Annotated in this window: 51 protein-coding genes and 1 tRNA gene (2 of these 52 only partly in view); 33 read left to right on the top strand and 19 right to left on the bottom strand. The window is 63.4% G+C overall.

Annotation, left to right across the window (positions count from 1 at the left end):
• Positions 1–1,373: the 3' portion of an AMP-binding protein gene (locus ACWPMZ_RS01605; protein WP_455702290.1), read on the top strand. It extends 226 nt beyond the left edge of the window; 1,373 of the gene's 1,599 nt are visible here — the last part of the coding sequence; the start codon falls outside the window, past its left edge; the stop codon is at positions 1,371–1,373.
• Positions 1,374–1,577: 204 nt separating this feature from the next.
• Positions 1,578–2,417, top strand: a complete 840-nt coding sequence (locus tag ACWPMZ_RS01610; protein WP_455702291.1) for a PfkB family carbohydrate kinase — start codon at positions 1,578–1,580, stop codon at positions 2,415–2,417.
• Here the strand turns inward: ACWPMZ_RS01610 and ACWPMZ_RS01615 are convergent.
• A complete protein-coding gene (locus ACWPMZ_RS01615) occupies positions 2,395–3,594 on the bottom strand; it encodes a transaldolase family protein (protein ID WP_455702292.1) in 1,200 nt (399 codons plus the stop codon). The two genes, ACWPMZ_RS01610 and ACWPMZ_RS01615, sit on opposite strands and share 23 nt — an antisense overlap.
• 142 nt (positions 3,595–3,736) lie before the next feature.
• On the opposite strand from ACWPMZ_RS01615, the gene ACWPMZ_RS01620 reads away from it, so the two are divergent.
• Both ACWPMZ_RS01620 and ACWPMZ_RS01625 read left to right on the top strand, forming a co-directional pair.
• Positions 3,737–4,393, top strand: coding sequence for a hypothetical protein (locus ACWPMZ_RS01620; RefSeq protein WP_455702293.1), 657 nt, complete (start codon positions 3,737–3,739; stop codon positions 4,391–4,393).
• Positions 4,394–4,399: 6 nt separating this feature from the next.
• The gene (locus tag ACWPMZ_RS01625; protein ID WP_455702294.1) at positions 4,400–4,618 is read left to right on the top strand and encodes a hypothetical protein; all 219 of its coding nucleotides are present in this window, start codon (positions 4,400–4,402) and stop codon (positions 4,616–4,618) included.
• Positions 4,619–4,674: 56 nt separating this feature from the next.
• Here ACWPMZ_RS01625 and ACWPMZ_RS01630 read toward each other — a convergent pair whose 3' ends face one another.
• Positions 4,675–5,673 carry a nuclear transport factor 2 family protein gene (locus tag ACWPMZ_RS01630; RefSeq protein ID WP_455702295.1) on the bottom strand — a complete coding sequence of 333 codons (999 nt, stop codon included), beginning with the start codon at positions 5,671–5,673 and terminating at the stop codon, positions 4,675–4,677.
• A gap of 139 nt (positions 5,674–5,812) precedes the next feature.
• On the opposite strand from ACWPMZ_RS01630, the gene typA reads away from it, so the two are divergent.
• On the top strand, positions 5,813–7,642 hold the full coding sequence (typA, locus tag ACWPMZ_RS01635; protein WP_455702296.1) for a translational GTPase TypA: 1,830 nt from the start codon (positions 5,813–5,815) through the stop codon (positions 7,640–7,642).
• A gap of 51 nt (positions 7,643–7,693) precedes the next feature.
• Here typA and ACWPMZ_RS01640 read toward each other — a convergent pair whose 3' ends face one another.
• Complete coding sequence (locus ACWPMZ_RS01640) at positions 7,694–11,119, bottom strand: putative Ig domain-containing protein (protein ID WP_455702297.1); 3,426 nt, start codon at positions 11,117–11,119, stop codon at positions 7,694–7,696.
• A gap of 288 nt (positions 11,120–11,407) precedes the next feature.
• Here ACWPMZ_RS01640 and ACWPMZ_RS01645 point away from each other — a divergent pair, with 288 nt between their 5' ends.
• A complete protein-coding gene (locus tag ACWPMZ_RS01645) occupies positions 11,408–12,310 on the top strand; it encodes a helix-turn-helix domain-containing protein (RefSeq protein ID WP_455702298.1) in 903 nt (300 codons plus the stop codon).
• A gap of 47 nt (positions 12,311–12,357) precedes the next feature.
• Here ACWPMZ_RS01645 and ACWPMZ_RS01650 read toward each other — a convergent pair whose 3' ends face one another.
• Complete coding sequence (locus ACWPMZ_RS01650) at positions 12,358–13,617, bottom strand: PQQ-dependent sugar dehydrogenase (protein ID WP_455702299.1); 1,260 nt, start codon at positions 13,615–13,617, stop codon at positions 12,358–12,360.
• Between the two features lie 122 nt (positions 13,618–13,739).
• Here ACWPMZ_RS01650 and ACWPMZ_RS01655 point away from each other — a divergent pair, with 122 nt between their 5' ends.
• Together ACWPMZ_RS01655 and ACWPMZ_RS01660 are read left to right on the top strand one after the other, a co-directional pair.
• Entirely contained in the window at positions 13,740–14,741 is a 1,002-nt protein-coding gene (locus ACWPMZ_RS01655) for an SPFH domain-containing protein (protein ID WP_455702300.1), read from the top strand.
• Positions 14,738–15,205: an NfeD family protein gene (locus ACWPMZ_RS01660; protein ID WP_455702301.1), complete on the top strand. Its 468-nt coding sequence runs from the start codon at positions 14,738–14,740 to the stop codon at positions 15,203–15,205. Before ACWPMZ_RS01655 ends, ACWPMZ_RS01660 begins: the two co-directional genes overlap by 4 nt.
• On the opposite strand, the gene ACWPMZ_RS01665 is transcribed toward ACWPMZ_RS01660, so the two are convergent.
• Positions 15,206–16,150, bottom strand: coding sequence for a complex I NDUFA9 subunit family protein (locus tag ACWPMZ_RS01665; RefSeq protein ID WP_455702302.1), 945 nt, complete (start codon positions 16,148–16,150; stop codon positions 15,206–15,208).
• A gap of 211 nt (positions 16,151–16,361) precedes the next feature.
• Here ACWPMZ_RS01665 and ACWPMZ_RS01670 point away from each other — a divergent pair.
• Together ACWPMZ_RS01670 and ACWPMZ_RS01675 are read left to right on the top strand one after the other, a co-directional pair.
• Positions 16,362–16,448: transfer RNA gene (locus ACWPMZ_RS01670), tRNA-Leu, on the top strand.
• A gap of 164 nt (positions 16,449–16,612) precedes the next feature.
• A complete protein-coding gene (locus tag ACWPMZ_RS01675; RefSeq protein WP_455702303.1) occupies positions 16,613–17,830 on the top strand; it encodes a tyrosine-type recombinase/integrase in 1,218 nt (405 codons plus the stop codon).
• On the opposite strand, the gene ACWPMZ_RS01680 is transcribed toward ACWPMZ_RS01675, so the two are convergent.
• Entirely contained in the window at positions 17,831–18,034 is a 204-nt protein-coding gene (locus ACWPMZ_RS01680; protein ID WP_455702304.1) for a DUF5818 domain-containing protein, read from the bottom strand. It lies immediately after the preceding gene.
• A complete protein-coding gene (locus ACWPMZ_RS01685) occupies positions 18,034–18,618 on the bottom strand; it encodes a lytic transglycosylase domain-containing protein (protein WP_455702305.1) in 585 nt (194 codons plus the stop codon). Before ACWPMZ_RS01685 ends, ACWPMZ_RS01680 begins: the two co-directional genes overlap by 1 nt.
• A 132-nt stretch (positions 18,619–18,750) precedes the next feature.
• On the opposite strand from ACWPMZ_RS01685, the gene ACWPMZ_RS01690 reads away from it, so the two are divergent.
• The 5 genes from ACWPMZ_RS01690 to ACWPMZ_RS01710 all read left to right on the top strand — a co-directional run bounded on the left by ACWPMZ_RS01690 (position 18,751) and on the right by ACWPMZ_RS01710 (position 28,075).
• On the top strand, positions 18,751–19,662 hold the full coding sequence (locus ACWPMZ_RS01690) for a DUF7146 domain-containing protein (protein ID WP_455702306.1): 912 nt from the start codon (positions 18,751–18,753) through the stop codon (positions 19,660–19,662).
• Between the two features lie 71 nt (positions 19,663–19,733).
• Positions 19,734–23,966, top strand: coding sequence for a strawberry notch-like NTP hydrolase domain-containing protein (locus ACWPMZ_RS01695; RefSeq protein ID WP_455702307.1), 4,233 nt, complete (start codon positions 19,734–19,736; stop codon positions 23,964–23,966).
• Between the two features lie 104 nt (positions 23,967–24,070).
• On the top strand, positions 24,071–26,044 hold the full coding sequence (locus ACWPMZ_RS01700) for a ParB/RepB/Spo0J family partition protein (RefSeq protein WP_455702308.1): 1,974 nt from the start codon (positions 24,071–24,073) through the stop codon (positions 26,042–26,044).
• A 192-nt stretch (positions 26,045–26,236) separates the two neighbouring features.
• Entirely contained in the window at positions 26,237–26,593 is a 357-nt protein-coding gene (locus ACWPMZ_RS01705; RefSeq protein WP_223177070.1) for a bleomycin resistance protein, read from the top strand.
• A gap of 141 nt (positions 26,594–26,734) precedes the next feature.
• On the top strand, positions 26,735–28,075 hold the full coding sequence (locus ACWPMZ_RS01710; protein ID WP_455702309.1) for a dihydrolipoyl dehydrogenase family protein: 1,341 nt from the start codon (positions 26,735–26,737) through the stop codon (positions 28,073–28,075).
• Here the strand turns inward: ACWPMZ_RS01710 and ACWPMZ_RS01715 are convergent.
• The gene (locus tag ACWPMZ_RS01715; RefSeq protein WP_057883273.1) at positions 28,072–28,476 is read right to left on the bottom strand and encodes a MerR family transcriptional regulator; all 405 of its coding nucleotides are present in this window, start codon (positions 28,474–28,476) and stop codon (positions 28,072–28,074) included. The genes ACWPMZ_RS01710 and ACWPMZ_RS01715 overlap by 4 nt on opposite strands.
• Before the next feature lie 257 nt (positions 28,477–28,733).
• Between ACWPMZ_RS01715 and ACWPMZ_RS01720 the strand changes: the two genes are divergently transcribed.
• From ACWPMZ_RS01720 to ACWPMZ_RS01750, 7 genes are all read left to right on the top strand, one after another.
• Complete coding sequence (locus ACWPMZ_RS01720) at positions 28,734–28,943, top strand: hypothetical protein (protein ID WP_299309901.1); 210 nt, start codon at positions 28,734–28,736, stop codon at positions 28,941–28,943.
• Entirely contained in the window at positions 28,943–29,170 is a 228-nt protein-coding gene (locus tag ACWPMZ_RS01725) for a GDCCVxC domain-containing (seleno)protein (RefSeq protein ID WP_455704150.1), read from the top strand. The genes ACWPMZ_RS01720 and ACWPMZ_RS01725 overlap by 1 nt, the downstream gene beginning before the upstream one ends.
• 191 nt (positions 29,171–29,361) lie before the next feature.
• Positions 29,362–30,297 carry an ArdC family protein gene (locus ACWPMZ_RS01730; protein ID WP_455702310.1) on the top strand — a complete coding sequence of 312 codons (936 nt, stop codon included), beginning with the start codon at positions 29,362–29,364 and terminating at the stop codon, positions 30,295–30,297.
• A gap of 11 nt (positions 30,298–30,308) precedes the next feature.
• The gene (locus ACWPMZ_RS01735) at positions 30,309–30,743 is read left to right on the top strand and encodes a hypothetical protein (protein ID WP_455704151.1); all 435 of its coding nucleotides are present in this window, start codon (positions 30,309–30,311) and stop codon (positions 30,741–30,743) included.
• A gap of 32 nt (positions 30,744–30,775) precedes the next feature.
• Positions 30,776–31,153, top strand: coding sequence for an antitoxin Xre/MbcA/ParS toxin-binding domain-containing protein (locus ACWPMZ_RS01740; RefSeq protein WP_455702311.1), 378 nt, complete (start codon positions 30,776–30,778; stop codon positions 31,151–31,153).
• Positions 31,125–31,853 carry an RES family NAD+ phosphorylase gene (locus ACWPMZ_RS01745; protein ID WP_455702312.1) on the top strand — a complete coding sequence of 243 codons (729 nt, stop codon included), beginning with the start codon at positions 31,125–31,127 and terminating at the stop codon, positions 31,851–31,853. The genes ACWPMZ_RS01740 and ACWPMZ_RS01745 overlap by 29 nt, the downstream gene beginning before the upstream one ends.
• Before the next feature lie 270 nt (positions 31,854–32,123).
• A complete protein-coding gene (locus ACWPMZ_RS01750; RefSeq protein ID WP_455702313.1) occupies positions 32,124–33,062 on the top strand; it encodes a DUF2493 domain-containing protein in 939 nt (312 codons plus the stop codon).
• An 811-nt stretch (positions 33,063–33,873) separates the two neighbouring features.
• On the opposite strand, the gene ACWPMZ_RS01755 is transcribed toward ACWPMZ_RS01750, so the two are convergent.
• A complete protein-coding gene (locus ACWPMZ_RS01755) occupies positions 33,874–34,017 on the bottom strand; it encodes a hypothetical protein (protein ID WP_455702314.1) in 144 nt (47 codons plus the stop codon).
• A 243-nt stretch (positions 34,018–34,260) separates the two neighbouring features.
• On the opposite strand from ACWPMZ_RS01755, the gene ACWPMZ_RS01760 reads away from it, so the two are divergent.
• The 3 genes from ACWPMZ_RS01760 to ACWPMZ_RS01770 all read left to right on the top strand — a co-directional run bounded on the left by ACWPMZ_RS01760 (position 34,261) and on the right by ACWPMZ_RS01770 (position 36,358).
• Positions 34,261–35,196, top strand: coding sequence for an ImmA/IrrE family metallo-endopeptidase (locus ACWPMZ_RS01760; RefSeq protein ID WP_455702315.1), 936 nt, complete (start codon positions 34,261–34,263; stop codon positions 35,194–35,196).
• A gap of 223 nt (positions 35,197–35,419) precedes the next feature.
• Positions 35,420–35,692, top strand: coding sequence for a hypothetical protein (locus ACWPMZ_RS01765; RefSeq protein WP_131621699.1), 273 nt, complete (start codon positions 35,420–35,422; stop codon positions 35,690–35,692).
• Between the two features lie 267 nt (positions 35,693–35,959).
• Positions 35,960–36,358, top strand: a complete 399-nt coding sequence (locus ACWPMZ_RS01770; RefSeq protein WP_455702316.1) for a single-stranded DNA-binding protein — start codon at positions 35,960–35,962, stop codon at positions 36,356–36,358.
• 70 nt (positions 36,359–36,428) lie between these two features.
• Here the strand turns inward: ACWPMZ_RS01770 and ACWPMZ_RS01775 are convergent, their stop codons facing one another.
• Positions 36,429–36,695, bottom strand: coding sequence for a DUF6437 family protein (locus ACWPMZ_RS01775; RefSeq protein ID WP_455702317.1), 267 nt, complete (start codon positions 36,693–36,695; stop codon positions 36,429–36,431).
• A 348-nt stretch (positions 36,696–37,043) separates the two neighbouring features.
• On the opposite strand from ACWPMZ_RS01775, the gene ACWPMZ_RS01780 reads away from it, so the two are divergent.
• The 4 genes from ACWPMZ_RS01780 to mobF all read left to right on the top strand — a co-directional run bounded on the left by ACWPMZ_RS01780 (position 37,044) and on the right by mobF (position 43,549).
• Positions 37,044–37,265 (top strand): hypothetical protein, encoded by a 222-nt coding sequence (locus ACWPMZ_RS01780; protein ID WP_455702318.1) that lies wholly within the window; start codon positions 37,044–37,046, stop codon positions 37,263–37,265.
• A 680-nt stretch (positions 37,266–37,945) separates the two neighbouring features.
• Positions 37,946–38,275: a hypothetical protein gene (locus ACWPMZ_RS01785; RefSeq protein ID WP_455702319.1), complete on the top strand. Its 330-nt coding sequence runs from the start codon at positions 37,946–37,948 to the stop codon at positions 38,273–38,275.
• A complete protein-coding gene (locus tag ACWPMZ_RS01790; RefSeq protein WP_455702320.1) occupies positions 38,265–40,598 on the top strand; it encodes a type IV secretion system DNA-binding domain-containing protein in 2,334 nt (777 codons plus the stop codon). The genes ACWPMZ_RS01785 and ACWPMZ_RS01790 overlap by 11 nt, the downstream gene beginning before the upstream one ends.
• A gap of 44 nt (positions 40,599–40,642) precedes the next feature.
• Positions 40,643–43,549, top strand: a complete 2,907-nt coding sequence (gene mobF / locus ACWPMZ_RS01795; protein WP_455702321.1) for a MobF family relaxase — start codon at positions 40,643–40,645, stop codon at positions 43,547–43,549.
• A 397-nt stretch (positions 43,550–43,946) separates the two neighbouring features.
• Here mobF and ACWPMZ_RS01800 read toward each other — a convergent pair whose 3' ends face one another.
• Both ACWPMZ_RS01800 and ACWPMZ_RS01805 read right to left on the bottom strand, forming a co-directional pair.
• Entirely contained in the window at positions 43,947–45,533 is a 1,587-nt protein-coding gene (locus tag ACWPMZ_RS01800) for an ABC1 kinase family protein (RefSeq protein ID WP_090483096.1), read from the bottom strand.
• A gap of 4 nt (positions 45,534–45,537) precedes the next feature.
• Positions 45,538–46,029, bottom strand: coding sequence for a MarR family winged helix-turn-helix transcriptional regulator (locus ACWPMZ_RS01805; RefSeq protein ID WP_455702322.1), 492 nt, complete (start codon positions 46,027–46,029; stop codon positions 45,538–45,540).
• A gap of 125 nt (positions 46,030–46,154) precedes the next feature.
• On the opposite strand from ACWPMZ_RS01805, the gene ACWPMZ_RS01810 reads away from it, so the two are divergent.
• The 3 genes from ACWPMZ_RS01810 to ACWPMZ_RS01820 are packed head-to-tail and all read left to right on the top strand — an operon-like array spanning position 46,155 to position 50,321.
• The gene (locus ACWPMZ_RS01810) at positions 46,155–47,282 is read left to right on the top strand and encodes an HlyD family secretion protein (RefSeq protein ID WP_061926347.1); all 1,128 of its coding nucleotides are present in this window, start codon (positions 46,155–46,157) and stop codon (positions 47,280–47,282) included.
• On the top strand, positions 47,279–48,850 hold the full coding sequence (locus ACWPMZ_RS01815) for an MDR family MFS transporter (protein WP_051051456.1): 1,572 nt from the start codon (positions 47,279–47,281) through the stop codon (positions 48,848–48,850). The genes ACWPMZ_RS01810 and ACWPMZ_RS01815 overlap by 4 nt, the downstream gene beginning before the upstream one ends.
• A 10-nt stretch (positions 48,851–48,860) precedes the next feature.
• Positions 48,861–50,321: an efflux transporter outer membrane subunit gene (locus ACWPMZ_RS01820; RefSeq protein WP_088711257.1), complete on the top strand. Its 1,461-nt coding sequence runs from the start codon at positions 48,861–48,863 to the stop codon at positions 50,319–50,321.
• Here ACWPMZ_RS01820 and ACWPMZ_RS01825 read toward each other — a convergent pair.
• The 6 genes from ACWPMZ_RS01825 to ACWPMZ_RS01850 form a co-directional block, all read right to left on the bottom strand.
• On the bottom strand, positions 50,251–50,745 hold the full coding sequence (locus ACWPMZ_RS01825; RefSeq protein ID WP_082745685.1) for a hotdog fold thioesterase: 495 nt from the start codon (positions 50,743–50,745) through the stop codon (positions 50,251–50,253). The two genes, ACWPMZ_RS01820 and ACWPMZ_RS01825, sit on opposite strands and share 71 nt — an antisense overlap.
• Positions 50,742–51,647, bottom strand: coding sequence for an alpha/beta fold hydrolase (locus ACWPMZ_RS01830; protein ID WP_088713301.1), 906 nt, complete (start codon positions 51,645–51,647; stop codon positions 50,742–50,744). The genes ACWPMZ_RS01825 and ACWPMZ_RS01830 overlap by 4 nt, the downstream gene beginning before the upstream one ends.
• Positions 51,648–51,884: 237 nt before the next feature.
• The gene (locus ACWPMZ_RS01835; protein WP_455702323.1) at positions 51,885–52,520 is read right to left on the bottom strand and encodes a S24 family peptidase; all 636 of its coding nucleotides are present in this window, start codon (positions 52,518–52,520) and stop codon (positions 51,885–51,887) included.
• A 307-nt stretch (positions 52,521–52,827) separates the two neighbouring features.
• On the bottom strand, positions 52,828–53,088 hold the full coding sequence (locus ACWPMZ_RS01840) for a DUF6961 family protein (RefSeq protein ID WP_455702324.1): 261 nt from the start codon (positions 53,086–53,088) through the stop codon (positions 52,828–52,830).
• On the bottom strand, positions 53,028–53,165 hold the full coding sequence (locus tag ACWPMZ_RS01845) for a hypothetical protein (protein ID WP_455704202.1): 138 nt from the start codon (positions 53,163–53,165) through the stop codon (positions 53,028–53,030). The genes ACWPMZ_RS01840 and ACWPMZ_RS01845 overlap by 61 nt, the downstream gene beginning before the upstream one ends.
• On the bottom strand, positions 53,159–53,767 hold the full coding sequence (locus ACWPMZ_RS01850) for a thermonuclease family protein (RefSeq protein ID WP_455702325.1): 609 nt from the start codon (positions 53,765–53,767) through the stop codon (positions 53,159–53,161). Before ACWPMZ_RS01850 ends, ACWPMZ_RS01845 begins: the two co-directional genes overlap by 7 nt.
• A gap of 130 nt (positions 53,768–53,897) precedes the next feature.
• Here ACWPMZ_RS01850 and ACWPMZ_RS01855 point away from each other — a divergent pair, with 130 nt between their 5' ends.
• Positions 53,898–54,113 (top strand): hypothetical protein, encoded by a 216-nt coding sequence (locus tag ACWPMZ_RS01855; RefSeq protein WP_455702326.1) that lies wholly within the window; start codon positions 53,898–53,900, stop codon positions 54,111–54,113.
• On the opposite strand, the gene ACWPMZ_RS01860 is transcribed toward ACWPMZ_RS01855, so the two are convergent.
• Positions 54,110–55,928: the 3' portion of a conjugal transfer protein TraG N-terminal domain-containing protein gene (locus tag ACWPMZ_RS01860; RefSeq protein ID WP_455702327.1), read on the bottom strand. 890 nt of this gene lie beyond the right edge of the window; only the last 1,819 of its 2,709 coding nucleotides appear in the window; its start codon lies beyond the right edge, outside the window; it ends in the stop codon at positions 54,110–54,112. The two genes, ACWPMZ_RS01855 and ACWPMZ_RS01860, sit on opposite strands and share 4 nt — an antisense overlap.

Genomic DNA, 55,928 nt, shown 5'->3' on the forward strand with positions numbered 1-55,928 from the left:
GCGAACGGGTCGCCATCTGGGCGCCCAACGCGCCCGAATGGGTGCTGGTGGAATACGCCGCCGCGCTCGCCGGGCTGACCCTCGTCACCGTCAATCCCGCTTACCAGGCGCGCGAGTTGGAATACGTGCTGCGGCAATCGCGCTCGGTCGCGCTGTTCCTGGTGCAGGAACACCGTGGCAACCCGATGGGGCAGATCGCCGCGCGGGTGGTAAGCGAAATCCCTGCGATCCGCGAAGTGATCGACATTGAGGACCGGGCAGCGCTGTTCGGCGCCGAACCGAGCGCTTCACTGCCACCTGTCGATTGCAACGACCCGGTGCAGATCCAGTACACCAGCGGCACCACGGGCTTTCCCAAGGGCGTGGTCCTGTCGCACCGCAACCTGACCAACAACGCGAAATTGTTCACTATCTGTGGCAAGCTGCAGGAAGGCAGCCGCATGATCGGGCTGACCCCGCTGTTCCACACGATGGGTTGTTCGATGGGTGTCCTGGGCACCGTTCAGCTCGGCGCCGCCTTCGTCCCGTTGCGCTTCTTCGACCCCGAAGCCGCGCTCGACCTGATCGCCGCGGAGCGCATCGACTGGACGCTCTGCGTGCCCACCATGGCCCAGGCGATGGTCGAAGTGCAGCGCCGCCGGCCGCGCGATCTCAGCAATTTCAATTACATGGGCGCGGGCGGAGCGATGGTGCCGCCCGAACTGGTCCGCGCGATCAAGCAGGTGCTCGGCTCCGACATCCGCGTCGCCTACGGCCAGACCGAATCCAGCCCTCTCATCACCGCCTGCCGCCGGGAAGACGCGTTCGACGACGTATGCTCCACCATCGGCCGCCCCGCGCTCGAATGCGAAGTCGGCATCTTCGACCCGGCGACCGGCGATGTGCTGCCGTGCGACACCGTGGGCGAGATCCGCAGCCGTTCCTACGCCACCATGCTGGGCTACAACGACGATCCGGAGGCGACGGAGAAGACCATCGATGCCCAGGGCTGGCTGCTGACCGGCGACCTCGGCACGATGGACGACCGCGGCTTTGTGAAGATCACCGGCCGGGTGAAGGAGATGATCATCCGGGGCGGAGAGAACCTCTTCCCCGCGGAGATCGAGAACGTCCTGCTCGAACACCCCGACGTGGCCGAATGCGCGGTGGTCGGCGTTCCCGACGAGCGGCTGGGCGAGGCGGTGGCCGCCTTCGTGCGGCTGGAGGCCGGGGCGAGCCTCGACGTGGCGGCGCTGCGCACCCATTGCCGTTCGCTGATCAGCCCGCAAAAGTGCCCGGCGCACTGGGAGACGGTCGAAGCCTGGCCGCTCACCGGAAGCGGCAAGATCCGCAAGTTCGAATTGCGCGACCGCTGGATCGCGCAGAACGGCTGATCAGCGCCGGCCGCGCCAGCGCTTCCACCAGCACCCGCATCCATACGCCGCGCAGCCGAACGCCAGCGCGATCCCGCCCACGGTGAGGGTCCCGATCGCGAGCGCGCCAGTGAGGCCGACGACTAGCTCCGAAAAAAACTGGATGAAACCGCGCACCGTGCCGCGAGCCTAGCCGAAGCGGAGAGGCAAGGCTACGCCGGGGGCATGACCATCCTCTTCGTCGGCCGCAGCACCTTCGACCTGGGCTACGTCTGCCCGCAGTACCCGGCGGAAGACGGCAAGCTGTCGGCCACGCATTTCTGGGCGGGCGCAGGGGGCTGCGCGCTCAACGCCGCAGTGACGGCGCGCGCGCTGGGCAGCGAGGTGCGATTGCTGACCTTGCTGGGGACCGGGCCGTTCGCCGACGCGGTGCGGGCCGAACTGGCGCGCTACGGCGTGCCGGTGGAGGATTTTGCGCCCGATGCCGAGGTGCTGCCGGTGTCCAGTATCGTCGTGGTGCCGGACAACTCCAGCCGCACAATCATCGACCAGCAACCGCCGCAAACGCCCTCTCGCGAAGTAGACGTGGATGCCTTGTTGGCCGATGCGACGATGGTCCTGATCGACGGATGGCTGCCCGATCTGGCCCTGCCGCTGTGCCGGACTGCAAGGGACGAGGGTATCCCGGTGGTGCTCGACGGGGGTTCGTGGAAGCCGTGGTCGGATCGCATCCTGCCGTACGTTGATCATGCCGTGGTCTCGGCGCGCTTCCAGCCGGCCACCCTAACGGAAATTCATGCGTTGGGCCCCACCTGCGCGGCGATTACCCGCGGAGAGCAGGCAATCGAGTGGAGCACCGGCGAGCGCACCGGGGCCGTGGTGCCACCGCAAGTTGCTACAGTCGATACTCTGGGCGCAGGCGACGTGTTCCACGGCGCCTTCTGCCATTACCTGGCAGGCGGTTCGGCGTTCGAGCAGGCGCTCGAGCAGGCGGCGGCGATCGCCGCCGAAAGCTGCCGCTACTACGGCCCGCGCGGCTGGATCAGCCCTCCAGCGTCATCCTGACGAAATCGACCGTCTGCCGCGTAGCCTTGGCGAACTCGTTGGCGGTCGCCTGGAAGCTGCCGTAGTGGCTGAACTCCTCCGGCTTCATGCCGTCGTATTCGTAGGCCTGGCGGAAGCTGGGCAGGCGCATCAGCTTCTCGAGGCTCCGCGGGTTGGGCTCACGCTCGATCGCCTTGGGGTCGAACGGCGCCAGTTCCGCCTCGACTTCCATCAGCTGGGCAATGTACCCGGGCGGGCAGGTGTAGACCATGTCGCTGCCGGCGAAGTCCTCGATATGGCGGCTGACGGTGTTGCCGGCATCGTCCTTTTCCACCCGCATCGAGCATTGCAGCATCTTCGAGGGATGGTTGTGTTCCTTGCCCCACCAATACGCGCGCTTGAGCACCGCTTCCTCGCCGTCGCGGATTTCCATCAGCGAAAGGTCGATGCCGCGCGCCTTGGCCTCGGTCTGCCAGTCGCTCAGCTGGCCCAGGCGGCTCGACATGTGGGTAACGACGCTGCGCCACTTCGACAGGTCGACCCCGTTCGCCTTCGCCCGCTCCAGCCCGCGGCTGACCGCGTTCATGCAGGCAAGGTACTGCGGCACGGTGAAGCTGGTCGTGTTGTTGGTGGAAATGCCGCGCGCGGTCAGTTCCTCGATGATCTCGTAGCCTTCCTTCGAGCCGGGGATCTTGACCATCACGTTGGGGCCCTGCTCGTAGATCGACAGGCCCTGCTTGAGCATGGCTTCCCCGTCGGTCACGAAGCGCGGGTCCACCTGGCCCGAGAGATAGCCGTACCGGCCGCCCGACTTGTCGTACACCGGGCGGATCGCCTCGGCCCCGCGCCGCACTAGGTCGAGATACATCGCCCAGTACACACCCTCGACGTCGAGCGAGGGGTCGTTCCTGGCGACATCCTTGATCAGCTCCGTCCAGCCGGCCGGATCCACCTGGATCGCCTGGAGGCTCAGCGGCGGATTGGTCGTCACCCCGCGAAAGCCCATCGTCCCATCGCGGGCGACGGTCTCGGGGTCGTAGAAGCGGTCGAGCTGGCCTTCCCAGTCGGCGCGCTTGCCTTCCGGCGCCTTGGCCAGCGTCTGCTCTTCCCAGCTGGGATAGATCAGCGGCGAGCTGTCCCACCAGATTTCGGCGTCGGGATTGGTCTGGGCGAGCTTTTCGAGAGGGTGCTGGGTCATGGCGACCCCATGCCCGCCAAGGGCGCGGCAGGTCCAGCCTTTTCCGGCTTGCCGCGCGGCAAGATTGGCTTGGCTCTCGGCCCCGGCAGCACGTGGCCCCCGCGTGCTTGCCAGCCCCTCGCCAAGGGGTAAGAACCCGAACATGGTCGTGCGCCCCTTGATCCTGCTGTCGCTTCTTCCGTGGGTGCTTTGTGTGCCCGCAACGGCCCAGGATCGCGCCGAAGACGAGATCGTCGTCACCTCGTCGCGAAACGCGGCGGTGGATGACGCGGTCGTGGCGCGTCAGGCGCGGCAGGTCAGCAGCGAGGATTCGCTGTCGGATACGCCGCTCGCGACCTTCGCCGACCCACTGTGCCCGGGCGTCATCGGGCTGCGGCAGGACGCGGCGGAGACGGTGGTCGGGCGCATCCGGCAGATCGCCGCCGAACTGGGAATTCCCCAGCGCGCGGCCGGAAGCTGCGCCGCCAACGTGATCGTGGCGTTCACCGCCGACGGGCGCGCGGACATCGCCAGGGCCGACGGCAAGGGCGGCCTGCTCGGCCAGGTGATGGACCGCAAGGAGCGCGCGCGCCTGCTGGCGGAAACGGGCCCGGCCTATGTCGTCTCGCTGGTCGAAACCCGGATGCAGAACGGCACGCCGATCCCGCGCAAGCAGGAGCTGTCCGATCCGCCCGTCGGCCGCATGAACGGCGGCCATTCGCGCATCTACAAGGACATCCGGCGCGATATCGTCAACGTCACCGTCCTGTTCGACGCCCCGCGCGTGCGCGGACTGACGCCCATCCAACTGGCGGACTAAGCTGCGATGCGCGTGCTTGCCCGCACGCGAGAGGTGAAGGATGTGCAGGGGCCGGATTCGATCCTGAGCCTGTTCGACCCCGCCAATGCGTCGCCGCCCCAGGGTCTCACGGCGTTCGACCGGGCCTATCTCGCCACGCTCTACGCCAGTTCGCCGTACACCAGCGGCCGGGGCAACCTGCAGAAAGTGGGTGCGACGTTGAGGAAGCAGGCCGCGGGGCAGTAGCGTGCCGCCCGGTCGCTCGCCGTGCGTGCGACCGGGGGCTTGTCAGGCGCGGGGACTCAGATGTCCGTCGCCGCGGCCACGTTCCTCATCTTGATCAGCCACTTGCCGTCGACCTTGACCAGGTCGTCCACCCCGTTTCCGGACGCGATCACCTTGGGGGCATCCTTCTCCCCCGGACGGCCGAAATTGCCGAAAACGGTCTGGTGGTAGTAATGATACTTGGCGCTGGTGGGGCCGGTGAACTCGATGAACTGGTTCATCGTGAAGTGGCGCATCGTCCCCATGCCGGTGCCATCGGCCTTCTGCTTCTTGTGGCTGGCATCGAGGTCCGTGATCATCTTCTTCAGCGCGACCTGCCCCTTGGTCTGACCGAAGGCGCCGTCATCGGTGAAGTGCGCGGCGTATCTGTCGGCATCGTACATGTCGAGGCTGCGGTCGTAGGTCCACATCAGCTTTTCGATCGCCTCACGGTCGGCCAGCCGGGCGGCGGCCTCCGGGGGCGTCATGGCCGGGTTCGCCATGGCCTGCGGCGGTGCCGGGGGCAGGGTGGCCGGGTCCCAGTGCTCGTCGGCCTTGCCGTCGACGAAGCGCCAGGTGTCGAACCACGTGGTGGTATAGGTGTCCTTCGGATCGGACCCGTAAGGAACGATCCGGCGGGTCAGGATCGTGACGTAGTCGCCTTCCGCGCTGACCATCACCACGCCGTTCGGGTCGTTAGCCGAGAGCGCCGGGCACGGATCGAGCGGCTTGCGCTTGGCGACTTCGACGAAATAGCGAATCACGCCCGGCAGCCCGCTCGCGGCCAGCGGATTGTGCTGGATGTAGGCGTCGGTCAGCCACTTGCCGGCTTCGGACCACTTGTTGCACTTGAGCAGGTCGCGCTGGATGTGCAGGGCCGCCTGCTTGTTGCGATGCAGTTTTGCATCGGGGCTGGTGAACAGGCTTTCCGGATTGGGATGCGGCACCACCGGATCGCTCAGTGCGCGCATCTGGGCGGCGGCCGGCGCCCCCATGAACGCGGCGGCAATCACGGCGGCGGCAAGCAACTTCTTCATCGGAACAATCTCCCCTCTCGAATCCTTTGACCGTCATGATGCGCACCCCGGCCGACTTTGTCCATCGCCTCCCCTTGTTGCAGCGCAACAATGCGGCTATGGGCGCGGCCGCAATCCCTGATCCCGAAAGCTTCCGTAAATGACCTCGCTCCGCAACGTGGCGATCATCGCCCACGTCGACCATGGCAAGACCACTCTGGTCGACCAGCTGTTCCGCCAATCCGGCACCTTCCGCGACAACCAGCGCGTGGAGGAGCGGGCGATGGATTCGAACGATCTCGAAAAGGAACGCGGGATCACCATTCTCGCCAAGCCGACGAGCGTGGAATGGACCGCGCCCGGCGGGCACGAGACCTATCACATCAACATCGTCGACACCCCCGGCCACGCCGACTTCGGCGCCGAGGTGGAGCGCATTCTGTCGATGGTCGACGGAGTGATCCTGCTGGTCGACGCGGCCGAAGGCCCGATGCCGCAGACCAAGTTCGTTACCGGCAAGGCGCTCGGCCTCGGGCTCAAGCCGATCGTCGTGGTCAACAAGATCGACCGCCACGATGCCCGCGCCAGCGAAGTGCTCGACGAGGTGTTCGACCTGTTCGTCACGCTCGAAGCCAACGACGAACAGCTCGATTTCCCCGTGCTCTACGCCTCGGGCCGCGCCGGGTTCGCGAGCGACGACATCGACGCGCGCGAGGGCGACTTGACCCCGCTGTTCAAGCTCATCGTCAGCCACGTTCCCGCCCCCGACCTCGACGAGGACGGTTCCTTCGCCATGCTCGCTACGCTGCTCGACCGCGACGCCTTCCTGGGCCGCATCCTGACCGGCCGGATCGAAAGCGGCCGGCTCGAAGTCGGCATGCCGATCAAGGCGCTCGACGTGAACGGCAACCTGGTCGAGGCCGGTCGCGCGACCAAGGTCTTCGCCTACAACGGGCTCGATCGCGAGCCGGTGCTCCATGCCAAGGCGGGTGACATCGTCGCCATCGCCGGGCTGACCCACGCCACGGTCTCGAACACCTTGTGCGACCCCACCGTCAGCGTGCCGATCCACGCGCAGGAAATCGACCCGCCGACGCTGGCCATGAGCTTCGCCGTCAACGACAGCCCCTATGCCGGGCGCGAGGGTGACAAGGTGCAGAGCCGCGTGATCCGCGAACGGCTCGAGCGCGAGGCCGAAGGCAACGTGGCCATCCGCCTGACCGAAAGCGCCGAAAAGGATGCCTTCGAGGTTGCCGGCCGCGGCGAGCTTCAGCTCGGCGTGCTGATCGAAACCATGCGCCGTGAAGGCTTCGAGCTGTCGATCAGCCGCCCGCGCGTGCTGTTCCGCGACGGACCGAACGGGCGCGAGGAGCCTTACGAGACGGTCGTCATCGACGTCGACGACGAGCATTCGGGCACGGTCGTGGAGAAGATGGCGCAGCGCAAGGGCGAGATGACCGACATGCGCCCGAGCGGCGGCGGCAAGACCCGCCTGACGTTCAGCGCCCCGAGCCGCGGCCTGATCGGCTATCACGGCGAATTCCTGTCCGACACCCGCGGCACCGGCGTGATGAACCGCCTGTTCGACCGCTATGGGCCCTACAAGGGCAAGATCGAGGGGCGCCAGAACGGCGTGCTGATCTCGATGGAGCAGGGCGACGCCGTGCCCTACGCACTCAACGCGCTGGAAGAGCGCGGCATCCTGTTCATCTCGCCCGGCGAGAAGCTCTACCAGGGCATGGTCATCGGCGAGAATGCCAAGCCGCAGGATCTCGAGGTCAACCCCTTGAAATCCAAGCAGCTGACCAACTTCCGCAGCACCGGCAAGGACGACGCCGTCCGGCTAACCCCGCCGCGCCGAATGACCCTGGAGCAGGCGATCGCCTACATCCAGGACGACGAGCTGGTCGAAGTGACCCCGCAGACAATCCGCCTGCGCAAGCGCTACCTCGACCCGCACGAGCGCAAGCGGCAAAGCCGCGCGGCCTAGGACTGTCCACCCGGCTCCGACACTGTTCGGGGCCGGGCGACAGGCAGCCGGCTAGACGACGAAGATATCGGTCGGCTGGATCGTGAAGTCGACGTTGCCGTATTCGAGACCTACTTCGAACAAGGCGACCAGGACCGATAGGCCCGGCCCGCTCCCGTCCGCGTCGTAGAACAATCCCGCAGGATCGAGCGCGAAGACGGGCGGCGTGAAGATGAACCGCGTCTCCGGGGTCTTCGACCCGTGCTCGCCATCGTTGAGCAGGAAGGCCGCGGGGTTGAGTTGCCCCAATGCCAAGCTCGGGAAGGCGAGCTGGGAAAACTCCAGCCGATCGACCCCCGACTCGAAGTCCCCCACGATGTCGCCGGCGAAGATCGTCTCGGCCGGCCATGAGAATACGAACGTGTCCGCGCCGCCGTACCCGTACATCTCGTCGAAGCCCGGTCCGCCGTCGATGCGGTTGTTGCCCGAATTGCCGATGATCACGTCGCTGAACGACGATCCCTCCACGTTCTCGATCTCTTCGTAGGTATCGCCCTCGGCTGCGTTGCCGTTGCCCTTGCCGGTATCGAGGTTCACGAAGACGGCGCCGTAGTTGTCGGCATAGGACACGGTGTCGTTGTCGAACCCGCCGACCAGCCTGTCGGGCCCGAGCCCGCCCATCAGATAATCGTTCCCGGGCCCGCCATCGAGCACGTTGATGCCGTCGGAGCCGATCAGGTAATCCCCGAACGAACTGCCGTATACGTTCTCGATGCTTTCGAACGTGTCGCCTTCCGCGGCATTGCCGTAGCCTCGGCCAGTGGCGAGGCTGATGAAGACCGCACCGTAATTGTCGGCATAGGACGCGCTGTCGTTCCCGGCTCCGCCGATCAGTTCGTCCGGGCCTAGACCACCGATCATCAGGTCGTCGCCGCCCGCGCCGTCGAGGCGGTTGGGGCCGTCGTTGCCGATGATCCAGTCGTCGTACCCGGTCCCGATCACGTTCTCGATCGAATCGTAGGTATCGCCCTGCGCGGCGTTCCCGTAGCCTTTGCCGTCGCGCAGGTTGACGAAGATCGCGCCTTCGTCGCCGGCATAGCTGGCAGTGTCCTTGCCGTTGCCGCCGATGAGCTGATCGGGCCCCTTGCCGCCGCGCAACGTATCGTCGCCGGTGCCTCCCACCAGCCGGTCTGCACCGTCGGTCGCGCGCGGAGGAGGCGTGCCGTCGGCACCCAGGAAAAGGACCTGGACCATCGCCGTGCTGCCGCCGGTGATGGTGTAGGTGAACTGGTCGGTAAAATACTCGCTGTTGTTGAGCGAAACCTGCGAGCTGCCGGCCTGGTAGTTGATCGTCCCGCTGGCGGTTATCTGCACATAAGCGCCGGACGGCAGGAGGATGTCCTTCCCGACGAAGTCGCTTCGCCCGTTAACGCCGGTGACGACGAAGGCGCTGCCGTTCGCCGCATCGTTCTCGAACAGCGAAACGCCTCGGAAAGACGTGCCGAGGGCTTCGTAAAGCGTGTAAAAGTCGTTGTTCGCGACGGGCGTGGTCGGAGTGGGCGTCGGCGTCGGCGTCGGCGTCGGCGTCGGTGTTGGGGTCGGTGTCGGTGTCGGCGTGGGAGTTGGCGTTGGTGTCGGTGTCGGCGTGGGAGATCCGGTATCGCTGACGGTCAGCACGAACGCGTCGCTCGCGGTCGTGTTGAAGGTATCGCGGGCGGTGACCTCGATCAGATAGTTCCCCTCGGCATCGCTCGGCGGGGTGCCGCTGAAGGTGCGTGTCGACGCGTTAAAAGTGAGCCAGGCCGGCAGGGAGCCGCCGCCCTGAAGCGAGGCGGCGAAATCGGTGAGCGGGCCTTCCTGATCGACGTCCCTGAAGGCCGTTTGCGAAAAGGTGTAGGAAAAGGCCGTTCCCTCGGTCGCGCTCTGGTCGGGGATCGGATTGGCCACATAAGGCGGATCGTTGACGGGCGCGAAGTTGACGCGAAAGTCGTCGGTGGCGCTTGCGTTTCCGTCGCTTGCGGTCACGCGCAGGTTGAGCGATCCGGCGTAATTGGCCGGCGGCTGACCGCTCAACTGGCGGGTCGAGGCGTCGAAGGTCAGCCAGCTTGGCAGCGGATTGCCGTTCTGCAGGGACACCGAATAGGTCAGCGTATCGCCATCGTCGTCGAGAAAGGTGTCGCCGGGTATCGTGTAGCTGAAGAACTGGTCTTCCTGGCGCGACTGGTCGGGGACCGCGTTGTTCAGGAACGGCGCACTGTTGGCTGCGGGAGGGTTCCCGAACGTCAGGCGCATCGACAGGTCAAGATCGGTGCGGGTCAGGTACTGGATCTGGTCGGTCGGCGCGTCCGGGCGGTTGTACATCAGAAACCCGCCATCGTAGGGATTGCCGGTTTCGACGGCGAGGCTGCCGCTGCCAGTGGAGCGCAGTCCGTCGAAGAACTCCACGTAAAGGGCGTAAGTCTGTCCCGGGGTGAAGACCTGCCCGGTGACGAAATTGGCTGTGAAGACGCCGTCGTAATGGATGTCCAGATCGCTGCTGTTGATCTCGAACAGTTGCGAGGTGGCGACTTCCTGGATCGGCTTGGCACCGTCCCAGGTGAACACGGTGATGCGGAAGTCGCTCGTCTCGGTGGCCGACGACCAGCCAAGGAACTGGATGCGCGCCTGTTCCAGCGTAGTGCCCTGGGCCACGAAGGTTTGGCCCACGAAGCCCGAAACGTCGTCACCCACGCCCCCGCCGGCCTCGAACTGGGCAGGACTGCCGCTGAAGGTATCGATGTAGACCTGATCGAAGGTGGGGACCTCCCAGTTGACTATGCTGGCGAGTTGCGCGCCGGTAAGGCCGTGACGCGACATCGTGTCGAGCGCGGCGAGACCTTGAAGCTGCTCCAACGCATGATCGTAATCAGGCTGTTGCGACACGAAGTGCAGCAGCGAAACGGTCTCGCCAGGCGCGATGCTCAGATCGTAATGATAGCCGATGCCGCCGTTGCCGTTCGCGCTGTATACGGTCGTCGTCGTTTCGGCGCGGGCCAGCCCGGACCCGAAGCCCTGGAAAGCAAACGTCAGATGCGGCGTATTGGCATCGTCGAAGATCGCCCAGTTGTCGTCGTTTCCGAGCAGCGCATTGCCCGACGACGATTGGACGACCATCGGGGAGAAGGCGAAGTTGGTGTCGAGCGCGACACGGACGGTGATCGTTCCTGACGTGTTGTTCGTGAAGCTTTCCAGAAAGCGCGCCCAGCCTTCACCTGGATTCGTGTAATCGGGCACGTACATCCGGCGGGTCACGTCCAACCCGGCCAGAGTTCCCGTAAGGACCACTTGCCGGCCCCCCAATTCGTCGGCCTGGAAGGTGCCGTTGAAGTAGGCGCCGCCAATCGACAGGGTCATGCCGGAATCGAAGGCCAGCCCTTCGACCACCGCCGTGCCCCACGCAGTATCGCTGACCTCGCGCCAGCTATATTGATTGCCGTCGTAAAGTCGCCGTTCGGGCATGATCTTCCACCTCGTCTAGAGCGCCCTCGAACAGGCGCGCGTTTGCTCGCTCCGCGAAGCGACCCCCGCCGCGCGAATGTCGTGACATGAATGGCAGAGTTGCTGACCCTCGATCCCGTCGCGTGTGCGCCGGCCGAAGCTTTCCCCTGTCGAGTTGCCAAGCTAACCGGCAGGCTTGAGAGGCAATTGTAAAAACCCGTCAAAATATATGCGGGGGGATGAAATTGTCTGTTAGCAATGCCTTGCGGGGCGAAACCTGTTTCGATTCGTCTCGGTTAGCGGGGTCGCATGGTGCAGCAGTCGAACGAGCGAATGGCGCGCATGCGCTTCTTCGCGGTCGCGCCGGAACTTAAGCCCTACCTCACCGCGATCTACCTTAACGATGTGGTCGTGCCGGCGGGCGAGAGCATGGAGGACATGCTTCATCCCGAATGGGCGAACCTGCGTTTCATGGAAGGTCATCCGGGCAGCGGCGCCATCGGCGAAGGCCCGCGCCAGCCGACGCCGCATGTCGTCCTGGTCGGCCCGACAAGTCGCGCCACCGCCTTCGAGACCGGATCGATCCGCAGTTGGGGAATCGGCTTTCAGCCGCTTGGATGGGCGAGGTTCATCGCCCGCCGCGCCGCCGACTTCGCCGATCAGAGGATCGACGCGGAAAGCGACCCGGACCTGGAGCACCTTACCGCGTTACGTCCTTTCCTGGCCGATCCGCAGGCCGCGCCGGAAGGGCAGGCCGAAACGATCAATCGCCACCTGACAGCACTGCTGGCGACGACCGATGACGACGATCCCGCCATTGCGCGCGTTCACGCGGCGCTGGCGGATCCCGATATCGGCACAGTGACCGAGCTTGCAGAGCGGGTGGGAATGTCGGGCCGCACGCTCGAGCGGCTAAGCCTGCGCGCCTTCGGCTTTTCGCCCAAATTGCTCCTGCGACGCCAGCGGTTCCTGCGCACGCTCGGGCAGGTGATGCTCAATCCGCAGATGCGCTGGTCGGATTCCCTCGATTCCCACTACCACGACCAGGCTCACTTCAACCGCGACTTCAAGTACTTCATGGGCCTCAGCCCCAATGCCTACATGGCGCGGCCGCACCCGATCGTCGACGCCGCGGTGCGGGGGCGGATGGCGGCCGAAGGCGCGCCGATGCAGGTCCTGCATCGCCCCCCGGCAGCGCTGCGGAGAGGCTGACCGAGAGCGTAGGGCGATCCCGGAGGCGGGGGCGGAATGGAGCCGATTCAGCCGCCGGCAGTCACCCGCAACACCGCGCCGGCCGTTTCGTCGGTCAGGAGATAGACCGAGCCGTCGGGCGCCACGCGGGCATCCCGCAGGCGCTGCTTGATGTCGGTCAGGAGTTCCTCCGTCGCGCCGGGCTTGCCGTCCTCGTCGAAGTCGATCCGCAACAACCCGCGCGTGAAGCTGGGAAGCAGCAGATTGCCGCGCCAGCCCGGAAACATCGGCCCGCCATACCATGCCGGGTTGCCGGGATTGAGCGAGGCAGGCCCTTCCGCAAACGCATAGTTGATCACCGGATCGGTCATGCCGGCTACCTGGGACACGCCCTTCGCCGCCTCGTTGTTGTAATGCTTGCCCTGCGTGACGTCGATCCAGCCGTAGTTGGCGCCGCGCGCGATCAGGTTGAGCTCGTCGCCGCCGCGCGGGCCGAATTCGGTTTCCCAAATCCTCCCACGGGCGTCGAGCGCCAACCCCAGCGGGTTGCGGTGGCCGAGCGTCCAGATCTCGGGTTTCCAGCCCGCCTTGCCCACGAACGGGTTGTCGGCCGGCACGCTGCCGTCGGGATTGAGCCGCAGGATCTTGCCGAAGTGGTTGTCGGGCTTCTGGACCATCTCGCCGTAATTGCGGTCACCACTGGAAATGTAGAGCTTGCCATCGGGGCCGAACAGGATGCGCCCGCCGTGGCTGCCCGTCGCGGGGCCCTGGCCGCAGCACCTGGCCGGCCAGGGCTGGGCGCCGTACCACGCGTCGGCCACGAAGATGTCCTTGACGTCCTTCAGTTCCAGGCCGCCGTCCCAGGTCGCGCTGAGCACGGCCAAAGTCGTCTGATCGGTGTTCTGCGGGTCGGGCTTGACGTAGCTGATGTAAAGCTTGCGGCTCGCCGCGAAATCGGGCGCCAGCGCAATGTCGAACAGGCCGCCGATACCGGCCGGATTGATCGGCGGCAGGCCGGCGATGGCCACTGGGTCGAGCTTGCCGTTGCGGATCACCCGAAGGCGGCCCGGGCGCTCGGTCACCAGCATGTCGCCGTTGGGCAGGAACGCGAGGCTCCAGGGCCGTTCGATCTGCCGGGCAACGACCTCGACGTGGACTTTGCCCGCCTGCGTCTCGTAATCCCAAGGACCGCGGCCGAGGGCTGCCGGCTGCGGCATGGCCGGCGGTGGGGCGGCAGGCCTCGCGGCGGCGGCCGGCGGATTCGTCTGTGCCGATACCGGCGTTGCGAGCAGGGCGGCGACCAGGGCCGCGGCGGCGATCAAGCGCATCGTTGGTTCTCTCCCACGACCGAATTGTTGACTCGGTCCGAACCTTCCTAGCACGTCCGGTTTTGCTTGGAAGGGGGTTGGGCGCGGTCTAGACTGTTCGTCTGTTGGTGGAGGGTAATACGATGATCGGCGCGCTGGTCGCCCTGCTGGGACTGCTGTTGATTTTCCTCATGATGGGGGTCCGCGTGGTCCGCCAAGGCTTCGTCTACACGATCGAGCGGCTGGGCAAGTACCACCTCGCCGCCGAACCCGGGCTGCACATCATCTATCCCTTCATCGACCGTGTCGGCCAGAAGGTGAACATGATGGAGCAGGTGCTCGACATTCCCGGCCAGGAGATCATCACCCGCGACAACGCCATGGTTGGCGTGGACGCGGTCGTGTTCTTCCAAGTGCTCGATGCCGGCAAGGCCGCCTACGAGGTGCACAACCTCTATGCAGCGATCATGGCGATCACCACCACCAACCTGCGCACGGTGATGGGCAGCATGGACCTGGACGAGACGCTGTCGAAGCGGGACGAGATCAACGCCCGGCTCCTCGGCGTGGTCGATCATGCGACGAGCCCGTGGGGCGTGAAGATCACCCGGGTGGAGATCAAGGACATCCGTCCCCCGCTCGACATCTCGGAGGCCATGGCGCGGCAGATGAAGGCCGAGCGCCTGAAGCGCGCCGAAATCCTCGAGGCGGAAGGCGAGCGTGCCAGCCGCATCCTGCGCGCCGAAGGCGAAAAGCAGAGTGCGATCCTGTCGGCCGAGGGCAAGAAGGAAGCCGCCTTCCGCGACGCCGAGGCGCGCGAGCGCTCGGCACAGGCAGAAGCCGAGGCGACCCGCTCGGTCAGCCAGGCGATCTCTGAATCGGGCAACCAGGCGATCAACTACTTCATCGCCCAGGAGTACACCAAGGCGATCGGCAAGTTCGCCACCAGCCCGAACGCCAAGACGATCCTGTTCCCGATCGAGGCCACGCAATTGATCGGCACGCTGGGCGGCATCGGCGAACTGGCGCGCGAAGTCCTGGCCGGGGAGCCGAAGGGCGCGGTCAAGACCGACGGCGGCACGCCGCTGCCCACGCCCGCCGCGCGCATCGGGGTTCCGCGCACCGTCCGCGGCGAGGGCGAATGATGGACGGCATCTCCGGCATCGAGGCGCACTGGGTCTGGCTGACGCTGGGACTCGTCCTTGCCGGGCTGGAGATGCTGGTGCCCGGGATCTACCTGATCTGGCTGGCATTGGCGGCGATCGTCACGGGCGTGCTGGCGCTCGCCTTCGATATTTCCCTGCCAATGCAGATTGTCGATTTCGTCTTCCTCGCGCTGATCCTGGCCTTTTCGGCCAAGCGCTTCCTGCGCGACAAGCCAATCGAGAGCAGCGATCCGCTGATGAACCGCCGGGGCGCGCGCATGGTGGGCGAAACCGCGCTCGTCACGGTCGCGATCGAGCACGGCAGCGGACGCATCAGGGTTGGCGATAGCGAATGGATCGCCCGCGGTCCTGACGCTGCGATGGGGCAGTGGGTCAGGATCGTGGGAAGCGAAGGCTCCAGCCTGCTGGTAGAGCCGGTGGCTCTTCCGGCACCGCAAACCTGATCAGGCGGCGCTTTTCGCTCCGAAGCGCCCGTGCTTGCGAAAGCGCATCATCCAGCGGTCGAGAAACAGGTTCAGCGGATGGGGCACGATGCCGAGCTGCTTCAGCCCGGGCAGCTTGCCGTCGGCGACGTTCCCGCTCTTGAGCATGCGCCACTGATCGGCATTCATGGGTGTGCCCGGCAGCGCGGCGAATAGGCCTGAGAATACGTCCGGCACGGGCAGGAAGTGTCTTTCCCGGCCCTGGGCCGCGGCGATCCTCTGGTGCAGGTCGGCCATGCTGATCTGCTCGGGCCCGGCCAGCTCGTAGGTCTTGCCGCCATGGGCTGCGGGATCGGCGAGGGCGTTGGCGATCGCTCCGGCCACGTCGTCGACCCAGACCGGCTGAAGCATGGCCTGCGGGCCGAACACGGGAAGCACGGGCATCGATGATATGAGCCCGGCGAACATGTGCACGAATGCGTCGTCCTCGCCGAACATGACCGAGGGGCGCACGATGGTCGCTTTCGGGAACCCCGCGCGCACCATTTCCTCGCCCAGGCCCTTCGTGGCTGCATAGCCGCTTTCGGATGCCGGGTCCGCCCCGATGGCCGAAACGTAGGTGAACGCCGAAGCGCCCTGATCCGCAGCGACTTCGGCCGCCCAGCCGGCGCCCTTGGCGTGGAGGGTCTCGAGATTGCCCGAGAACGCGCCGACAAGATAAACCGCCGCATCGGCGCCCTGCATGGCCGCTTCGACGCTGCGGCGGTCGCTCACGTTGCACCGCGCGAACTGGATCTGCCCGAGATTGGCGAGCGGCTTGAGGCGGAAGGCCTTCTCGGGATGGCGGTCCGCGATCCGCAGGCGCGCTCCGCGTTCGAGCAAGGCCTGCGCCAAGTGCGAGCCGACAAAGCCGCCGCCTCCGATCAGGACAACCAGCTTGTCTTCGAGCGGTCCGTACATCGCCATTGCCTGTGCCAATCCTGCTTCGCGCGGCCGGTTCCGCGCAGTTCTGCGTGAGCGCGGCCATGCCGCAACGCACGCACCTCCGCAAGCGGGCGAGGGGATAGATTACCTCGTGGGGAGGAAGGCGGCGCAGTTCCCGTTTGACAAGCGGCCCGCCCCTTCGCTATCGGCCCGCCCCTACCCACCGCACGGCTCAAACGACCGCGCGGCCCGTGCCCAGATGGCGGAATTGGTAGACGCACCGTCTTCAGGTGGCGGCGCTCGCAAGGGCGTGGAGGTTCGAGTCCTCTTCTGGGCACCATTTGTTCTTCTCAGAACATCCCAAAAAGTCTATAAAACCCCGGAAATCCAAGGAATTTGGCCCTTGGTCGTCCCGGAACGTGTCAGCAACATCCAGACATTCCGAGAACATTTGCGGGCCTTTTGCGGATTTCGGTGTAAACCACATTCGAGAAAGGCCCGCACGTGCCATTGACCGATAGCCAGCTCAAAGCGCTCCGTCCTAAAAACAAGCCTTACAAGGTCGCAGACGAGCGCGGCCTGTATGTCGAAGTCACGCCGATAGGTAGCAAGCTTTGGCGCTTCCGCTACCGAGTCGGGAGAACCGAGAAGAAGCTTTCGATCGGCACCTATCCCGACCTCAGCCTAAAAGAGGCGCGCAACGCAGCGCTCGAGGCGCGTCTAGCGGTATCCAAGGGCGGTGATCCTGCGCTCGAGAAGCGCAAGCAGAAGATCCGGGCTGAATTCATCGCGGGGATCACATTCGAAGAAGTGGCGAGGGAATACATCGACCAGATGATGGCCCGCAATGGCAGGGCCGACGCGACGCTGCTCAAGGCCAACTACTTCCTCGACAAGCTGGTTCGCTCGATCGGGAAACGACCCCTCGAGCAGATCGAGCCGTTTGAGGTGCTCGCCCCGCTCAAACGCCTCGAAGCGGCAGGCAAGCACGAGACGGCGAAGAAATGTCGCTCCTTCGCCAGCCGGGTGTTCCGCTTCGGCGTTGCCACCGCGCGTTGCGCGGGCGATCCGACGAGCCTCCTCAAGGGGGCTTTGATCACGCCCAAGGTAAAACACTACGCCGCGATCCTTGAGCCCGACGAACTCGGCGGCCTGCTGCGGGCGATCGACGACTACACCGGCCACCCGATTACGAAGTACGCGCTGCTGGTCGCGCCGCACGTCTTCGTCCGTCCGGGTGAGCTCCGCCACGCCGAATGGAGCGAGTTCAACTTCGATGCAGGCGTCTGGAAGATCCCGGAAGGTAAGATGAAGGCGCGCCGTGCCCACGCTGTGCCCCTGTCGAGCCAGGTGATCGCCTATCTGAAGGAGCTGGAAGCAATGCTTGGCTCGGAAGGATACGTGTTCCCATCAGCGCGATCGGAAACGCGTCCCATGAGCGAGAATACCCTCAACGCGGCGTTCCGCCGAATGGGATTTTCGAAAGAAGAAGTCACTGCCCATGGCCTGCGCGCCACCGCCTCGACCATGCTCAATGAGTGCGGGCTATGGAGCGCAGATGCGATCGAGCGGGCGCTCGCCCATGGCGACAGTAACGCGGTGCGGGGCATCTATCACCGAGGAAAGCACTGGGAAGAACGGGTGCGCATGGCCCAATGGTGGAGCGATAACCTGGACCAGCTGAGAGCTGGCGGCCGCATCCTCAACCTTCGGGCCGGATGATCAGGCGCTCGCCGTGCCGATCCAATCTGTCCGCAAGCGATCCAAGCCGTGGCTCTCACCCTCGGCCGTAACCTGGGCGCCAATCAAGTTACAGTCGGGCTCGCAACCTTCGAGCACCCAGTGATCACCGGCTTCAGTCACGATTGCATAGCCGCGCGGGCCGAGTTCGAGCCGACCGGTTATGCGCCTTCGATTGGCCGTCATCAGTCGGCGTAACTCATCCAGCGGCCGAGAACGCTTCTTACATAACCAGGCGTCTCGCGATTCCTTGGAATCCCGCCTGCCTTGGCGACCGCGCCGGGTCCAGCGTTGTATGCGGCAAGGGCGAGATGCACCGACCCAAACCGATCGAGCATCTGTCTGAGATAGCGCGCACCGCCCTCGATATTCTCCTGCGGATCATGCCGGTTTGCGACGCCGAGTTCGCGGGCGGTGCCCGGCATCAGTTGCGCTAGACCTGCCGCACCCGCGGGACTGACCGCAAGCGGGTTGAAGCGGGATTCCGCCCAGATCAGGGCCTGAAGAAGCCGCGGGGGTAGGCGATGTCTTAATTCGGCCTCGCGAATGAGCGGCAGGTAGATCGCCTCCCGGTAGCCGGGGACGACTGCGCGGAACGCGAGAGTACTTTCCGTCGAGCGCGGACTGCTTTCGCTGCCCAAGCTTTCCGCACTGGGGCCAACCGACGGTCCATACTCGTGATCGAAAATTCGAAATTCCTGAGCGAATGCTCCTTCGCCAGCCGTCAGACTCGCTGCACAGATCAAGCCTGCAATGAACCGCCTTACCATTTCGCGTTCTCCTCGATTGCACCGAATCGCAAGAGAACATAAAAAGAACACCAGCCTGTAGGAAAGCGATTAGAACACCGCAAAGAGGGGAGGCCGCGCTGGGGAAGCGAGCAGACGATACGGAGTCTTCCGATGCAGTCCCGAAGTGAAGGTCAGAACACACAATCTCTCGAAGCAACTGCACGCCAGCTCTGCAAAAGCCGCGGCGGCCGCTGGTCTGGTTCAAAGGGAATGGCCCGGTGCCCGGCGCACGATGATCGCACCCCTTCGCTCGGCGTCACCCTGGGACGACGTGCTATCCTGTTCCATTGCTTTGCCGGCTGCGATCAAGCGAGCGTGATTGACGCTTTCAGAAGGGAGGGGCTTTCGCCCGCGCAGCTGTTCGGCGGCCTTCCGCCGAATGCCGGAGAATCGACGGTTGAGCGGTTGCCCTCGCGGGGTGCGCTCCGGACATGGCATGGCGCCTCGCCCCTGAACGACAGCCCGGCCAAAGCTTATCTCGAAGCGCGGGGTATCACGGCTGTCTCGCCCGCGCTGCGCTTCAACTCCCGAACGCCTCTAGGGCCCAAAGGCCGCGCGCAATTCATTCCAGCAATGATTGCAGCCGTCAGCCTCGACGAAGGGCCAATCGCTATTCACCGAACATTTCTCGATGCGGAGGCGCCCAGGCTCGCGGCATTCGACGGCCCGAAGCGTGCACTCGGTGCGCTCCGATCAGCCGCCGTGCGACTGTTCCCTGCGATCGATGGAGTGCTGGGCATCGCCGAAGGTGTTGAAAGCGCGCTCTCAGCTCGCGCACTCACCGGCGTTCCGTGCTGGGCAACGCTTGGTAATGAGCGCTTTGCGTTCGTCTCGATCCCCGAGAGTGTCACCGAGCTCCATCTCTTTGTCGATTACGATGCAGGCGGCCAAGTGGCGGTGGAACGCGCGCTCCAGAGCCATGCGCTCGAAGGCCGGACCATCCATGTCCGGCGTCCTTCAAGGCGCGACACCGACTGGAACGACGAACTGGTGAACTGGCTCGCCCGCAAGCGGGCTTCGTAGAGAAGAGAAAGCTTTGGCCTCGTGATCGGCAGAAGGCTTCGTGCCCGATGCCTCCATCAGGAGAACCAACAATGCTTCAGTTCGAACTTTTAGAACCCGATGCTGAACCTCGTGCCCAGCCCTTGGCGGTGACGATCGGCGAACGGATAGCCTCTCGTCTGGCCGACGGCTGCCATCTTACGCGTAGCTCCATTTCTGCGCTCTTTGCCGAAGAGACGGGGATCCAGAGCTGGGGGACCGCTTGGTCGATCGACGACTACAACGATGCGATCGAGATCGGCGCGCTTCTGTGGCTGAAGTCTCACGGCCGGACTAAACTCGATACATCGATCCATGAAGCAGACGCGCGCTTCGAATGGCTCGATACCGCCCTGCCTGCCCGCCATGTGCGTAGCGAAGCACAGATCGAGCTGCAGCAGTTCTCGACCCCGCCCATGCTGTCCTGGCTCATGGCGCAAGCGGCTCAGCTTCGCTCATCCGATCAGGCCCTCGAGCCTTCGGCCGGTAACGGCGCGCTTGCTTTATGGCCGGCCATGCAAGGCTCCGACCTCACGCTCAACGAGATCGATCCTGATCGGCGACTGTCCCTTGCCCATCTGTTTCCCGACGCGGCAGTGACCGCTCACGACGGTGAGGTCATTGACCATCTCCTGACCCAGAGGCCGCCAACCGTCGTCCTCATGAATCCGCCGTTTGCGCGCAGTCGCGAGCGCGGGGTCAGTCCGACAACGGCGTTGCGTCATCTTCGCAGCGTGCTCCGGCTCTCGAAGAGAGGCGCTCGCCTCGTCGCGATCATGCCGGAAGGTTTCGATGCGTCTCGCTTCGCCAGCTCATTGAGCGATGCCAGCCTGCGGCTCGATGTGCGTATCACCGGGGCGTTTCGCAGGAACGGCACAAGCATTCGCGTGCGCATGGTGGTGTTCGACAAGACCATCGACGACAAACCGGTGGTCACTGCGGAAGCGGACGATTTGTCCGATCTGGCAGCGCTGATCGGCCGACTTCCGCCGCGCGCTCGCGATACTCCGGAAATTCCCGTGCTGACCGCGCGGCCCGCGACCGGCACATTGAGAAAGCCAGCGAACGGCCGGCCCGCGGCTCCGTTTGGAACTCGCCCTGCACCTGGCGAGCCGTTCGAAGAGCTCGGCTATGTGACGCTGGATGAGCCCGCGCCCGTCCCGGAGCAGACAGGGATCTATCTTCCCTATCGCTCGAGCCGGGTTCAGATCGGAGGCGCGCCGGTCCATCCGACACCGCTTGTGGAATCCATCGCGATGGGGTCGGTCGCGGCTCCGATACCGACCGTTCTGCCAAAGGTGCCCGCCAACTGGCGGACCCGCGAACTGCTTTCCGAAGCCCAACTCGAAACGCTCGTCTATGCCTGCGAGGCGTTCTCGCACGATCTGCCAGGGCGCTTCCGAGCCACTCAGGAAGGAACCACGCTCGAGCAGGCCGAGGATGGGGCCCGTTATCGTCAGGGCTTTTTCCTCGGCGACGGCACCGGAGCGGGAAAGGGGCGGCAGATCGCGTCGGTGATCATGGATCGCTGGCTTGAGGGCGAGCGCCGACACATCTGGATCACGAAGAATGAGGCGCTGCTCGAGGATGCCCGCCGCGACTGGGAAGCACTCGGCGGCATGCGCCTCGACATTCAGCCACTCTCCGGTTGGAAGCTGGGAGTACCGGTTCGTTGGTCCCAAGGCATCCTCTTCATTACTTATCCGACGCTTCGCTCGGGCCGCGCAGACGATACGCGGCTTGACCAGATCCTCGCCTGGACTGGCGATGATTTCGAGGGCTTGATTGCGTTCGATGAGGCCCACGCGATGGCCAACGCCATAGGCAGCCGTAATGCGCGCGGCGCTTCCAAAGGCTCCGAACAGGGCATGGCTGGACTAAGACTGCAGAACCGGCTTCCTCGCGCCCGGATCCTCTACGCCTCGGCTACCGGCGCTTCGGACATTTCCAACCTCGGATATGCGACCCGCCTCGGCTTGTGGGGAGCCGAAACCGCTTTCCCGACATATGAGGCGTTCACGACCGAAATTCGGGCAGGCGGTGTCGCGGCGATGGAGCTCGTCGCGCGAGACCTCAAGGCTCAGGGGCTCTACCTCTCGCGCGCTTTGTCCTTCGCGGGAGTCGAGTACGAAATACTCGAGCACCGGCTGACCGGTGCGCAGGTCGCCATCTACGACGCCTATGCCGAAGCCTGGGCGATCATTCATCGCAATCTCGACGAGGCGCTTCAGGCGACGCGGATAGTCGATGAGGACAGCGGCGACACACTCAACCGCAACGCAAAGGCCGCCGCGCTTTCGATCTTCGAAGGCACTAAGCAGCGGTTCTTTTCTCAGCTCCTGCTCTCGATGAAGCTGCCGAGCTTGATCCCGGCCATGGAAGCCGCGCTTGGCGAGGAACACTCGGTGGTCGTGCAGCTGGTCTCGACCGCCGAGGCGATGCTCGACCGCCGCTTGGCCGATCTCGCTCCCGAGGAACGCGAAGCGCTCGATATCGACCTTTCGCCGCGCGAGTATGTCATCGACTATCTCGCAAGGAGCTTCCCCACTCGCCTGATGCAGGTCTTCACTGACGAAGACGGCAATCCGCGTTCCGAACCGATGAGCGACGAAGATGGCAATCCGGTCATGTGTCCACGCGCCGTCGCCGCGCGCGATGCGTTAATAGAGCAGCTCTGCGCCCTGCCGCCGCTCGCAACTGCGCTCGATGCGATCATCGAACACTTCGGGACCGAGACCGTCGCCGAAGTGACCGGCAGGACGAGACGGCTGGTCCTAGGACGAGACGGACAGCAGCGGCTCGAACGCCGCGGCGGTTCGGCCAATGTTGCCGAGGCTCAGGCCTTCATGGATAGCGCCAAGCACATCCTGGTCTTTTCCGACGCCGGCGGGACGGGCCGTTCCTACCACGCCGACCTCAATTGCCAGAACCGGCAGCGGCGCGTGCATTTCCTGCTCGAGCCGGGGTGGCGCGCCGACAATGCGATTCAGGGTCTGGGGCGGACCAACCGCACCAACCAGGCGTCGGCACCGCTCTTCCGACCTGTGACCACGGATGTGAAGGGTGAGCGGCGGTTCATCTCGACGATCGCGCGGCGGCTCGACAGCCTCGGCGCGCTTACCCGCGGACAGCGGCAAACGGGTGGACAGAACCTGTTCGATCCGGCCGATAATCTGGAAAGCGATTACGCCAGAGACGCGCTGAGCCGCTGGTTCCACCTGCTTTATGACGGCAAGCTCGAGGCTACGAGCTTTGCCGATTTCGTGCGCCAGACCGGTCTGCGGCTCGCAGGCCCCGAGGGCGGTCTTACAGACGACTTGCCCTCGATCCAGCGCTGGCTCAACCGCGTGCTTGCGCTGCCGATCGCGCTGCAGAATGCGATCTTTGACGAATATCTTGCTCTGATCGAAGCTCGCGTGGAGGCCGCGCGAGAAGCGGGAACACTCGATCTCGGGCTCGAAACGCTCAAGGTCGACAGCTGTCGAATACTTTCGGATCAGATCCTTCGGATCGATCCGTTGACCGGCGCCGAAACCCGCCTCCTCTCGCTGGAGATCGAGCGGCACTTGCGGCCACTGTGCTTCGAACGGCTCGCGCGACTGCATGACATTGGCTCGCCTGGTGGCATACCACTGCACAATGCCCGTTCGGGGCGGGTAGCGCTCAGCGTCTCCGCGCGCCGGCTGATTGCCGACGACGGCAGTGTGATCGAGCGGCGGCGTCTGCTGCGTCCGCTCAAATCCGCCAACTGGACCCGCGAGGCGCTCGCCGAAAGCGCCTGGGAGGCCATCGATCCGGCTTCGTTCGAACGTCTGTGGCGCGCGGAAGAGATCGAAGCTGCCAAGGAGCCGGTCCGCGAACGCGTGCACCTTGCAACCGGGCTGCTACTCCCGGTCTGGAAGCGCCTGCCCGGCGATCACGTGCGCGTGACCCGTATCGTCTCGGCCGACGGCACCTCCATCATCGGCCGCGAGGTCGTGGCCGCGGATCTCGCCAAGGTGTCGCAGACCTTCGGCCTCGGCAACTCGGTCTTGCCTACTCCCGGTGAACTGGCCGTTCTCGTCCTCTCGAGCGGCACCGCACAGTCCTTGCAGAGCCATGATCCGCTGACCATCAAGCGCAGTCTCGTCGGCGGCGAGCAGCGCATCGAGCTGACCGGCTTCGCGCCCGATCGGCTCCACTGGTACAAGGCCAAGGGCTGCTTCACCGAGATCATCCGCTACCGGACGCGTCTGTTCGTACCGGTGGCCGATGGGCCGGCCATTCTTGAAGCGCTCGCCCCCTGAACAGCGGCAGCACGTCCCAAAGCAGAGAGAAAAGAGTGCCTTGGGCTGGCGAACCTTGTGGGATGCACCCGCACCGGTTCGTTCAATCCATCAGGAGACGATCGATGATCCAGTCCATTCCCTTGAAGAAGCTCGTCCCGAGTTCCCGCAACGTCCGGAAGGTGAGCGATGTTACCGCCGATGCCCAACTCAAGGCCGATATCGCGGCCCGCGGCCTCCTCCAGAACCTCGTCGTGCGCAAGGCTGCGCGCGGCAAATTCGAAGTCGAGGCCGGCGGGCGGCGGCTTGCCGCCTTGCAGTCGCTTGCGGAGGACAGCGCAATTCCCACAACCCACGAAGTGACCTGCCTCGTCATCGAAGGCGACGAATGCGAAGTTCGCGAAGCGAGCCTGGCCGAAAACTTCCAGCGTCTCGCCATGAATCCAGCCGACGAGGCGCAGGCCTTCGCCGCGATCATCGAGGCGGGCGCCACGACCGAGGACGTCGCCCGGCGCTTCGGCCTGACCGTCCGCTTCGTCGAGGGCCGACTGCGGCTCGCTTCGCTTGCGCCGTGCGTCTTCGAAGCGCTGGCGGAAGGCGCGATCACCCTCGACATGGCCAAGGCCTATGGCGCGGTCTCGGATACCGAGCGGCAAGCGCATGTCTTCGCCGAGCTGCAGGATGCCTGGTATCAGGTCACGCCCGACACGATCCGGCGAATGGTGCTGGACGCCACCGTGCGCGGCAGCGACCCGCGCGCGATCCTGGTTGGCCGCGAAGCCTATCTCCAAGCCGGCGGGCGGATCGAGCGCGAGCTTTTCGACGACGATGCCAGCGAGAGCTGGGTCGATATCGCGCTGCTCGAGGGTCTCGCTCAAAAGAAAATGGAGGAGGCAGCGAGCTTCAAAGCGCGGGAACTCGGCCTAGCGTGGGTCCGTCCGACGCTCGGGGCCTATGTCTGCCACGATCTTATTGAGGGGCTCAGCCGCCTTTCCGCCGGGCCCGCCCCGCTGAATGAAGCGGAAGCCGCGGAGCTTTCGGAACTCGAGGCAGACTACGACCGAGAAGCGGCAGTCCTCGAGGACGAGGACAGCAGCGAGGAGGAGGTCGCGAGAGCCGAGGAGCAACTGGCCCGCATCGATCGAGCCATGCGAGCGCTCAACGATCGCCCGCCGGTGCTTGCCGAAGATCTTAAGGAAGAAGCGGGGGCGTTCCTGGTCCTGTCGCGCGGTGGCGAGCCTACTCTTGTTCCGCAGTACTACACGGAAAGCGAGGTGGCACAGTCCGACGACGGCATCATCGAGCCCGTCGAAGACGGCGGTGAGGCGTCGAGCAAACCTGCAACCTATTCGCAGCGACTGCTCGACGAACTCGCGATGCAGCGCCGCGACATCCTCGCCATCCATCTCGCCAACGACCCCGGCCTGGCGCTTGACCTCATGATGTTCACGCTGGCCGATGCCGATGGTCACGACTGGCGCGCCAAAGAGGCGCTCACGATCTCTGGGCCGGCGGCGAGCGGCCCGGTCTCGGGATTTGAAGCCAAGGATGCTCCGGCGAGTGCGGCGCTGGCGGAGTTCACTGGTTCGCTCGACGAAAGCTGGCGCGCCGGCGCCTCGGAAGTTGAGCGCTTCGCAGCGTTCCGAGGACTTCCCGACGAAGCACGGAGCCTCTGGCTCGGCTTCGTGGTCGCGCGTACGCTCATTGCCAGCCTCAATACCGACGGTGAGCGCGGACTCCCGCTCCACGACGCGTTGGGCAGTTTGCTCGAGATCGAGATGGCGCACTGGTGGAGGCCGACAGCGGCAAACTTCTTCGATCGCGTGCCGAAAGCGCGCATCCTCGAAGCCTTCGATGCCGTGGGCGGGCCCGAGCTTGTCAGCCGCTATGCCGGTTCCAAGAAGGCCGATCTCGCATCGGCTGCCGAACGCATCTTCTCGGGTGAGTTCATCGGCGAGGCGGACGCCAAGGAACAGGCGCTGGCCTGGGTTCCGGCCGTCATGCGTTTCGGCACTCCCAAGGAAGAAGCCATCGGCAACGATGAAACGTCTGCTCGGTCGGAAGACGCCAACGACGAATTGACCGAGCAAGCTGCCTGAACCTCCTGACAGTTCGGCTTGCGCGGTCGGCGGTCCGTCCATTTTTGGACGGGCCGCCTTTAGTCGTTTTGGCCAAGGCTGAACCGTCAATCGTTCTACCTAGTGGATGAGACGTCCTCGCTGGATATTCAGCAGGAGCGCCGTTGCGAACGTCTGCCTGGAGCTCCATGATGAGCAGCGAGGGGATGCGAGATCGATCACGCCACAGCCAACCTGCCGTCGAGAGATTTTGAGGTCACCTCAAAATTTTTCACCAAGTTGGGGTTCGAGCAGGACTGGCGGGATGACGGCTGGATGATCTTGAAGCGTGACAGCGTGATCCTGGAGTTCTTCCCACATCCAGACCTGAACCCAGCCGAAAGCTGGTTCAGCTGCTGTCTTCGGCTTGATGACTTGGCCGCGTTTTACTCGGTCTGTTTAGACGCTGGAGTACCAGAGCAATGTTGGGGTCACCCCCGGGCTCAGCCGCCGCAGCAAGAAGATGGCGGTCTCCTGATCGGAGCCCTGATCGATCCGGACGGAACCCTCATTCGCCTTATCCAAAATTGATTGCAGCGCCGGCCTTCAAGGTCACGAGAAATCGACGAGCGCATTGATTGTCAGCGGGGGCACACCCCAGTGGACAGCCTTTGATCCTCTTTGGGAACCCGTACCAACTACAGCATCGTTCTCCTCTTGAGGAGCGCGCAAATGCCCTACGATTTGATCATCATCGGCACGGGCACGGCGGCAATGGTCGCAGCGATGCGGGTGCGCGACGCAGGCTGGACGGTTGCTGTCGTCGACGAGAAGCCGTTTGGCGGCACCTGCGCCTTGCGCGGTTGCGACCCCAAGAAGATGCTCGTCTCGGGCGCAGAGGTCATCGATGCGGAGCGCCGGATGAGCGGACACGGCGTCGACGGTGATTTGCGGATCGACTGGCCGGAATTGATCGGTTTCAAGCGCACCTTTACCGATCCCGTGCCGGAGAAGCACGAGCACCGCTACCGCGATAAGGGCATCGACACTTTTCACGGTGCGGCCCAGTTCACCGGCCCGAACTCCCTCAAGGTCGACGCATCAGAGCTAAGCGGCCGTCATGTTCTGATCGCCTCGGGCGCCGCACCCGTGCCGCTCGGTATCGCGGGCGAGGACCATCTGGTCGACAATGAGTTCTTCCTGGCCATGGAGCAACTGCCACGTCGGATCGTCCTGGTCGGCGGCGGCTACATTGCAGCGGAGTTTTCCCACATTGCCGCACGCGCTGGCGCCAAGGTGACGGTGATCCAGCGCGGTCCGCGCATGCTGACGCATTTCGAGCCGGAGCTCGTCGGCTGGCTGACGGAGTCGTTCGACAGTATCGGGGTGCAAGTCATGACCGATACGACTGTCGTTGCGATCGAGCGCAACGACAGCGGATTTGTCGTGCATGGCGAAAGGGGCGACGACAGGATCGCTGTGGAGGCCGACCTGGTCGTTCACGCCGCCGGCCGCGCCCCTGCACTCGACCGTCTGAACCTCGAAGCCGCCGATGTTGCTGTCGCTCAAGGTCGGCTCAAACTCAACGAGTACCTGCAGAGCGTCACCAACCCGGCAGTTTATGCAGCTGGCGATTCTGCCCAGCAGGGACCGCCGCTGACGCCTGTTTCGAGCCATGATGCGAAGGTGGTCGCGGGCAATCTGCTCGAAGGCAACCAGCGGACGCCGGACTATCGGGGCGTGCCGAGTGTCGCCTTTACGCTTCCGCCGATTGCCGCTGTGGGCATGGGCGAGGACGAGGCGCGCAGATCGGGAGCGCAATTCCGGTTGAAATGCGAGCGCGCTTCGCGCTGGTACACGGCGAGGCGGCTTGCCGAGCCGGTCTACGGATACAAGACGCTCGTCGAAGAAGGCACCGGTCGGATTCTGGGTGCGCACCTCGTCGGTCCTCACGCGGACGAGATCATCAACATCTTCGCTCTGGCTATTCGGCACAACCTCACTGCCGATGATCTGAAGAGCACCATGTTTGCTTATCCTACCGGGGCATCGGACGTAGGCTACATGCTCTAGGGGGCAACGCCATCCAGCATGTCGATGACCGGACAGTCGGGCACGTGCCCACCCGAACAGCGCTCGACCGTAGAGGCGAGCAGCCGCTCCAGTCGTTCGAGATCCGCCATCTTGCGCCTGACCTGGTCCAGATGATGAACCGCGATTTCGCGAACTTCGTCGCAGCACGCCTCCTCGGGGCCGCCCAGTTCAAGGATGGCGCGCACTTCGCCAGGCGTGAAGCCAAGCTCCCTCGCCCGCTTTATAAAGCTCAGTGCCCTGACATGCTGGTCGGTAAAGACCCTGTGGCCGCCTTCGGTTCGATCGGGCTCGGCGAGGAGGCCAACTTTTTCGAAGTAGCGAATTGTCTCGATATGCACGCCTGTGCGGCGGGCGAGTTCGCCTATCGAAAGACCGCCCACGCAGAAACTCCTTGATCCTGTAGCGACTACAGGTGGCACATAGCGCCGAATCGCGCTGGAGACGAGAGCTGACTGATCGAAGTGCCCCTTCCGTTATCCGACTGCAGGGATCCGAGCGAGGCGTCGCTGCCGTGGGAACGGTGGCCAGCTTGACCGCGCTGTTCTCTGCTGCTGCGTGCTGCGTGCTGCCTCTCGCGCTCGCCGGGCTAGGGCTCGGAGCAGGCGGTCTCGCTATATTCGTCCCCTACCGATGGCCGATGACAATCATCGCCTCGGTTCTGATCATTGCGGGTTGGATGCTCTACCTGCGCAAGCATCGCGCTTGCTCTGCTTACGCGGACTGTGCGGTGCCGGCGCCAAGTCGAGCCACGCTGGCGATGCTCGTGGGTGCTACGGTGATCGTCGTTATCAGCGCGTTGTGGGGTTTTATCGAGCAGCCGCTGATGCGCGTGCTGGGCGGGGCGTGATGCAGACCACCTCTAACATCACATGTCCCAAGTGCGGCGGCACCTCAGTCGAAACGATGCCGACCGATGCCTGCTGGTTTTTTTACGACTGTCGCCATTGCGGCGTGAAGCTTAGACCGCTCTCCGGCGATTGTTGCGTCTTCTGCTCCTTCGCAGATGTTCCGTGCCCGCCGATTCAGGAAGCCCAACAATCCGGTTCGCCGTCCGGATGCTGCGGGGCTGGATAGCAGATACTCCCCCCGCCGCGCCGCTCAAAGCGGAGCGCCGGCCTCACACAGGGTACCCATAGGCGAGCTCTACAGTCTCTCCGCATTATTCGTCGCAGAGCGCAAAGCTGACACGACGTCCAGATGAGAGGAAAGAAGGCTTCTTCTGATTGCCACGGGACAACCTCGTTCCGGCAATCGGGAGACACCTCATGTCCAAGTTCAAACGCCGCAGCGGCGGGCAATCCCCTGCTGCACAAATCACCTCTGCGATTATCGAGAAACTCGAGCAGGGAACCAGGCCATGGGTAAAGCCATGGCGCGGGGTGCCGGTAGCACGACCCCTGCGCAGCTGCGGCACACCCTATCGGGGCATGAACACCTTCTGGCTGTGGATGATCGCCGAAGCTGCCGGATTCCTGTCGCCCTACTGGATGACATACCGGCAGTGCCAGAAGCTTGGTGGGCAGGTCCGCAAGGGCGCGAAATCGACGATCGCGATCTTCTACAAGAGCTATGACAAGCATGTCGAAGGCGATGATGGGGAAGAAGGCACTGAGACGCGACGCGTTCTCAAGGCCTACGCGGTCTTCAACGCCGATCAGTGCGACGGCTTGCCCGAAATGTATCGTGCCAAGCATGAACTCGAACCGGTCGAACCTGCCGGGCGGGAAGAGCGGCTCGACACCTTCTTTTCAGGGGTCGGCGCCGAACTTCGGCATCAAGGGGCCGAAGCCTACTACGAGCCCATCCTGGATCGGATTACGATGCCGCCGGCGGCGCTGTTCGATGGCTACGACCACTACTACGCAACGCTGGCGCACGAACTCTCGCACTGGACCGGGCATGGCTCTCGCCTCGGCCGGAATCTCAAGAATCGCTTTGGAAGCGAGTCCTACGCGGCCGAGGAACTGGTGGCGGAGTTGTCCGCCGCGATCCTGGGCGCCGAGCTCGGTCTGCCGGTTGCGCATCTCGATCATCATGCGAGCTACATCGCGCATTGGCTCGAGCTTCTGAAATCCGACGATCGGGCCATCCTGACCGCCGCTGCCAAAGCAGAGGAGGCTGCGAGCCTCATCCTGAGGCTCGGAGGGCGTTCGGGTACCGGTAGCGAGGCTGCGGCAGCCGATCTCGCCGAAGCGGCTTGAGGGGGTGCATGATGGGACGTTCTGCCAGCTATCCGTCCGACGCAGTTGTCGCCTTCCGCACTTTAGAGATCGAAGACGAGGATAATTGGGAATGGGAATATGAGTATCTGGTCGAGGAAATTATCGAGACTGCGCGCAGCACCTTTCCCTCACTTGAACCCTGTGACGGGTGGCGCGGCCGCGAAGACCGCATCCTGCTGCGCAACGCCTTTGCCGACTGCGGGATCTCCGCCTACTGCGGGCTTGTCGCCATCTGGCTCGCTGAGCGCGACGACGGTGGGTACTGGGATGCCGATGCCTATCACCCGCGATCCGGGCGGGCACAGCGCTGGCTTTCGCAGGTGGCGAGCCGGTTCGAAGCGACATTCGGTGAGCTACGCATGATTGGGCGGTTTTCGAACGGCGAGGCGATTTTCGAACGAAGCTCTGTTCAAATGATCTCCTAAGACCTATATCGTGCATATGAAAGGATGCGTCGATGGCAACGAGAGCCGCTGAAGTCGAGGAGGGAGACGGCAAGGTTCTGACAACCGCAATTGGCAGAATCGCGGAGTTCTGGGGTCTGACCAATGCCAAGCTTGGGTCGGTTCTCGGGCTGTCTCAGGCCACCGTCTCGCGTTTGCGCGTGGGCAAATCCGAGCTCGATCCGGCCAGCAAGTCGTTCGAAGCCGGCCAGTTTCTGCTGCGCCTGTTCCGCTCGCTCGATGCGCTGCTCGGCAGCGACGATATGGCTGCGCGAGCCTGGCTCGCAACCCCAAATCTCGACCTCGAGGCGCGGCCCCTTGACCTGATCGACAGCTTCAAGGGTCTCATCACGGTTTGCGACTATGTGGACGCCCACCGCGCTCGCGTCTGAGCTGCGCCGTTACCGCAGGACCGTCTGGCGTGTCGTCGAGGCGCAGCATCGCATCTCGACCAATCGGCTTGCGGCCAACCTTGATGACCAGAAGCGGCTCGAGGAACTCGCCGATGCGGCCAAGCCCGATCTGCCCAAGGCAGCGCGCGGGCTTCACTACCTCCTCGCCTCGCCCTTCCGCTACGGCCACGGGGTGGCCAGCCGATTTCGGCGCGCGAACGAGCGCCCCGGCATCTTCTACGCCAGCGAGACCGAGCAGACCGCGATCACCGAAACCGCCTATTGGCGCCTCCGCTTCATCAGCCGCTCGCCGGGGTTTGTCCCCGGCAACCGCACCAGCGAGCATCTGAGCTTCTCCGTTCCCGTCTCCATCGCCCGCCTGCTCGACACCACGCGATCGCCTCTGTCGCGCGACAGCAAACGCTGGGCCGACCCGGTCGACTATTCCGCGTGTCAGGAGCTCGCCGACACTGCTCGGGCCGCAGGCGGGCAGGCGATCCGCTCGCCGTCGGCGCGCGATCCGCAGGGGATCAATCTCGCGCTGTTCGATTTCGCGTGCTTTGCCAGCGCGGAGCCCGATCACGGGCGCGGCTGGCACCTGCGCCTCGAGGGCCGGCGCCTCACTGCACTGGCTGCGTTTCCGTCGGGCGAGGTGCTGGAATTCACCGCCGAGCAGTTCGGACTGCCTTCGCTCGGCTGAAGCCACTGGCATAATTCCTCTTTGCGCAGCTTGCCGGAGTCAGATTCCCTGCCCGTCCTGTTCGCTCGTGCGGGCCCTGGACCGGTCCGGTTCCGCCGCAACCCGCGCAAGGCTGCGGCCCGTGTGGCCCGCGCCAGCCTTGCCTTGCGGGGTTTCCCGCTGCGCGGTGCGGCAGTCCCCTTGACCGGTCCCTTCCGGGCCCGGCGAACAGGCCGCAGGAAACCTCTCTCTTCCCCTGCGGCAGTCGCCTTCGCTCAGGAGGAATGACCCATGTACGACAGCTTCACCGCCCAGCTTGCCGGACTCGATCTGACCGGCTTTTCGGTTCAACCCGCACCTTTCAACGAAACAGATTTTCCCGCCGAAGAGGCGAGCGAGCAAACCCTCGCGGCCGTCTGGTCGGACTTATTTGCCCTGTTCGCCGACACCGCGCTCGAGGCCGATGCTGAAGACATCGCCTGGGGCTTCGTCAATCTCTTCCACCGCGCGGCGACCCGCAAGTCCGCGCAGGTCGATCGCGCGAGCGACGAGATCCGCGCGCTGCTTTCCGCGGCCGATGGCTCGGAAGTCCACTCGAGCAACCTCGAAGAGCAGGTCGAGCGCGCGCAGGCGGCCGAAGCCAGCATGCTCGCTTTCGAGCACATGCGCGAGATCGCGGCGATGCTCTACCGCGAAGAAACCGGTGCGTCCTGGAAGCCGATGTCGGGGTCTCGCGTAGCGCACGGAAAGAACCTCACGTCTGCGGTCATCGATGCGCGTGATTTCCTCAAGGTCCGCTCAGAACGTCGGCGCGCCGCTCTCACGCCCGAAGGCACAGCCGTGGTCTTCGCCGGAGGACGCGCGAGCTTCGCCACGACCGAGGAGGCGAAGAGCTATGCGGACAACATCTGGGCCACGCTCGACCGAGTGCGCGAGCAGGTGGCCGATATGCTCCTCGTCCATGGCGGCGACGGCAAGGGCGCCGATCGGCTTGCAGCCGCCTGGGCCGAACGCCACGAGGTACAGCAACTGACCTTCGGTCTCGATCGCAGGCTGGGTGCCCGGGCCGGGTTCAAGCGCAATGAGCAGATGCTGGCGATGGCCCCGCGCTATGTGATCGCTTTTCCCGGCAATGGCGTCACCGAGCGTCTCGTCATCGAAGCCAAGGCACGCCGCATTACGGTGGTCGATCGCCGCGGCCCGCTGGGCACTAAGCCTGGCGCTGGCTGAGCGCCCCGATCGTAGTTGTTCAGCGGTGTGGTGAAACAAGCTGCTAACGGACATTTCGGATAGATGCCGCTCAGGAGAAGGCAAAGAGAGCCTGACCCTTAGGAATCCGCGGCATTAGGATCCGACTTCGGCGACTACCCGCGATTTCTCCCCTGCTCGGCGGCGTGGTGAACTCGTAGAGGCGCATGGACCTCTACGATGGCAGGCGGAGCATTTCGGCATCCGGTTGCTGTGTCCAACACTGCCTTCGGCGGCGCGCGGTCTAGAATATTTTGGCCGCAGTTGCGTATCTCGAATGCCCGCCTGATGCCGAGAAACGGCAATTTCAGATCGCGAGGGCGACAGCACGCGCTATACCGCTTCTCTGACCCACAACTGCATAGCTCGTCGGGCTTGAACTGGACCAGCCGGTAGTAGGGATCGCATCTGCCAGCTTCGTCCGGCATCGCGTATTGACGCCCAGCCCAGCGATCAAACACCGCTAAGTGCAGATGCCGGAGCGCCCAAACGCTGTAGAGGTCGAGCAGGATCCGAAGGTCCCCGCCTGGTGCCCACGCTTTGTCAAATTCGGGGTGGTATGCGCAAACCGAGCCGTCGCCCATGTTGGTGTGTCGAGGTCCGATCCATTCGACCTGACTAGCTTGTTCCCAGAACGCCCATCCTCGCGGCTGAACGTCGAGAATACCGGGCAGGGCAATAAGGAATATGGCTTCCCGCGCTAGTCCGTCCAAAATGCGGCTTCGCGCGAGAAGCCATACCCCGTCATCGTCGGGAATGAGAGATACACCGCGGTATGCCCGCTGCACATCCTCTAGTTGCCGGGCGTAATGGCCGGCGAGGCCGACGACCCGTGGTTCGGCACCGGGCGACCGTGATCGACGGGACGGCCCTTGCCGTCGGGCGGACCCTTTCCGTGACCGGGTTGCGGGTCTTCCCGCTCCTTGTCGTTGCTCATCGCTTTTCTCCTGGACTGCTGTTGAAGCGGGGTCCGGATCGAGGATCACAATGCCCCCGTCTTTCACCCGAACAGGCTGACGCGCGTCCAAACCTTCGCCAATCCGTTGCAACTCAGATCGTGCATCGCCGTTCAACGCGACTTCCATTTTGTCTGTCGATGTGCGAATCTGTGTCACCAGCACGGATGATGCATTCCGCCAGGAGGTGTGTCAACGCGTGCTGATCGCACAATCGGGTGAAAATGAACAATTTTGAGGAAAAGCTCGTCAAGGCGGTCCGCGCTAAGCGCGATCGCGAAGGGCTCAGCATCAGGGCCTTGTCGGGAATCGTTGGGATCAGCTTCTCGACCCTAGCCCGCATTGAGCGAGGGGAAGGGTCGCCCGACAACAACTCCAAGATTAGGTTGCTAGAGTGGCTTGGTCCCGACGCCGAGGAACATGAACTCGGCTTCGATGGTGTGGCGTTCGTGCATTTCCGCGCGGGGAAGAACGCGTCTTCAGGAACGATCCAGACGCTGCTGCGGGCCGCAGTATGCCTTCGGCAGCATTACGCCGATGGTGACAATTCGGAGCCAAGCAATCCGCCGACTGACGGTGACGCATTCCCGATGTCGAAGGAGGAGCTTGAGGGAACCGCCGAGAATTTCCGCAGAGACCTAGGGCTCGGTAAGAACGACCCCTTGGATCCGTTCCACCTCATCGTCGCACCTGTCACGGTCGAGCGGCTGCAATCGTCAACTTGTCTCGATGCCAAGACTCGCGATACGCTGGCCGGACCAGCTTGTAATGAGTGGTCGGCCATGAGCGTGCCCCTCAACGCGGCTCAGGACAGGTGGGTGGTATTTCTGAATGACTGCCATACGCTGGAGAGACAGCGCGTGACGCTGCTGGAAGAGTATTGGCACATATTGTCCGGCCATAAGCTCACGAAGATCGCGAAAATCGCGGACTCTTTCGGTCGCACATATGACAGCTCCGAAGAGCACGACGCGTATTTTCTAGCGTCAGCTACGCTCCTTCCGCGAGATGCTGTCAAGCATATGGTGGCACGAGGCAATGGCGCCGCAGAAATCGCGGCTTTCTATGGAACCTCGCCCGAGTTGGTCGAATATCGAATCAAAAGGCTTGGCCTTTGGCGGGAGCATATCGGCACCAGGGTAAGCCTAAGGTCGTCTTAGTATCTCGCAGTCCGCGCATCAGTGGAACTCTCGCTTGCTGCGGGCCATGATCGGCAGGTGAAATCCTCTTCCAGTTACGTTGCTCGCAAAGGTTCTCGCGGAGTTTCGAATCTCGCGTGCTCAACGCGATTGTCCGCTGCCGCTCCTCGCCTAGAAAGCGACGATCAATCCCGCCGCAAAGTCGCAAATGTCGTCCCCTGCGAAATGACGCTATGTCTTCGTCATGGACCTCGACGATCTGCTTCGACGCTACTTCTCATCCACCGATCTTGCAGCGGTAAGCCCCGACGTGCTGGCGACGGGTTTGGAGCGCTGCCAGGTCGATCTCGGCCTCGAAAAGGACCGCGGCAAGCGCTTTGCCCTGTGGGCGCTGCTTCACATGCTTGGCTCCGCGCCTGACCTTGAGGCGGCGTTCAAAGATGCTGACGACCGCGAGGCGGCCCGCAATTTCATGGACCTGCTGGCGGCCAGCGAGGGCGAGGGACCGGGCGGATAGGAGAGCGGGGTCCAAGGCCCCTTCGCTAAGCCACCCGAACCCAATCCGGCTTCTTCGCGAACAGTCCTGAATCAGGTCAGCTGAGGCCGGCAACGCCTTTGCCTTCGGGCCGTGTTGGCAGCTGCGCTGCCTGCCCGCACCACCCCTCGAAAAGGCGTTTCCCTTGGGCCTGACGGCCCTGCGGTGCAGCCCTCCCATGCCCTGCTTCTTCTGGATGTTCGCAAGCCGGAAATGGTTTCCGGTTTGGCACACCGAAGGACCAGTCACATGACCAATCTCGTAATCCTCACCGGCCGTCTCGCCCGCGATCCCGAATCCCGCGAGACCAAAGGCGGAACCTCCGTCACCGGCATCACCGTCGTCACCGACCGCCCCGCGCGCGACAAGGACGGCAAGACCTACAAGGATGAAAACGGCTACACCGCCAAGGACAGCGAATTCCACCGGGTGACCTGCTTCAACGGCCTCTCCAAGACCGTCGGGCAGTTCTGCACCAAGGGCCAGCTCGTCTCGGTCCAGGGCCGGCTTCACTACACCCAGTGGGAAGACCAGGATGGCGTCAAGCGCTACGGCTGCGAGATCCTCGCCGACAAGGTCGACTTCCTCTCGCGCGGCAACGCCAGCAATGGTGACGGCGATAACCGCGACGCGCCCGAGATCGACTGACGTCATCGATCAACCGGCGAGCGGCGAAGGGGCTCTGCCGCAAGCGCGGCAGGGCTCCTTCTCGTGTTGCTCAGGCAATAGCTGGCGTTCCGCTGCGACCGGATGCAGCCGGTTGGCTTCCCAGCCGCCGGAGCGCTTCGGCTTCACCGAGCTTGCCGAGCATCTCGCTGGCCTGTTTGAGGCCTTTCCTCGAAAACGCCTCGATACCTGATCCGAGGATCAGTTGCCCCAGCTCGAGAGCGGCTTTCTCTTCGAGTTCGCGTTGCCGCTCGTCGAGAGCTTGCCGGTCGGCTTCGAGCTTCCTGAGCGCATCGATCGCACTTCGTTTCGTCGGCATTCCTGGGGTCCTTTCTACGTCCCCTCTCTGATGCCTCCGCGGTCAAGTGTGGCGGGCTCACCGGGGTGTAGGAAAGAGTTTTTTGCGCTGCTCGATGGGCCCCGATTCATCCGAGAGGTTGGGAATGGTCCTGGCTCACGGATCGTCCATGGTGATGGCCTTGCGGCTCCCGCGTCAAGGACGGCGGGGCCCCACCATTTTGCCTCCCCTTCGCTTCGCTTCGGTCCGACAAAATCGTTGCCCCCACCGCCGCTGACGCGGTCGCCCGAAGGGCGATCCTGGACCCGGGAGCCGCAAGACCATCGGCCGACCTCCTGTCGTCTCAAGGACAGACATCAGGAGGATATCATGGCTTCACTTGCTCCAATCGCGTCGAACGCGGATAGCTACTTCGAAGCACTGGCGGTTGCCGAACGGCGCGCGCTGCACAGCTACTTCGATCAGCATATCGTCGAGGACGATGATCTGGGATACTTCGCGCTCGACGAGAGCGACTACAACGCCCTGCCGGCGCACCTGACGAACCGGGTGGTCCACACCGTGCGCGGGGGAATGCTCGACGAGTTCTGAGGGTGAACAGAGGGCGGGAGCCGGCGACGGTTCCGCCCTTTTTTCATACTCGTCGGATGATGGCGTCGGGGGATAAGGAGCGGGGCTGTGGACGCGCTCTGTCCCGCGCATCTGGCGATGCGCTCCTGAGGGCGCGGCCTTCTTGTATTGGGCCCCGCGCGCACTTGCGAACCGGCGGCGGGTCGGACCAGCGCGAAGCTGGCGGGAGCGACAGGCCCCGCTCCCTTGTTTCGCACATGGTCCTTTGCCGCCGCCTCTTTCGCAGGTGCGATCTCTTGTCGGGGAGCGGCCGAACATTATTTCCGTCTGGCTGACACGTCGCCGACTAGAGATTGCTCACGCTCCCTAAACGAAGGGCGGCAAATGCTCCCGGGAACACAACATCTTCGGTCACCGGCACTGGCCGTGCAATGGGGAACGGTAGGCACACCGTACGCAGCGGTGCTGCCGGATGTTTCAACGTCTCTTCAATGGGATACATCTCGATTTCGCGAGATGCAGCAACTGATTTGCCGGTGAGGCATGAAGCGGATTCGCAAATTGCAGGTAAATCACGCTGCCATAAGGCCTTGAACAAATGGGCGAACTTTCCGTTTTCCTACAGGCTGCCCGTGATTTAGTCTGATCCTCGCCTTCCGCAGGGTGAACCAGGTTCCTTATCGTTCAAGGAGCTTGGAAAAGTGCAACGTCATCAAAGTCTGCAGAGCTATGTCCCACCGCTTATCGCGGACTGGATCAGGGACCAGGCGCGCCTCAAGCAGGTCAGCGTCAGCATCGTCGTGCGCGACCTGCTGGTCGCCGCCTGGACCCGTGACAACGATGCGCTTCTGCGCCCCACCGGAGCCGATCCGGAGCGGCAGAGGGTATTCGCCACAGTCGCGCTCGACGCGCTGCTAACCCACCATTCCGACGATACGCTGAGGGAGCGCACGCTGGCTGCCTATCACCGCCGGCTCGAGCGGCTCGGTCTCATTCCGGCTTCCGGCAAGGGAGGCGAGCATGAAGCATAATCTGGTCAACTTCACCCGCGGTAGCCAGCTGCTGGGCCACTTCGGCTTCATGTTTGCGGCGGGCCTCAAGGGTCCGCTGCTTGTCACCGTGCTCGTCATTCTCGGTCTTGGCTGGTGGGAGGTCCAATCCTCGCTCAGCGAGCAAGAGGTCTATCTTCTGTGGATGCATCTCTACGCCTCCGCCTACGGTTTCATGGAGTTCGATCCCGCCAAGCTCGTGCACCTCAAACTGGGCGACGGCGAGACCGCCGCCTTTCCCATGTCGGTCGTCACCCAGTACCCGCCGATGCGCGCCGCGGTCGCCGCATTCGGGGAGGCCCTGCGGAGTACGTTCTTGGTTGCAAGCATGGTCCTCGTCCCGCTGTTCATCGCCTTCTGGTGGATTGCCGAACGCTTCGGCGAGCGCTCGAAACAGAAGAAGCATGTGCGCGGCTCTTCGCTCGCAACGCTGCCCGAACTGGAGCGCGACATCGCCCGCCACAACGCCCGCGAACGGGCGCGCGAATACGGCAGTGAAATGGGTTGGTCATGGCGTCTGGCCGGTCGCGCATCATTGCGCGAAGCGGGGCTCTATACTCCCGCACACCTCGCTGGGGTGAACTGGCCGTGGCGACGCGAGCAGAGCCACGCCATGCTGGTCGGGACCACCGGCACCGGCAAGACCGTGGCGCTCACCGATCTGGTCGCCGAGATCCGCGAGCGGGGCGAACGCGCGGTGATCTTCGATCTCACCGGGGCCTTCATCGAGACCTTCTACGAAGCGGACCGAGACGTCATTTTGAACCCGCTCGACGCCCGCTGCCCGGCTTGGAGCGTGTTTAACGACTGCACCTCGCGCGCCGAATTCCATTCCGCCGCTGAATCGCTCGTGCCCCACGACGGGGGCGGCTCGGAGCAGTTCTGGGTGCTCGCCGCGCGCACCATGTTCGTCGAGACCTGCATCAAGCTCGCCGCGGAAGGACGGGGCAGCAACCAGGCGCTCGCCGACGAGCTGATGAACGCCGACCTGCCCGATCTGCACAAGCTGCTCGAGGATACGATGGCGGGCCCGATCACCACTCCGAGCGCTGCCAAAATGGCGGAATCGGTACGCGCGGTGTTCAACGTCAACGCTAAGGCGATGCAGATGCTACCCTCGCACGGGGAGCCGTTTTCGATCCACCAGTGGGTCCGGGGGACATGCGAACCGGGCTCGCTGCTGTTCCTTTCGGCGCGCTATGTCGACATGAGCGTGCTCTCTCAGCTGCTCACGTTGTGGCTCGATACCGCGATTAACACGCTGATGTCCGGGCGGCGCACGCGCGACCTCAAACTGTGGTTCTTGATCGACGAACTCGGAGCGCTTCACCGCCTGCCTTCACTCGAGAAGGGCCTGCAGACCGCGCGCAACTTTGGCGGCGCGATCGTCACCGGTGTGCACGCTTTCGCCAAGCTCAAAGAGGTCTACGGCGAGAACATGGCGATGACCCTGTCCTCGCTTGCCAGGACCAAGCTGATCCTCGCCACCGCCGACCGCGAAACCGCGACCTGGTGCTCCGATGTCGTTGGGCACCGCGAGGTCCGCGAAATGGAAGAAGGCTACAGCTATGGCTACAACAACGCCCGCGACGCGGTTAGCCTGACGCCCCGCCGACAGGTCGTTCCCCTGCTCCTTCCGGACGAGTTTATGGAGCTTCCCAGCCTGTCGGGCTTCATCAAGTTTCCGGATGGTTTCCCGGCAGCGCCAATCACGCTTATCCCGCGCGATTGGCCACGGGTCGCCGAAGGTTTCATCGCGCGTGAGATGCCATCGCGAACCGGCGCAGCACACCGCAGCGACAGCGATCGTTCTGATACTCAGGGCAACGCTGAGCATTGCGCAGGGAGCGACGACGAGGGCGGCGAGCCGCGCCGTCTGGCGCGCCAGGATCGCCCATCGGTTGAACCGCAGAAGGCACCTTCGCGGAGCAATCGCGCGGCGCAGTCGAACGCGTCGGAACCGGGCAAGAATGGGAAGCAAGCTTTGGCCAAGCCATCCTTGCCCACCGATCCGGCAAGTAACGCGCGGCTTTCATCGCGGTCGAACGCGAGAGCAGAGACTGGCACTAACGCTCAATCCGAATTGCCGCTCGGCGAAGCCAGGGAGAGCTCGGAGGAGAGGTGTGGCCTGACGGACAAGCCGTCGCGCCCGGATGTCCCTGATCCGCAAGCCTCACAGGACGCGGCACGGGACCGTAACCGCACCGATCACCGGCAACAGGAGAACCAGCAGCGCGCGCTGCTCGGAGGCGCCGCGCGCGAACAGCAGGACCGCGACCTGGGCGATATCGGGCCCGATATCTGATTGCCTGGCGGGAGGCTTGAGGGGCCGAACGGGATCTGCCGCCAATGCTCTCTGTCGCCAATGTGCGCTCGCCTTCGGCCGCCGCGAGCTACTTCGCCGCCGACAACTACTACGCCAGCGCCGATGCCGACCGCTCAGGCCAGTGGATCGGCAAGGGCGCCGATCTGCTGGGCCTGAAGGGCCGCGTCGAGACCAAAGCTTTCGATGCGCTACTGCGCGGCGAGCTGCTCGATGGATCGAGCGTCGGCAATCCCGGCCAATGGCATCGGCCGGGCACCGATCTCACCTTCTCGCTGCCCAAGAGCTGGTCGCTACTGGCTCTCCTCGGCAAGGACGAACGGATCGTCGAGGCCTACCGTGAGGCGGTCATCGAGACGCTTGCCTGGGCGGAAAAGAATGCCGCCGAAACCAGGCTAGTCGGGAATGGGCAGGTGCGCACGGTCGCCACCGGCAACCTTGCCATCGGTCTGTTCCAGCACGACACCAACCGCAACCAGGAGCCCAACCTGCATTTTCATGCGGTCGTCGCCAATGTGACCCGCGGGCCCGACGGAGTGTGGCGCACGCTCAAGAACGACCGGCTGTGGTCGTTGAACACGCTGCTCAATTCGATCGCGATGGCGCGCTTTCGAACGAGCGTCGAAAAGCTCGGCTACGAGGCTGGTCCGGCGCTCAAGCACGGCAATTTCGAGGCGCGCGGGATCAGTCGCGAACAGCTGATGGCGTTCTCGACGCGGCGTCAAGAAGTGCTCGATGCGCGCCGCGGCACAAGCTTGGAGGCCGGACGGATTGCCGCCCTTGTCACCCGCTCGCCGAAGGAGGCGATCGAGGATCGCGGCGCGCTCGCCGTTCGCTGGGATCAGGCGGCGAAGGAGATCGGTCTCGACCTCAAGACGCTGGTCGAATCCGCACATCTGCGGGCCGCGCGGCAGGAGCGGGAGGCCGCGCGCCCGGCCACGCTGGTCGAGCGCGGTATCGCGCGTCTGCGGGAGTTTGCCGCGCGCATTTCGGGCGAAGAGCGCGACCCGCTGATGCCGAAACATGTGCTTACGAAGGGTCCCGAAGCCATCGCAGCGGCGCAGGCGGTCGCCTCGGGGGTACGCCATCTCTCGCAGCGGGAGGCGGGCTTCGAGCGCGAGGCGCTCTATAAGGCGGCGCTCGACTTCGGACTTCCCACAACGATCTCCAACGTCGAAACCGCCGTCCGCTCGCTGGTCCGCTCCGGTCATCTTCTGGAGGGGACGGGCAAGCACAGGGGCTGGGTCACGAGCCGCGAGGCGGTTGAAGTCGAGACGCGCATCCTTGCCGGGGCGGCTGAAGGCCGAGGCGCGATCAAGCCCGGAATTGCGGGTGACGAAGCTGAAAGCCGCGTTCAGGCTTCGGCCGAGATCAATCACGGATTCAAGCTCAACGAAGGACAGCTTGGCGCCGCGCGGCTCATCCTGTCCTCGGCCGACCGGACGATCGCCATCCAGGGCGTTGCGGGTGCGGGCAAGTCGAGCGTGCTCAAGCCGGTGGCCGAAGTTCTGCGCGAGGAAGGACATCCGGTGATCGGCCTCGCGGTTCAGAACACGCTGGTGCAGATGCTCGAGCGCGACACTGGCATTCGGTCGCAGACGCTCGCCCGCTTTCTCAAGGATTGGGGCATGCTGATCGACGAGCCGGGGAATGGCCCTAGTCACACCGAGGCGAAGGCGGCCTTGAGGGACCATGTCCTTGTCCTCGACGAGGCTTCGATGGTTTCGAACGCCGACAAGGAGCGGCTGATCCGCATCGCCAACCTGGCCGACGTGCATCGCCTGGTCCTGATGGGCGACCGCAAGCAGCTCGGTGCAGTCGATGCCGGCAAGCCTTTTGCGCTGCTTCAGCAGGGGGGCGTAGCCAAGGCAGAGATGAACGCCAACCTTCGCGGCCGCGACCCCGTTCTGCGGCAAGCGCAGGCGGCCGCGCAGGCGGGTCTCGTGCGATCGGCGCTGGACCACCTCAAAGGGCACACCATTGAAGCCGAAGGCGATGGAGCGATCGTCGCGGCGGAACGCTGGCTCTCGCTGCCGCCCTCTGAGCGCGAGCTCACGGCGATCTATGCCTCGGGTCGCGATATCCGGTCTGCGGTCAACGAGGCGGTCCAACGCGGCCTGCAGGCGAACGGGGAAATCGGCCCCGAGAAGATCGCACTCGAAGTGCTCGATCGTGTGAACTTGACCCGCGAGGAGCTGCGCTACCTCGCAGCCTACCGGCCCGGCATGATACTCGAGGTCGCGAAGGCCGAGCGTACTCTGGGGCTCAAGCGCGGTGAGTATGCTGTCAGCGGCATCGACGAGGCGAAAGGTGTCGTTCGGCTCCAGGACGATCGCGGCCGCCAGCATGCGATACGCCCCGCTCGGATGCGAAAAACCGGCACAGATGGCAATCTTGCGCTGTACGAGCGGCGCGAGCTCGAGGTTCACAAGGGCGACCGGATTCGCTGGACGCGCAACGATCACCGGAGGGGACTGTTCAATGCCGACCGGGCCACCGTGGTTTCAATCGAGTGGGGTCGGGTGACGGTGGAGACGTCCAAGGGCGAGCAGCTGCAGCTGAAAGAGGGGGATCCGATGCTGAAGCGGATCGATCTCGCCTACGCGCTCAACGCGCACATGGCGCAAGGGCTGACATCCGATCGGGGCATTGCCGTCATGGACAGCCGCGAGCGCAATCTTTCCAATCAGAAGACGTTTCTGGTGACCGTCACGCGTCTGCGCGATCATCTGATGCTGGTGGTCGACAGCGCTGCGAAGCTGGGAGGCGTGCTGGCACGCAACAAGGGCGAGAAGGCCTCGGCGCTGGAGGTCACCGAACGCCTGCGAGAAGCCGCGGCGAGCGGAGTCGCTAAGGGCCGTGCCGAGCAGCCTGGACGCGATTCCGAGCGCGAATTGTTCAAGAAGAACAGAGCGATCGATATCGCGATTTAGCGGTGAGCTGCTCGCAAAAGCTCCTTTCGCCATCGCGACGGAGTGTGGCTGTGAAATCGAGACTGCTCTAGGTGTAAAACGCGCTCCGATGCGTGCGGACGAGGCGGACCAAGCTCGGTTAGGTGAAAGTAGCGGATTAGCTCCACCTTCTCGAAAAATTTAGCAGCAGTGGCCGGCAGCTATGCGCCCCAATAGCGGCCATAAAGTCAGGCGAGGACACGCTTGAAAGCTGCCGTTCCAAAGTTTCGTCTGATTGAGGAAAATAAGCCTTCAATCGCAAATAGGTCGAAAAATTTTCTTCGCGATGCGTCTTGGTCGCTGAAGTGAGGCGCATGAAATCCTCGTTAAGTTCGGCTTTGCCGTATCGTGACCGTGCACGAATTAAGTTGCTCCTTCATTATGACTTTCGGATGAGCACCACCCCAGCAATCACAAGCGCGCCGCCAGCCAGAAGCCAGGATTGATCGACAAGCAACGCGCTAGCTATGATCAATGCGGCAGCTAGAGGGCCTTTCAAGGACTGACGCTCATTGCGAAGTCCAGCGAGCTGCTCGATACTGAGCGGATCGAGCTGAACCGGCACATATCCTGACTTTGCGATCGAGTTCGCAGTGGCAAGTATGTCGGGCAAGGACGCCGACAAACCCAGCAGCTGACCGCGAAGTCTCTTCAAACCCGACCGAGCGCTGCCGAGCGAGAACCGCTCGGCGAGAAGCTCCGTGATGATCGGCCGGGTCTCTTCGGCGATGTTGTAGTCCGGTGCCAGCGATCGGACGAAGCCCTCTGCAGTCAACAAGGTACGCAGAAGAATGGCCAGATCAGGTGGCAGAACCAGTCGATAATCCCGCAACAGGTCGAAAGCGCGGGAAAAAATCTGCGAGAACTCGATGCCAGATAGCACGGTCCCCCTGAACTCTCCGATCAACTGATCCAGATCCACCGCGAGCGCATCGCGATCCACCTTCGGCTCCCCCGCCCATGCGAGCAGGACATTCGCGACATCGCTGGTTTCCTCACCAGCGATCGCAAGGACGAGGCGGACGATCTCGTCGCGCCTGGCCTTGGTGAGCGTCCCGACCGATCCAAAGTCGATGAAGCCGACATCCTGCTCGCCGATCATGAAGACGTTACCGGGATGGGGGTCGCCGTGAAATTCGCCGTTCAGGATGATCATCCGCAGGACAGCGTTGGCATAGCTTTTAGCGAAAGCCGCCACCCGCGGGTCGCCCGATGGGCTGCCCAGCGAAGACGCGGGCCTGCCGTACAGGCGTTCCTGAACGTTCACCCGCAGCCCGGTCAGTTCCCAATGGATGGCCGGGGACCTGACGCCGATGGTATCGAGATATGCGCCGATCCGCTCGCAGGCTCGGGATTCCGCAGCGAGGTCCATCTCCCAGGCAAGATTGCGGCCGAAGGTCCGCAGAAACTCGACTGGCCGGTAACGCGCGATGTCCGGCGACCGTGCTTCCACGATCCCGGCAAGGCGTATAAGGAGGCGCACATCAGCCTCCATCCGAGCGGCAGTGCCTGGCCGCCGAACCTTCACGATGACCTCGCTTCCGTCCCGCAGTCTGGCGGAATAGGTTTGCGCTATGGAGGCAGAGGCCAAAGGCTTTTCGTCGAACTGCGCAAAGTCGCTCCGCCAGTCCTCACCCCAGCTTGAAGCAAGTACGGGCTCGATATCTGCGAAGGGCACTGACGACACCTGATCGTGCAGGGTTGAGAATGCCGTGATCCAGTGTTCGGTAAACAGATCGCTTCGGGTGGCGAGGAGTTGCCCCAGCTTTATGCCGACTGGCCCGATGTCACGGAGGAACGCCACAACTGCAGCCGGATGAAATTCGCGAGGATCGATGACATTGCTCGAAGAGGGAATAAATCCGAGGGCTCCGGCGAGATTCTTCGCGCCGTGCCTCATTAGGATTTGGCCGATCTCCGCGGCGCGAGCGATGCTGCTGATAGGCTTTTCCGGGGGCGATGCCATGATTTTACTCAGCCTCGGCCCGGAGTTGGTCCAGATTTTCCGATACCCTTTCAAGAGTCTGCTGCAACGTTTGCTTCTCGTCGGCGGCAATGTCGCGCCAAAGCAGACCATGAAGCCTATCCGCGGAGCCTCTCAGTTCGGGCAGCAGATCGTCAAGCTGCTCCGTGAGGATGAGCTGCCACGCTCGCCGATCCGTCTCAGCTCGAAGCCTTTTCATCAGCCCGCGTTCGCAAAGACCTGCAACCGCCTGGCCGATGGTCGCCGATTCCAGTTCCAGTTTCTTGGCGATTTCAGCCTGCGTAAGGGCAGGATCGCGAAGAAGTTGTCCGATGATCCTCCACTGTGTCTGATTGAGACCGATCCTGGCGACCCTCGCATCGTACACTCTGCGCGCGCCGCGACTGATCTCGTCCATAAGATAGAGAATGCGGTCATCATCGGTGATGACCTTCTGCCGACGCTGAGACCGTGACATGGTATCTGGTTTTTCATCCATAGCGCTGTGTAGTCGGATAGCCTCGGATGCCCAAATGCAAACTGCTAAATGCCTTTACTATCTGACTCACGGCTCATAGGGCGCGAGACGCGTTCACCTTTTACTGAGGCTGCCGAAAGAGTCAGATGACCGATAACTCCAACCAACCGGAGCAGGAGGGCACAACCCCAACGAAACCGCAATCGCGGCGTGGCTTGCGCATCGTGCTAATCATCGTTGGTCTTGCCGTGCTGCTTGGCGGGATCTGGTGGTACTACCGGCACGTAACCTACGGACAGTACATGCAGACGACCGATAACGCCTATGTCGCTGCCGACAGCGTCGTTATCTCTTCCAAGGTAGCGGGATACGTCGAAGAGGTCTTCGTGGGGGAGAACGAGCAGGTTGCTCGCGGCGGAGCCCTCGTACAACTGGATCTGCGGGATTATCAGGCGCAAGCGCAACAGGCGCGCGCACAGATCGCTGCGACCCTGGCCGGTGCCGACACAATCCGTTCTCAGGTAGCCGAACAGGATGCAGCCATTCGCCAGGCGCGGGGCCAACTCGCCGCCGCGCGCGCAGCACTGGACCTCGCGAACGACCAGGTGGCGCGATATCGGCCCCTTGCCGCGACAGGAGCCGAACCGCGGGAAAAGCTAGACCAGTATGAGGCGCAGGCGCGGCAAGCGCGGGCCGAACTCGTCGCCGCGCAGGCGGCGGTGGCTGCCGCGACCGCGCGCCGAGGGACCCTGTTCGAGCAGATCAACCAGACCCAGGCGCAGGCGGACGCTGCTCGCGCTCAGCTGGAAACAGCCGACCTTACGGTTGAATCGACCTTGCTGCGCGCCAGCAAGGCCGGCCGCGTCGGCGATCTCTCGGTGAGGGTGGGCCAGTTCGTGCAACCGGGTCAACGTTTGATGACGGTGGTTCCGGTGAGGGCGATCTACGTGACGGCAAACTTCAAGGAAACGCAGGTCGGCCTGATCCGGGCCGGCCAAAGCGTCAGGCTCGAAGTTGACGCCCTACCCGACCTTGAGATCGCGGGACGAGTGGTCAGCATATCGCCGGGAACGGGCGCGGAATTTTCCATCCTCCCCCCCGAAAATGCCACCGGCAACTTTACCAAGATCGTTCAACGGATACCCGTCCGCATCGGTATCGATGCTCCCCCTGAAGTGCGGCGTCTGCTCGTTCCCGGCATGTCGGTAGTGGCTACGGTCGACACCCGGAATGCTGCCGGCGAATTGGAAGAGATCTCGAGTCGGACTCAATGACCGAGATACTGGCAGCGCAGGACACTTCGATCGGGCCGGCCGGGGGCCGAAAGAACGCAGACGTGACTGCCTGGGTCGCTGTGGCCGCGGGCGCGCTTGGCGCCATGCTCGCGACGCTGGACATATCAATCGTCAATTCCGCACTCCCCGTCATTCAGGGCGAGATCGGTGCCACAGGCGCCGAAGGCACCTGGATTGCTACGTCATTTCTCGTTGCTGAAATCGTCGTCATTCCGCTGAGCGCTTGGCTCGAACGGCTGTTCGGTCTGCGAACCCTCCTCATCATCGCGGTTAGCGCGTTCACCGCATTTTCGGTGCTATGCGGGATTGCAACCGACCTTACGACCATGATCATCGGCCGAACGGGTCAGGGATTCACGGGCGGAGTCCTCATTCCGACCGCAATGACTATTGTGGCTAAACGATTACCGCCGCACCAACAGCCAATCGGAATGGCCCTGTTCGGCATGACTGTGGTTCTTGGCCCCGTGATGGGGCCATTGATCGGCGGCTGGCTGACCGAGAACCTGAGCTGGCACTATGCCTTTTTCGTCAATGTGCCAGTCTGCGCAATCCTGCTGCTCTTGCTGTTTATCGGGCTGCCTCACGAGAAGCCCAAGTGGGAATATCTCACGGACGCCGATTGGGCTGGCATTCTCGGGCTGATCCTCGGACTGGGCGGTCTGACTGTTGTACTCGAGGAAGGGCACCGTGAGGAATGGTTCGAGTCCTCACTCATTCGCTGGCTAACGGTGGTGACCATTATCGGCTTTGCCTGTTTGATTTACGGACAGGTGAAGGCACGCAAGCCAGTCTTGAAGTTGCAGCTCCTGTTCAATCGACAGTTCGCCAGCGTCGCGATCATGGCGCTCGCCCTGGGCATGGTGATGTATGGTTCGACCTATGTCATTCCGCAGTTTCTGGCGATCATCTCTGACTATAATGCTTTTCAGACGGGACTGGTCATCTTCTGGATGGGTGTCCCGGCCTTTCTCCTGATGCCGGTTCTGCCCCTGATGATCCGCAAGGTGGACATCCGCATTGCCGTCGGCACCGGAATGCTGCTGATGGCGATCAGCTGCTTTGTCAGCACGAGTCTGACCGCCGAATCCGGCGGCGCTGTCTTCACTGAAAGTCAGCTTATCCGCGGGGCCGGAATGATACTTGCGATGATGTTCCTGAATCAGGCAACGGTTGCGTCGGTGGCCAAGGAAGACGCGGGCGATGCCTCGGGCATTTTCAACGCGGCCCGCAATCTTGGCGGATCATTCGCCCTCTCGGCCCTCGCTTCGTTCCAGGACCAGCGAATTTGGCACCATACGAGGCGCATGGAAGAAACGCTGAATGCGAACAGCGTTTCGCTGCAGACCTATCTCGACGGACTGGCGCGAAGCTTGGGCGATATGGAACGAGCGATGGCGGCACTCGGCGGCACTCTCCAGCGCGAAGCGTTCATCATGACCTACAATGATGTCTTTCTGGTGATGGGACTTCTCACACTCGCGACAGTCCCGCTTGTTCTGTTCCTCAAGCCGCTTCCGGAAAATGTCTCCCTTTCGATGCACTGAGCCCGAGATTATGCGCCACTTGCTACCTCCGATTATCACTATCGCCTTGCTAGCTGGATGCACGGCTGGGCCCGATTATGCAGGCCCCCCGGAAGTTGTGTCAGCAGACACGGGCACTCGCTTTGTGCGCGCTGGCAGTGATGTGAGCGCATCTGATCCGGTTGTCGCTCAATGGTGGCTGCTGCTCGGCGATCCCGAGTTGACGCGGCTGGTGGAGGCTGCGCTGTCCGGCAACCCTTCGCTCGCCGCAGCGCAGGCGCGCATTGCCCAGGCACGGGCATCCATCAGGCAAGACCGTGCGGGTCGAATGCCATCGCTTGGGGCACAGGCCACCACCGTGCAGGGCCGGCTTCGTGGTCTCGACATTCAAGGCGGGGCGCCCCCCCCGTCAGAGCAAACCAATTCCGACGCAGAAACCGATGACTCGCTCAGCTTTTTCAATGTGGGCCTTAACGCCAACTGGGAGCTGGAGTTCGCCGGTGGCTCGCGCAGGCGCATTGAAGCCAGCAATGCCCAAGCTGCTGCAACGGTGGCCAATGCAGAGGACGCAAAGGTCCAGTTGACTGCCCAAGTGGCCAGCACCTACGTCAATTTGCGGGAGGCCCAATTCCGCGCAGAGCAATTTGAGGCGCAGATTTCGTTGCAGGAAGAGATCCTGGCGCTGACATACCAACGCTATCAGCGCGGTGCATTGCCGCTTTTCCCGGTAGGCACCGCGAATGCCGAACTGGAGATGCTCAAGTCACAACTTGCCGAAGCTGAAGCGGATATCGCAGTCCTGTCTGATGCACTCGCTATACTGACCGGACAGGTGCCGGGATCAGTTGATGCAGCGCTCACGACTGCGCATTCCATTCCCATGCCGCCAGAGCAGGTCGCGATCGGCGATCCGGCAAGCCTGGTGGCGCGTCGGCCTGACATAAGGGCGGCCGAACGGTCTCTTGCCGCGTCGACGGCGCGGATCGGGGTGGCCGAGGCGGCGCGGTTCCCGAAATTGTCCTTCACGGGGATCCTGGGCCTCGGCGGATCCTCGTTGGACGACGTTGTCGATGTCGGCGATTTCTCCGCACTCGCGATCCCACGCCTCCAGTGGAATTTTCTGGATTTCGGCAGGGTAGACGCTGCGATCGACCAAGCCGGGGCGGCGCGCAACGAAGCAGTCGCCAATTACCAGCAGACGGTGCTTCTGGCACTGCAAGACGCCGAACGTGCCTTGGCTCGCTTCGGCCAGCAGCGTGTGGCGCTCGCTGCCAGTATGCAAATCAAGAAGCAGGCTGACGGCGCGGCGGACCTGAACCGCCAACGTTTTGCCGCAGGAGCGATCTCGAAGGCTGACCTCAACCGGGCCCTGCGAGAACAGCAGCAGGCCTCAGCAGACCTCGTCCGGGCAAAAGGTGCCCTTACGCTGGCGTGGATCGCGCTGCAGAAGTCGCTGGGCCTTGGGTGGCAAGAGCCTGTTCGAGATCAATAGTCCCGCCGCGCTGATCAAGTGATCCGGTTGACGAGAAGTAGGCGCCCCTGCCGCTGGCGACCAACTTGTCGTCGGGCTCGAGAACCCGGGTTTCCGCCACCGAAATCTGTCGCCCGATCTTCACGATCTGTCCGTGAGCAGTGAGAGGTCCTGAGGTTGCAGGACGGTGGTAATCGACATGCAGATCGGCCGTCGCTCTCGCCGCGACGCCCCCGGCAAGCAGAGTATAAAGCCCGGTGAGGTCGACCAGTGAAGCCAGGATCCCTCCATGCGCCGACCCAATCATAGGGTTCGACACGATCTCTTCGCGCCATGGCATGGTGATCGCGATTCCCTGGTCGGAGCATGTTGCAATCTCCAGCCCAAGCCATCGATGAAACGGCGCGATATTCAGCATTTCCTGCAAGCGCTCTCGATCGATCATAGCTCCCTCGTCCCCTGTGGTTGAGCCGTATCGCAAGAGTGATGGGTTCGTAGGAAATCGACGATAGCGGCGGAGAAGGCATCGTTCGCATCGCCCACGACCATGTGCGTGGCATCGGCAATATCGGTGTATTCTGCATGGGGGGCGAGTTGTCGCAGATGCAAAACGGCCTCTTCGGAAACAAGATCGCTAGAGCCGCCTCGGATGAGGTGAAGCGGAAGCGTGAGATTCGCCGCAGCTTGGCTCAGCATTGCCGATTGACGTTCTTGGCTGTCTGGGTCGCCTTGTCTGGCTGACATTATATTACGGATAAACACCGGGTCCCAGTGCCAATAGAAGCGCCCATCCGACTTCTGCCGCAGATAGTTTTTCAGACCATCGCTCGCGCCCCGCTTGGGACGATGCGGCATGTAGCGAGCGATCACGTCGGCCGCCTCCTCTGGTGAGGCGAAGCCGCTATCGACATGCTCTTCCATGAAACCAACCACGCGCATCACACCGCTGGGCTCCATGCGCGGGGCAATGTCGACCAATGTGAGTGAAGCAAAGCTACCTGGAGCAAGCTCCCCTGCGGCAATCAGTCCAGCGAGCCCGCCCAGTGAAGCGCCAACCAGCGCTGGCTTCTGGTCCAGGCGCGACGCTGCAGCGACCAGATCCGCCGCGAAGTCGCGCATTTCATAAGCTCCGCATGGCGACCAATCGCTGTCTCCGTGACCGCGCATGTCGAAGGCGATTGCGCGAAAGCCGGCTTGAGCCAGCTCGCTGACCACCCTTCTCCACGCGCGCCGTGTCTGCCCGCCGCCGTGCGCAAGAAGGACGGGTTTAGCGTAGGCATCCCCCTCAGCCTCGGCTGTAAGAGAAATCGCGCCTGCGCCCTCAATCGTAAAGGTTTCTCTCGCCATCTCCGGATGGTAGGAAAGGCGCGCTAAATAGTAAACCAATTTAGTTTGTGGCTCTCGGCTCCGTGTTGGCTGTCCTGCAGGGGCGTTTCAACGACGGCAAAAGTCTATGCCAAGAGGGGTTTCTCCAGACCATTCTCTAATGCACCGGCTTGCGATTCGGTCAGCAGTCGCTGTCCGCTTAATCCGCTCAAAGATATAAAAGCTGCCTTTCCGCTTCCGGCCCAATTTCGGTCGATCCTAGAGGGCTCTCCCAAACCAGATCACCCGCCCGACCACGTGCACTTCGGAGCGGTTCATGTCGTTCCAGGTCGGGTATGCGGGATTGTCGCTAGCGATTGTGATTTGCCTGCCGCCTGGCTTGATGGCGACGCGCTTCACCACAAGTGCATCGTCGGCGCGCAGGACATAGATTCCATCGCGCAGCCGCGATGCGTGATCGGACGCATCAACCAACACTTCATCGCCGTCGCTTAGCGTGGGCTCCATGGAGTCGCCCATCACGCGGACGATCGACAGGCTGGCGCTCTTGGCCGACGTCAGACTGCGGAGCCAGCGCTCATCAAAGCCGAAGCGGGTGTGCGCAGCCTCGCTGGCCGCCACCGCGCCAAAACCAGCGGACGCCTCGACATCAAGCACGGGGATTTCCACGAGGCCATCCCAGACGACATTGGCTGGACCGCCGAAAACCTGCTCATCGACACCGAAAAAGCTCGCCAGTTTCCTGCGGTCTTCATCCTCGAGCTTGCGGGGCGAGCCTCGTTTGATGAACTGCTGGATGTAGCTGGCATTGCGCCCCAATAGCCTCGAGATCGAGGCATAGCCATATCTGTGCTTCTGGATCAGCCGGTCGAGCTCTTCCCTGACATTCTCCATGGATCGGTCCTTCGTGCTTCTCGTAGGGTGTAGGATTCTTCCTAGACTCACAAAACCCTTCCTAGTAGGAACATATCAGGAACACAAGCAAGATGCGAGTCGAGGCTAGGAGCGATGACGTTGTTGGACAGGATCGAGAGACACCTGATCACGTACTGCATTTCGGCGACACGCTTCGGCCGTCGCGCAGTCGGTGACCCGAGATTCGTGCTCGACCTGAGAAAGGGGAGGTGCCCCAGAAGGCGCACACTTGCGCGGTTGAACGTCTATCTCGAGTGGATCGAGAGCGGCAGATAGGGAAAAGACCCTATGAAGACCGCTTGTCTTCCTGCCTGCCGGCGAGACAATCAAAGCGGCGCGCAACCTCCCGCCATAGCCGAACCCCGTCCTGTTCACCGGATCGAGCAAGGGCGTCTATTTTTCGGGCAATGAAAGAGGGCCCGCGACTGCCGTGCGCCTTCTCAACCCAAAGCGCCATTCCCCACAATTCCTGTTCCGGCGTGAGCGTCACATCAGCCACCCGAGAGCGCCGGCGACCGCTAACAGCGTCGCCGCCCCGATCAACCACGCTTCGAGATGGAGCTTCCAGGCGTTTGCTTCGTCTTCGGCGCGCTCTTCGTCGGTCTGCCAATCCCGCATCAGCACCACGGCTCCCGCCGGCCCGTCCAGGTTCGGGCCAGATCCTCCGACACGAGCTGATCGCCCAAAGACCGGCCGCTTCGCACTATGACGCGGAGCTTGCGCCCGTACTGGTCCTCGTCCCGACTGCCGATCGAACGCAGTTCAAACTCGCCTCCGTTGAGCAGCACCAAAAGCCGATCGCGCGCACGAATTCCTCTCTCGTATTCGGCGCTGCATTTCGGCGAGGAAATCTCCGGCGTGTCGATATCGGCAATGCGGATCTTCGCGCCCTCAAGCCAGATCGTATCGCCATCGACCACGCACGTCTTTCGGATCGTTCCGCACACGGCAAAGGTGTGCGCCGCTTTGGCTTGCGCGCTAGCTGAATTAGTCGGCCAATTCGTTCCGACGAGCCCGCCGATAGCTCCCGCCAGCAGACCACCGCCAATAAGCATTGCGAGCGAGCGGCGCTTCGTCCGTTTCTGCCGACGTAACTCTTGGCGGAAGTCGAAGATCAGCGCACCCGGTCTGCTGCCGCACAGCTTCTTTGATCTGCGCCGGAACATCATGCCGAGGCCACACAGGTCGTGATGAGGAGCCCGCGTTTCATCCTGATTGTCTGCCATCACCCCTGAAACGAGCCAAGTCCTGCATATCGTAGTTCCGAAGCTTTTGTGCTAAGATGCGGGCACCTCCTCTCCCAATTTCTTTCAGAGAGCGGAGATGGGCGGCGCTGGTTTGTGAAGGAGATGGTCGATGAGCGATCCAGACAAATCCCGGAACGCCGGTGGCCAGGATTGGCAGGGCTTTCGCGAGGTCGACCGAGCCATCGCCGAGAACCGATTGACGGCTTACACCTGGAAGAAGACCTGGGCCGATCCCTGGGGCAGACTGAAGGTGATAGTCGTCACCCTGCTGTTTGCGGCTTTCTTGATCTACCTCGTAATTGATGAGGTGAACCGACTGAATTAAGGTCGCCACTCCTTAACACCGTCTGCCGCCTCAGCGGATGCGCCCTTTGCGTCGCGAGTCTGTCCATCGAGATAGTTCGTCAAAGTGTCGATCCGCTGTCCACCCTGCAGCTGAACCCGCTCGATGTCGTGCGCGATCTCCTCACGATCGCTTGACTGTTCAGTCAGGCCTACGCCTACGCCGCCGGGCCTGACCGAACCCCGCACATCGCCTTGAGAACTTACGTCGGGGCGTGTGACTGGCGCAAAGGAAGGCAGAACAAGCTCGTCGGCGATGTCATTATGCAACTGGTCCGCATAGCTCTCGACGAAGCGCGCCTGCAACTGCTGCCCTTGGGCGCTCATCTGGAACTCTATGTCATCGAAGTGCACCGGGCCGTAGTAATCCCGGTTGGCTTCGATCTCGGACATGCCCCACTCGCGATAGGCCTGGCTGAGATTGAGCGATCCGGTCGCGGTGGCGCTTTCGTACCAGCTCGCCTGATTCTCGAGGCGGCTGGCAAGCTCTTCGGCGCGGCGCGCTTCAACGATGTAGCTCTGCGCCTCTGTGAGCGAGGTGGTGAGACCCGAGGCGCTGCTCGAAACCAGCGCTTCCGAGCTCGAACTTGTCTCGCGCAGGAAACCCTCGCGCGTGTTCGACCAATTCTGGCTCTCGGAGATCTGCCTGAGCGCGCCGAGCACCCGCGACCGGTCCTCGGAAGCGATACCTATGTCGCTGTCGGTCCATGACTTGTTTCGCCCTCCGCTCACCTTACCGCCCAGTTCGACCGGCCCGAGTTCGCCGCCTGCTCCTGCGGAGGCTTGTCCGTTCAGGAACCATGAGACCGTGATGTCATCTGCGGCGCGGCGCGACAGGCCGAACTGCTGCTGAAGCGTGCGCGATGCATTGTCGACCTGGCTGAATGCGCTGCCGATACTGTCGCTGGTGGAGGTGCCGCTGACCGTCTCGTTTGAGCGGCTCGTCGACCAAGCATCGCGGAGTTCATGGAACCGGGTGACCGCCGAGCTGGTCGATTGCTGGGCGAGGTTCGAGAAGGTCTCGCTCTGGCCGCGGCTCTGGCTCGCCATGGTCGAGAGCCTGCCGCTGAAATCCTGGCCCAGCGTCGGGCTGAACGGATAGCTCGAGGTCGGCACATGGGCAAACTCGGCCCCGGGGAAACTGGTGGTCTGGGTGCCGCTGTCGCCGAAGCTGCGCGTCTGGCCCGTCCCATAGGCGATGTTGGGCGCAAGGTTGCCTTGCGCGAACTGGCGCGAGAACACGCTCGAGTTGTCGATGTTCGAATTGCCGAGCGAGACGTTGCCCGTGCTCGCCTCGCGCGCGGCCTCCTCGGCCGCGTTCTGGCTCGGGTTGAGGTAGGAGGTTGCCTGGGTGGAGATGGCCATGGCGCCCTTTGCCACGCCGCCGGCGAGGAACGGCACAGAGGCGACGAGATAGCCTGCGAGCACGCCGATATCGCTGTTGACGTCGCTCATTCCTCCAAAGGTCGCCAGACTGAGCCCGGTGCTGCCGCTCGCGGCGGCGACATCACTCGCGCCCTTGAACATCAGGATCATGTGCAGGATGACGAACAGCGGTCCCCAGGCGGCAAGATAGAAGAAGCCAGTGACGTAGCCTCTGAGAGCCAAGGGGCCGGTCTTGGGCATCAGGAACAGCGGAAAAAGCACCGGAAACAGCGCGTAGAACACGACGGTGAGCACGACATTGAGGATCGGTACCCACTTCATGGCATTGTGCGCGATCGAAGAGTAGGTCCGCTCGGTCTGGATATCGGCGCGGGTCTGGGCGAAGACGTCGACGCTGGTCGTGCCGCTCGCT

The organism is Tsuneonella sp. HG222 (genome assembly GCF_053819185.1).

Excerpts from the sequence above, each read along its gene's own strand:
- ACWPMZ_RS01755 (WP_455702314.1), bottom strand. The coding sequence starts at position 34,017 with ATGAGCAACGACAAGGAGCGGGAAGACCCGCAACCCGGTCACGGAAAG.
- typA (WP_455702296.1), top strand. The coding sequence starts at position 5,813 with ATGACCTCGCTCCGCAACGTGGCGATCATCGCCCACGTCGACCATGGC.
- ACWPMZ_RS01740 (WP_455702311.1), top strand. The coding sequence starts at position 30,776 with ATGGCAACGAGAGCCGCTGAAGTCGAGGAGGGAGACGGCAAGGTTCTG.
- ACWPMZ_RS01700 (WP_455702308.1), top strand. The coding sequence starts at position 24,071 with ATGATCCAGTCCATTCCCTTGAAGAAGCTCGTCCCGAGTTCCCGCAAC.
- ACWPMZ_RS01695 (WP_455702307.1), top strand. The coding sequence starts at position 19,734 with ATGCTTCAGTTCGAACTTTTAGAACCCGATGCTGAACCTCGTGCCCAG.
- mobF (WP_455702321.1), top strand. The coding sequence starts at position 40,643 with ATGCTCTCTGTCGCCAATGTGCGCTCGCCTTCGGCCGCCGCGAGCTAC.
- ACWPMZ_RS01655 (WP_455702300.1), top strand. The coding sequence starts at position 13,740 with ATGATCGGCGCGCTGGTCGCCCTGCTGGGACTGCTGTTGATTTTCCTC.
- ACWPMZ_RS01835 (WP_455702323.1), bottom strand. The coding sequence starts at position 52,520 with ATGGAGAATGTCAGGGAAGAGCTCGACCGGCTGATCCAGAAGCACAGA.
- ACWPMZ_RS01610 (WP_455702291.1), top strand. The coding sequence starts at position 1,578 with ATGACCATCCTCTTCGTCGGCCGCAGCACCTTCGACCTGGGCTACGTC.
- ACWPMZ_RS01720 (WP_299309901.1), top strand. The coding sequence starts at position 28,734 with ATGACAATCATCGCCTCGGTTCTGATCATTGCGGGTTGGATGCTCTAC.
- ACWPMZ_RS01730 (WP_455702310.1), top strand. The coding sequence starts at position 29,362 with ATGTCCAAGTTCAAACGCCGCAGCGGCGGGCAATCCCCTGCTGCACAA.
- ACWPMZ_RS01615 (WP_455702292.1), bottom strand. The coding sequence starts at position 3,594 with ATGACCCAGCACCCTCTCGAAAAGCTCGCCCAGACCAATCCCGACGCC.
- ACWPMZ_RS01620 (WP_455702293.1), top strand. The coding sequence starts at position 3,737 with ATGGTCGTGCGCCCCTTGATCCTGCTGTCGCTTCTTCCGTGGGTGCTT.
- ACWPMZ_RS01745 (WP_455702312.1), top strand. The coding sequence starts at position 31,125 with ATGTGGACGCCCACCGCGCTCGCGTCTGAGCTGCGCCGTTACCGCAGG.
- ACWPMZ_RS01665 (WP_455702302.1), bottom strand. The coding sequence starts at position 16,150 with ATGGCGATGTACGGACCGCTCGAAGACAAGCTGGTTGTCCTGATCGGA.
- ACWPMZ_RS01680 (WP_455702304.1), bottom strand. The coding sequence starts at position 18,034 with ATGACGGCCAATCGAAGGCGCATAACCGGTCGGCTCGAACTCGGCCCG.
- ACWPMZ_RS01780 (WP_455702318.1), top strand. The coding sequence starts at position 37,044 with ATGGCTTCACTTGCTCCAATCGCGTCGAACGCGGATAGCTACTTCGAA.
- ACWPMZ_RS01800 (WP_090483096.1), bottom strand. The coding sequence starts at position 45,533 with ATGGCATCGCCCCCGGAAAAGCCTATCAGCAGCATCGCTCGCGCCGCG.
- ACWPMZ_RS01820 (WP_088711257.1), top strand. The coding sequence starts at position 48,861 with ATGCGCCACTTGCTACCTCCGATTATCACTATCGCCTTGCTAGCTGGA.
- ACWPMZ_RS01825 (WP_082745685.1), bottom strand. The coding sequence starts at position 50,745 with ATGATCGATCGAGAGCGCTTGCAGGAAATGCTGAATATCGCGCCGTTT.
- ACWPMZ_RS01685 (WP_455702305.1), bottom strand. The coding sequence starts at position 18,618 with ATGGTAAGGCGGTTCATTGCAGGCTTGATCTGTGCAGCGAGTCTGACG.
- ACWPMZ_RS01770 (WP_455702316.1), top strand. The coding sequence starts at position 35,960 with ATGACCAATCTCGTAATCCTCACCGGCCGTCTCGCCCGCGATCCCGAA.
- ACWPMZ_RS01805 (WP_455702322.1), bottom strand. The coding sequence starts at position 46,029 with ATGGATGAAAAACCAGATACCATGTCACGGTCTCAGCGTCGGCAGAAG.
- ACWPMZ_RS01645 (WP_455702298.1), top strand. The coding sequence starts at position 11,408 with ATGGTGCAGCAGTCGAACGAGCGAATGGCGCGCATGCGCTTCTTCGCG.
- ACWPMZ_RS01630 (WP_455702295.1), bottom strand. The coding sequence starts at position 5,673 with ATGAAGAAGTTGCTTGCCGCCGCCGTGATTGCCGCCGCGTTCATGGGG.
- ACWPMZ_RS01640 (WP_455702297.1), bottom strand. The coding sequence starts at position 11,119 with ATGCCCGAACGGCGACTTTACGACGGCAATCAATATAGCTGGCGCGAG.
- ACWPMZ_RS01830 (WP_088713301.1), bottom strand. The coding sequence starts at position 51,647 with ATGGCGAGAGAAACCTTTACGATTGAGGGCGCAGGCGCGATTTCTCTT.
- ACWPMZ_RS01660 (WP_455702301.1), top strand. The coding sequence starts at position 14,738 with ATGATGGACGGCATCTCCGGCATCGAGGCGCACTGGGTCTGGCTGACG.
- ACWPMZ_RS01790 (WP_455702320.1), top strand. The coding sequence starts at position 38,265 with ATGAAGCATAATCTGGTCAACTTCACCCGCGGTAGCCAGCTGCTGGGC.
- ACWPMZ_RS01765 (WP_131621699.1), top strand. The coding sequence starts at position 35,420 with ATGGACCTCGACGATCTGCTTCGACGCTACTTCTCATCCACCGATCTT.
- ACWPMZ_RS01750 (WP_455702313.1), top strand. The coding sequence starts at position 32,124 with ATGTACGACAGCTTCACCGCCCAGCTTGCCGGACTCGATCTGACCGGC.
- ACWPMZ_RS01625 (WP_455702294.1), top strand. The coding sequence starts at position 4,400 with ATGCGCGTGCTTGCCCGCACGCGAGAGGTGAAGGATGTGCAGGGGCCG.
- ACWPMZ_RS01855 (WP_455702326.1), top strand. The coding sequence starts at position 53,898 with ATGAGCGATCCAGACAAATCCCGGAACGCCGGTGGCCAGGATTGGCAG.
- ACWPMZ_RS01850 (WP_455702325.1), bottom strand. The coding sequence starts at position 53,767 with ATGGCAGACAATCAGGATGAAACGCGGGCTCCTCATCACGACCTGTGT.
- ACWPMZ_RS01760 (WP_455702315.1), top strand. The coding sequence starts at position 34,261 with ATGAACAATTTTGAGGAAAAGCTCGTCAAGGCGGTCCGCGCTAAGCGC.
- ACWPMZ_RS01650 (WP_455702299.1), bottom strand. The coding sequence starts at position 13,617 with ATGCGCTTGATCGCCGCCGCGGCCCTGGTCGCCGCCCTGCTCGCAACG.
- ACWPMZ_RS01725 (WP_455704150.1), top strand. The coding sequence starts at position 28,943 with ATGCAGACCACCTCTAACATCACATGTCCCAAGTGCGGCGGCACCTCA.
- ACWPMZ_RS01690 (WP_455702306.1), top strand. The coding sequence starts at position 18,751 with ATGCAGTCCCGAAGTGAAGGTCAGAACACACAATCTCTCGAAGCAACT.
- ACWPMZ_RS01775 (WP_455702317.1), bottom strand. The coding sequence starts at position 36,695 with ATGCCGACGAAACGAAGTGCGATCGATGCGCTCAGGAAGCTCGAAGCC.
- ACWPMZ_RS01735 (WP_455704151.1), top strand. The coding sequence starts at position 30,309 with ATGGGACGTTCTGCCAGCTATCCGTCCGACGCAGTTGTCGCCTTCCGC.
- ACWPMZ_RS01810 (WP_061926347.1), top strand. The coding sequence starts at position 46,155 with ATGACCGATAACTCCAACCAACCGGAGCAGGAGGGCACAACCCCAACG.
- ACWPMZ_RS01815 (WP_051051456.1), top strand. The coding sequence starts at position 47,279 with ATGACCGAGATACTGGCAGCGCAGGACACTTCGATCGGGCCGGCCGGG.
- ACWPMZ_RS01710 (WP_455702309.1), top strand. The coding sequence starts at position 26,735 with ATGCCCTACGATTTGATCATCATCGGCACGGGCACGGCGGCAATGGTC.